At 62.2% G+C, this 48,665-nt stretch carries 36 protein-coding genes, 1 rRNA gene, 1 pseudogene and 1 riboswitch (1 of these 39 only partly in view); of the genes and pseudogenes, 20 read left to right on the forward strand and 18 right to left on the reverse strand.

Annotated features, from left to right (window positions below; translation table 11 throughout):
- From ACFMO7_RS22085 to tatC, 3 genes are all read left to right on the forward strand, one after another.
- Nucleotides 1-122: the 3' end of a hypothetical protein gene (locus tag ACFMO7_RS22085; protein ID WP_376797645.1), read on the forward strand. The gene continues 184 nt to the left of window position 1, outside the view; 122 of the gene's 306 nt are visible here — the last part of the coding sequence; its start codon lies beyond the left edge, outside the window; the stop codon is at nt 120-122.
- A gap of 245 nt (nt 123-367) precedes the next feature.
- Nucleotides 368-745 (forward strand): twin-arginine translocase TatA/TatE family subunit, encoded by a 378-nt coding sequence (locus ACFMO7_RS22090; protein ID WP_376797646.1) that lies wholly within the window; start codon nt 368-370, stop codon nt 743-745.
- Between the two features lie 116 nt (nt 746-861).
- Nucleotides 862-1,698, forward strand: a complete 837-nt coding sequence (tatC, locus tag ACFMO7_RS22095) for a twin-arginine translocase subunit TatC (RefSeq protein WP_376797647.1) — start codon at nt 862-864, stop codon at nt 1,696-1,698.
- On the opposite strand, the gene ACFMO7_RS22100 is transcribed toward tatC, so the two are convergent.
- Genes ACFMO7_RS22100 through ACFMO7_RS22110 form a run of 3 tightly spaced genes read right to left on the reverse strand, consistent with a single transcriptional unit; the run spans nt 1,645 to nt 4,167 of the window.
- A complete protein-coding gene (locus ACFMO7_RS22100; protein ID WP_376797648.1) occupies nt 1,645-3,045 on the reverse strand; it encodes an MFS transporter in 1,401 nt (466 codons plus the stop codon). The two genes, tatC and ACFMO7_RS22100, sit on opposite strands and share 54 nt — an antisense overlap.
- Nucleotides 3,029-3,682, reverse strand: a complete 654-nt coding sequence (locus ACFMO7_RS22105) for a hypothetical protein (RefSeq protein ID WP_376797649.1) — start codon at nt 3,680-3,682, stop codon at nt 3,029-3,031. The genes ACFMO7_RS22100 and ACFMO7_RS22105 overlap by 17 nt, the downstream gene beginning before the upstream one ends.
- 2 nt (nt 3,683-3,684) lie before the next feature.
- On the reverse strand, nt 3,685-4,167 hold the full coding sequence (locus ACFMO7_RS22110; protein WP_376797650.1) for a hypothetical protein: 483 nt from the start codon (nt 4,165-4,167) through the stop codon (nt 3,685-3,687).
- A 355-nt stretch (nt 4,168-4,522) separates the two neighbouring features.
- On the opposite strand from ACFMO7_RS22110, the gene ACFMO7_RS22115 reads away from it, so the two are divergent.
- The 3 genes from ACFMO7_RS22115 to ACFMO7_RS22125 all read left to right on the forward strand — a co-directional run bounded on the left by ACFMO7_RS22115 (nt 4,523) and on the right by ACFMO7_RS22125 (nt 7,449).
- Nucleotides 4,523-4,906: a GlsB/YeaQ/YmgE family stress response membrane protein gene (locus tag ACFMO7_RS22115; RefSeq protein WP_376797651.1), complete on the forward strand. Its 384-nt coding sequence runs from the start codon at nt 4,523-4,525 to the stop codon at nt 4,904-4,906.
- Between the two features lie 218 nt (nt 4,907-5,124).
- Entirely contained in the window at nt 5,125-5,760 is a 636-nt protein-coding gene (locus tag ACFMO7_RS22120; protein WP_376797652.1) for a MarC family protein, read from the forward strand.
- A 498-nt stretch (nt 5,761-6,258) separates the two neighbouring features.
- A complete protein-coding gene (locus ACFMO7_RS22125) occupies nt 6,259-7,449 on the forward strand; it encodes a rhomboid family intramembrane serine protease (RefSeq protein ID WP_376797653.1) in 1,191 nt (396 codons plus the stop codon).
- A 420-nt stretch (nt 7,450-7,869) separates the two neighbouring features.
- Here ACFMO7_RS22125 and ACFMO7_RS22130 read toward each other — a convergent pair whose 3' ends face one another.
- Nucleotides 7,870-9,390 carry a hypothetical protein gene (locus ACFMO7_RS22130; RefSeq protein ID WP_376797654.1) on the reverse strand — a complete coding sequence of 507 codons (1,521 nt, stop codon included), beginning with the start codon at nt 9,388-9,390 and terminating at the stop codon, nt 7,870-7,872.
- A gap of 19 nt (nt 9,391-9,409) precedes the next feature.
- Nucleotides 9,410-10,432, reverse strand: coding sequence for an alpha/beta hydrolase (locus ACFMO7_RS22135; RefSeq protein WP_376797655.1), 1,023 nt, complete (start codon nt 10,430-10,432; stop codon nt 9,410-9,412).
- A 397-nt stretch (nt 10,433-10,829) separates the two neighbouring features.
- Here ACFMO7_RS22135 and ACFMO7_RS22140 point away from each other — a divergent pair, with 397 nt between their 5' ends.
- The 7 genes from ACFMO7_RS22140 (at nt 10,830) to ACFMO7_RS22170 (ending at nt 20,518) form a co-directional block, all read left to right on the forward strand.
- Complete coding sequence (locus tag ACFMO7_RS22140; RefSeq protein WP_376797656.1) at nt 10,830-11,969, forward strand: cystathionine gamma-synthase; 1,140 nt, start codon at nt 10,830-10,832, stop codon at nt 11,967-11,969.
- Nucleotides 11,970-12,194: 225 nt separating this feature from the next.
- Nucleotides 12,195-13,880: a L,D-transpeptidase family protein gene (locus ACFMO7_RS22145; RefSeq protein ID WP_376797657.1), complete on the forward strand. Its 1,686-nt coding sequence runs from the start codon at nt 12,195-12,197 to the stop codon at nt 13,878-13,880.
- Between the two features lie 676 nt (nt 13,881-14,556).
- Complete coding sequence (rpsT, locus tag ACFMO7_RS22150; protein WP_376797658.1) at nt 14,557-14,850, forward strand: 30S ribosomal protein S20; 294 nt, start codon at nt 14,557-14,559, stop codon at nt 14,848-14,850.
- Between the two features lie 385 nt (nt 14,851-15,235).
- Entirely contained in the window at nt 15,236-15,700 is a 465-nt protein-coding gene (rplS, locus tag ACFMO7_RS22155; RefSeq protein WP_376797659.1) for a 50S ribosomal protein L19, read from the forward strand.
- A gap of 228 nt (nt 15,701-15,928) precedes the next feature.
- A complete protein-coding gene (locus tag ACFMO7_RS22160) occupies nt 15,929-16,768 on the forward strand; it encodes a ribonuclease HII (RefSeq protein WP_376797678.1) in 840 nt (279 codons plus the stop codon).
- A gap of 198 nt (nt 16,769-16,966) precedes the next feature.
- Nucleotides 16,967-17,722: a 23S rRNA (guanosine(2251)-2'-O)-methyltransferase RlmB gene (gene rlmB, locus ACFMO7_RS22165; protein ID WP_376797660.1), complete on the forward strand. Its 756-nt coding sequence runs from the start codon at nt 16,967-16,969 to the stop codon at nt 17,720-17,722.
- A gap of 219 nt (nt 17,723-17,941) precedes the next feature.
- The gene (locus ACFMO7_RS22170; RefSeq protein WP_376797661.1) at nt 17,942-20,518 is read left to right on the forward strand and encodes an ArnT family glycosyltransferase; all 2,577 of its coding nucleotides are present in this window, start codon (nt 17,942-17,944) and stop codon (nt 20,516-20,518) included.
- 11 nt (nt 20,519-20,529) lie between these two features.
- Here the strand turns inward: ACFMO7_RS22170 and ACFMO7_RS22175 are convergent, their stop codons facing one another.
- Nucleotides 20,530-21,267, reverse strand: a complete 738-nt coding sequence (locus tag ACFMO7_RS22175; RefSeq protein ID WP_376797679.1) for an SDR family oxidoreductase — start codon at nt 21,265-21,267, stop codon at nt 20,530-20,532.
- A gap of 8 nt (nt 21,268-21,275) precedes the next feature.
- Nucleotides 21,276-22,637 (reverse strand): FAD-dependent oxidoreductase, encoded by a 1,362-nt coding sequence (locus tag ACFMO7_RS22180; protein ID WP_376797662.1) that lies wholly within the window; start codon nt 22,635-22,637, stop codon nt 21,276-21,278.
- Nucleotides 22,638-23,046: 409 nt separating this feature from the next.
- Between ACFMO7_RS22180 and ACFMO7_RS22185 the strand changes: the two genes are divergently transcribed.
- Entirely contained in the window at nt 23,047-23,694 is a 648-nt protein-coding gene (locus ACFMO7_RS22185) for a thiamine diphosphokinase (protein WP_376797663.1), read from the forward strand.
- A 57-nt stretch (nt 23,695-23,751) separates the two neighbouring features.
- Here the strand turns inward: ACFMO7_RS22185 and ACFMO7_RS22190 are convergent, their stop codons facing one another.
- The 4 genes from ACFMO7_RS22190 to ACFMO7_RS22205 form a co-directional block, all read right to left on the reverse strand.
- Entirely contained in the window at nt 23,752-26,022 is a 2,271-nt protein-coding gene (locus ACFMO7_RS22190) for a WD40 repeat domain-containing serine/threonine protein kinase (protein ID WP_376797664.1), read from the reverse strand.
- A 252-nt stretch (nt 26,023-26,274) separates the two neighbouring features.
- On the reverse strand, nt 26,275-27,342 hold the full coding sequence (locus ACFMO7_RS22195; RefSeq protein ID WP_376797665.1) for an ABC transporter substrate-binding protein: 1,068 nt from the start codon (nt 27,340-27,342) through the stop codon (nt 26,275-26,277).
- A gap of 54 nt (nt 27,343-27,396) precedes the next feature.
- Entirely contained in the window at nt 27,397-28,188 is a 792-nt protein-coding gene (locus ACFMO7_RS22200) for an ABC transporter permease (RefSeq protein ID WP_376797666.1), read from the reverse strand.
- A complete protein-coding gene (locus ACFMO7_RS22205; RefSeq protein ID WP_376797667.1) occupies nt 28,185-28,955 on the reverse strand; it encodes an ABC transporter ATP-binding protein in 771 nt (256 codons plus the stop codon). The genes ACFMO7_RS22200 and ACFMO7_RS22205 overlap by 4 nt, the downstream gene beginning before the upstream one ends.
- 339 nt (nt 28,956-29,294) lie before the next feature.
- Nucleotides 29,295-29,409, reverse strand: a riboswitch (TPP riboswitch).
- 489 nt (nt 29,410-29,898) lie between these two features.
- Between ACFMO7_RS22205 and ACFMO7_RS22210 the strand changes: the two genes are divergently transcribed.
- The gene (locus ACFMO7_RS22210) at nt 29,899-31,245 is read left to right on the forward strand and encodes a hemolysin family protein (protein WP_376797668.1); all 1,347 of its coding nucleotides are present in this window, start codon (nt 29,899-29,901) and stop codon (nt 31,243-31,245) included.
- A 261-nt stretch (nt 31,246-31,506) separates the two neighbouring features.
- Here the strand turns inward: ACFMO7_RS22210 and ACFMO7_RS22215 are convergent, their stop codons facing one another.
- Nucleotides 31,507-32,484, reverse strand: a complete 978-nt coding sequence (locus tag ACFMO7_RS22215; protein WP_376797669.1) for an NAD(P)H-quinone oxidoreductase — start codon at nt 32,482-32,484, stop codon at nt 31,507-31,509.
- A gap of 367 nt (nt 32,485-32,851) precedes the next feature.
- Here ACFMO7_RS22215 and murF point away from each other — a divergent pair, with 367 nt between their 5' ends.
- From murF to ACFMO7_RS22230, 3 genes are all read left to right on the forward strand, one after another.
- On the forward strand, nt 32,852-34,303 hold the full coding sequence (gene murF / locus ACFMO7_RS22220; RefSeq protein WP_376797670.1) for a UDP-N-acetylmuramoyl-tripeptide--D-alanyl-D-alanine ligase: 1,452 nt from the start codon (nt 32,852-32,854) through the stop codon (nt 34,301-34,303).
- 29 nt (nt 34,304-34,332) lie between these two features.
- The gene (locus tag ACFMO7_RS22225; RefSeq protein WP_376797671.1) at nt 34,333-35,481 is read left to right on the forward strand and encodes a D-alanine--D-alanine ligase family protein; all 1,149 of its coding nucleotides are present in this window, start codon (nt 34,333-34,335) and stop codon (nt 35,479-35,481) included.
- A 125-nt stretch (nt 35,482-35,606) separates the two neighbouring features.
- Nucleotides 35,607-36,707 carry a dipeptide epimerase gene (locus ACFMO7_RS22230; RefSeq protein WP_376797672.1) on the forward strand — a complete coding sequence of 367 codons (1,101 nt, stop codon included), beginning with the start codon at nt 35,607-35,609 and terminating at the stop codon, nt 36,705-36,707.
- Nucleotides 36,708-36,802: 95 nt separating this feature from the next.
- Here the strand turns inward: ACFMO7_RS22230 and ACFMO7_RS22235 are convergent, their stop codons facing one another.
- The 3 genes from ACFMO7_RS22235 to ACFMO7_RS22245 all read right to left on the reverse strand — a co-directional run bounded on the left by ACFMO7_RS22235 (nt 36,803) and on the right by ACFMO7_RS22245 (nt 41,928).
- On the reverse strand, nt 36,803-38,707 hold the full coding sequence (locus ACFMO7_RS22235) for an ABC transporter ATP-binding protein (protein WP_376797673.1): 1,905 nt from the start codon (nt 38,705-38,707) through the stop codon (nt 36,803-36,805).
- A 6-nt stretch (nt 38,708-38,713) separates the two neighbouring features.
- Nucleotides 38,714-40,774, reverse strand: a complete 2,061-nt coding sequence (locus ACFMO7_RS22240) for a GMC family oxidoreductase N-terminal domain-containing protein (protein WP_376797674.1) — start codon at nt 40,772-40,774, stop codon at nt 38,714-38,716.
- Between the two features lie 581 nt (nt 40,775-41,355).
- A complete protein-coding gene (locus tag ACFMO7_RS22245) occupies nt 41,356-41,928 on the reverse strand; it encodes a DUF402 domain-containing protein (protein WP_376797675.1) in 573 nt (190 codons plus the stop codon).
- 273 nt (nt 41,929-42,201) lie between these two features.
- Here ACFMO7_RS22245 and ACFMO7_RS22250 point away from each other — a divergent pair.
- A pseudogene (locus ACFMO7_RS22250) lies at nt 42,202-42,342 on the forward strand (zinc-ribbon domain-containing protein); the annotation flags it as partial.
- A 216-nt stretch (nt 42,343-42,558) separates the two neighbouring features.
- Nucleotides 42,559-46,260: an adenylate/guanylate cyclase domain-containing protein gene (locus ACFMO7_RS22255; protein ID WP_376797680.1), complete on the forward strand. Its 3,702-nt coding sequence runs from the start codon at nt 42,559-42,561 to the stop codon at nt 46,258-46,260.
- Nucleotides 46,261-46,343: 83 nt separating this feature from the next.
- Here the strand turns inward: ACFMO7_RS22255 and ACFMO7_RS22260 are convergent, their stop codons facing one another.
- The 3 genes from ACFMO7_RS22260 to ACFMO7_RS22270 form a co-directional block, all read right to left on the reverse strand.
- A complete protein-coding gene (locus tag ACFMO7_RS22260; protein ID WP_376797676.1) occupies nt 46,344-47,312 on the reverse strand; it encodes an MBL fold metallo-hydrolase in 969 nt (322 codons plus the stop codon).
- Between the two features lie 62 nt (nt 47,313-47,374).
- A complete protein-coding gene (locus tag ACFMO7_RS22265; protein ID WP_376797677.1) occupies nt 47,375-48,232 on the reverse strand; it encodes an amidohydrolase family protein in 858 nt (285 codons plus the stop codon).
- Between the two features lie 290 nt (nt 48,233-48,522).
- Nucleotides 48,523-48,665 (reverse strand): 23S ribosomal RNA (locus ACFMO7_RS22270); the annotation flags it as partial.

Consider the following 48,665-nt stretch of genomic DNA (forward strand, 5'->3'; position numbering starts at 1 on the left):
CTCTGGTGGCCCTGGGAGCCGCCGGGGCTGGCGTGCTGAGCCTTGGCCTGGAGTGCTTGCAGTCTCTGCTGGCCCCCCGCCAGCGAGAACTGTCCTCCTCCTACCCCGCCTATTCGGGCTAGGTCAGGCCAGGCCAGGTCAGGTCAGGCCAGCGGTCTCCCTCCTCGATCGCCCAGCTCAGGGGAGAAGGAGAGAGAAGTCGCCAGGGCGAGGCCGCCGCTGGCGCGAACGGCAAGCATGAGATACAATAAGTAAGGTAATAAGAGGAAGAGGGTCGGCGCTTTCTGCATGGGCAGACCAGGGAAGGCGCCCAGTCTCGCTAAGGCAAGGCTAGACAAGAGAAGACAAGAAAAGAGAGGGTACAACTATGGTCCCCGGATTCCACGGCCTCGATCTGGTCATTATTCTGATCGTTGCCCTGCTGATCTTCGGCCCAAAGCGCTTGCCTGAAATGGGGTCGGCGATCGGCAAGAGCATCAAGGAGTTCCGCAAGGGGATGAGCGATCTCACCAGGGACAAGGAAGAACACGATCCGCTGGACGAGCCTTTCTCCCCTTCTTACGCCGCGCGCAATAATTTGAACCGTCTGAGCAGTGGCAGCAGCCTGCGGCAGGACCCCCTCTTTGAGCCAGCTCCCGACCTGGTGCGCGAGGTGCCGTCTCAGCCAACGCAGGGGCAGGCTTCTTCCGCAAGCGCCAGCAAGGCGGAGTCACCCAGCGGCGAGAGCGGGCAGAAAGCTGAATGAATGAGGCCCGGCACCGAGAGAAACCGGTGGGAAGAACAAGGGAGCAGCTATGCAGAGTAGATGCATTCTAGCGGCTCGGCCCGCTCTGTGCCGCCGGGAGTGAGCAGAGGGAGAGCATGGCTACAGGGAATTTACAACAACCTGACCTGATGCCCGACCTGGATGAGCCTTTCCGCCTCGATGAGCAAGAGGAAGATGGCGCCTCTATGACGCTCGTCGAGCATCTGGAAGAGCTGCGCTGGCGGATTTTTAAGTCGCTGATTGCGGTAGTCGTAGGGGCAATTCTGGCCTTTATCTTCCGCGAGCCGATTCTGCGCTTTCTGACTTTGCCTCTGCCAACGCTCACGGCTGGCCTGCGCCTCGGTCCACACGGCGAGCTGGCCGGGAAGGGTCTGATTACGATCGGCCTGGCTGAGGGCTTCACGGTCTTTCTTAAGGTCTCGATCGCCGTGGGCATCCTGCTGGCAATGCCGGTGATCCTTTACCAGGCCTGGGCCTTTATCGCGCCTGGCCTCTACCGCCACGAGAAACGGGCGGCATTGCCTTTCTTGATTATGGGCAGCCTGCTCTTCGTGGCCGGTATCGGCTTGGGCTTCCTGGTCCTGCAGTACCCGGTCCAATGGTTGATCGCTTTCTCCGCCGGCGATTTCGTGGAGCTGGTTTCAGCAGACAGCTACTTTACGTTTGTCGCCTTCTTCCTGCTGGCCTTCGGAATCGTTTTCGAGATCCCTCTGGTGTTGACTTTCCTGGCAAAGCTCGGCGTGGTGAACGTAGAAACGCTGAAACGTCGTCGCGCCGGAGCCCACGTCGGCCTGTGGATCGCATCGACCTTCTTAACGCCTGGGGCCGATTTCTATAGCCCGATTATCCTGGGGGTGACAATGTCCTGCCTCTATGAGCTAACCATTCTGTTGATCCGCTTTATGGTCCGCCCGGCCCGAGCGGAGGTCTGAGCCTCTCTCGTCGATTTCCCTGGGGATACAGAAATAGAGCGCCAGGATCGATAGCCCATAGCTGATAGCTGCCAGGACAAAGATGGTCGGATAGCCCTGCTGGACAATGATGATCCCTCCCAGGGGGGTGGAAAGCGAGTAGGCGATCCAGTAGGCGGCCTGATAGCTGCTGTTGGCCAGACCTCGCCACTGGGCGGGGATGACCTCCATCGAGAAAGCCTGGAGAACACCCATCGTCATATCCATCGCTCCCTGACGCAGCGGGTAGAGCAGGGCCGCCAGCCAAAGCGAATGGCTAAAGCCCAGGACGAGCATGAGGGGCAGGCTGAGCGCCTGCGTCAAGACAACGGCCCGTGCCTTGCCCAAACGGCTGGCCAGCCAGGGAGCGAGGAGGGTCGCACCGGCTGTAAGGGCGGTAGCCAGGCCGTCAATAAGGCCAAATTGCCAGGGATCAGCTCCCAGATGGCGAACAAAAAACAGGTTGAAGTAGGGGATAAAGAGTCCGGCCCCGAAGCCGATCAGCCCCTGCTCGAGAGTGAGCAGTACCAGGGCGCTGCCCAGCCAGGCGCGCCAGACCTTCCAATCGGGCCAACGCCGCCAGCGCGCTCCTACCTTCCGGCCCAGATCGCCCAGCCGGCCAGGCAGGGAGCGCCCAACAGCCTGGCTACTGGCAGCTCCAGGCTGAGGCCGCGGATCAGGATCGAGCAGAAAGAGGGGAACAAGGCTTGGGACAGCCAGCAGACCAGCCACGATGAGGGCAAGCTGGTAGGCACGCGCCTCCGGCTGAGGGGCCAGCAAATTTCCTAATGGCGGAGGCAGCGGCCCCATGAGCCAGCTCACCTGGCGAAACCAGCCCGGCAGTGCCCCCCCAAGTAGCCGTCCAGCGACCGAGGTCACCAGTGTCACAACCAGGTTTAGGCTGAAGAGGTGAGAGCGCTCCGCCGGCAGACTGTTCTGCGTCAGATAGGGAGCGTTCACGACGAGGAGGGCCGCGCTGACTATCCCCGCCAGGAAGGCCGTCACCAGCAAAGGCAGAGCCTGGCGAAAAAGGATCTGGCCAGCCCCCAGCAGGCCGATCAGCAGACTGGCCACGATCAGAACCGTCTTACCACCCAAACGGTCAACACAGAGACCAGCGGGAAAGATGGCTAGCCCCGCCCCTACCGTAGCCGCGAACTGGACGGCCCCAATAAAGTCAGCGCGATAGCCCAAGGCATCCAGATAGAGATTATAGAGCAAGAGCAGAATGCCAAGCGAGACGCCGCTGAGAGCGTTACTGATCAGATAGAGGCGAGCATTCCGCTGTAGCCGGAAGAACTGACGGACGTAGTCAACGAGGAGCGACATGACGCATCGATTGCACCGCCTGCTGAGCCGGCGCCCCAGCGCCGGCGGGCAGGTCGCCAGCCCCGTCGGCCCGGCCAGACTTGGCTCCCGAGGCCGGCGGCCAGCCATCCGCGCCGCTCCGAGCGGCAGTCCAGGGTTCGGTTGCCCCTGGCCCCTCGCCGGCCTCAGCGGCATGACGCAGGGCCTGAGCCTGCTCGCGCTCGCGCGCCTCACGCCGCACCAATCCAGGCAGGAAGAAAGCTTTGGCCATCTCTTTGACCATCACCGTGCGCGCGCGGAACTCGATGACCGCCTCAGCCACACGGTCGCTACCCTGCTCGAGGCGCCGATCAACTGCCCGTACTCGCTCCGGAAGGCTGACCACTCCCTGCACCAGAGGATGCTCCAACGCCCCCCCGGCTGGCTGGTCGGCAGCGCCGGCCTCCAGAGCCTGATTGAGCTGGTCGACTGCTGGGCGCAGACGCTTAATCAGCTCGCTCTTCTCGCGGACCCAGGCAAAAGCAAAGAACAAGCCAATGGAGAGGCCCAGCGCCAACAGGATAAAGACAAACAGCTCGATTGCCAGAACGATCGCCGCGATCTGCCCCCAGGTAGCCAGCGGATCGGCAGCGAGCGCGGCCAGAACAGGAACAGCCATCGTTACTCTCCTCCCACCTCATGAGCGCGGATGGCCCGCATCTGTTGGCGCCGCCGCTCCTCGCTCCGGCGGGCGCGTCCCTTGCCCAGAAAGATGCGCAGCACCTGCTGTCCCGCCAGGACTGTGGCCACGGCGCGAATGCCCGGCGCCAGAGCGAAATCACGTGCCAGTTGGGCCGCACTGCCAACAGTTGTCACCGTATGACCAGCGGTACGCGCCGTTTCCTTAACGACCCCCACCGTCTCTTGAACCGAGTTTAGCAAGGGACGCATCTCATTGCGCACCGTAGTAATGGCCCGCAGCAGAGCGAGAATAGTATAGATGAGAAGCGCAATGGCGATCAGCGTTGTTGCAGCCAGGATGATCAGAGCAATATAGAGCACTGCCAGCAAAACATGGAAGAGAGCAGCCAGGATAAAGCCTACAATGAGCAGCACCAACACCCCAACCCCGATCACCAGCAAATAGCGCTTTGCGCTTTGCATAAGAAAGAGACCTCCCGGCAAAGATTTAGAGAAGCCTGTACTACCTGATTATAACGCATGGCCTTAAACAGCGACCACCGGGACGGCAGCCGAGACCTGCGGCCTCGTCAGCGACAAGGCTCTCATTACGTGTACACGGCGCTGCCAGCGCTCAGGCGACAGCTCCGCCCTCGGCAGGCTATTTTCCCTTAGAAAGCTGAGCGTTAGCTGAGAAATTGCTGAATCTTTTATTGCTGACTTGCTCTTTCGTGCCGTATGCGTGTATTGTCAAAGCAAGGGATCATGGATGAGGTGGCACGGGTGGGGACCAGCTCGGGCCACCAGGCCCGTCTCTACAAGAAGGAGGGAACTTCCTATGCTTGCGTCTCTATCGACGGCAGCCGTCGCTGCCCTCACCTCGGACTCGCCACTCTTTACGATCAACGTTGGAGACTTTCATTGGACTGTGACTGTCGGAACGATCATCTACCTGGTGATCGCCGCCATTGCTGGTTTGCTGGCTGAGTTCATCGTCGGCTGGCGCCTGCCAGGGGGTATCATCGGAGCGGTAGTCGCCGGATTGATCGGGATCTGGCTCTTTACCCATGTCTTTCCCTTCACGATTAGCGGCGATCCAACAGTCTATGGCGTTCCCATTTTCAAAGCCCTGATTGGCGCCATTCTCCTGGTTTTCATCTGGCACCTGATCACCTTCGGCGCCTGGCGACACCGCCGCCCCTACTATCGCCGCGGTGACTAGCTCGCTCCCCAGCAGCCGCCTAACCTGCCTTGCCGGTGAGCCTGTTCCCCTCGCGGATCTGTCCGCCGTCCGCCAGACCAGGCCCCGGCAAGCTGCCGCGCCTTCCCGCGGGCAGCCCCCACTTGAGATAGCCCGACCTGGCTGCGCACCCCAACATTGCCAGCGAGCGCTTTCTCCCGTATACTACAGCAAGCCAGTCGAGTGAGGGAGGCGTTGCAGTGGTCTTTACAACTCGTGCCTTTGTGACTTTTTTTACGATTATCGACCCCGTCGGGCTAGCGCCGGTCTTCATCGCGCTGACGGCCCACCTTAACGAGGCCCAGCGCCGCGCAGTGATCACACGCGCCATCCTGATCAGCGCTGCCATTATTGCTCTTTTCGCTCTCGTAGGGCGCTTTCTTCTGGATAGATTGGGGATTACGCTCTACGCCTTCAATATGGCCGGAGGGGCCTTGCTCTTCCTGGTAGCCGTGGAGATGCTTTTCGGGCGCTCGCCGGGAACGCGCCGCACCGCTGCCGAAGAGGAAGAAGCGATGACGCGCGAAGACATCAGCGTCTTTCCTCTGGCCATTCCGATGATCGCTGGCCCGGGAACGATCGCCACCACCATTCTCTACGTCGATCAGGCGCTGCCCGATCCTTTCAGGCTCTTTTCTGTGGCGGCGGCCATCGCTACCTCGCTGCTGACGGCCTGGATCGTGATGCGCCACAGTTCCTGGATTATGGAGCACATCGGGCGGACCGGCATCCTTGTGCTCTCGCGCATCCTCGGTATTCTGCTGGCAGCTCTTGCTATCCAGTTCATTCTCAACGGCCTGCTGACCTTTATCCATACCAGCGGCCTGTTAAGATGAGGGCCTGGACGGAGCGGAGCGGTCACGGTGCCGGATCGCTCGCTGCCCGGAGATGCCTCTTATCTTCCCCACCTTAGCGCTGGAGCTGCTCTATTGCGCCGGGCGGAAGGGGACTTGACTGGGAGGGGAACCCCTGTTGTGCTTGCAGACTGGCTGGCAGGTCGCCTGTACGTCTGTCGGGCAGCTCCCAGCAGTAAGCATCCTGAGAAGCAGACCGGGAAAGGAGAGAGACGTCACCTTTTGTCGGTCCATACGTAGTATCCTTTGTCCACGGAGCGTATGGTATCATGTAGGATGTGGCGCTGGTGCCCAGGAAGCAGTGAAGGAAGCAGTCAGGCGCTCAGGATTTGGTGACCATTGCTTGCTGGCTTAGGCCCTGACCAGCGGAGGGAGTGGCTCAACAACGCGAGTCCTTGCCGTCGCGGCAGAGCGCCGCCGGCCCAAAGCAGGAGCATTGACGGTACAGTGCGGCACTACGCCTGAGTGGAGGAGACACATTTGGAAGCACAGACCGAGATTCAATCGTATCTGGAACGGGGCAAACAGGCCCTCGCAGAGGGACAACCCCGAGAGGCGGCCATCGCTTTTGCCCACGCTGCCCAGATTGACCCCCAGAATCCCAAGGTGCACCTGGGTCTGGCAGAAGCCAATCTGGGCCTGGGAGACTACCGGGTAGTGACCCTGGCCTGCCAGAAAGTTGAGGAGCTACAGCCAGAAGGCGGCCCAGAAAGCTTGCTGGCCCGAGCCTTGCTGGCGCTGCTGGAGAAGCGCTATGAGCAGGCTTTAGCCTATGTCGATCAGTACGTCGCTCAGGAGCCGGCCAACGCCTACGCTCACGCACTGCGCTCCTATCTCCTGCAAGCTCTGGGCCAGTACTATGATGCCGGACTGGCACGCTCACGCGCGGCTCGCCTTTCTTACGGGGGGCGCTTCGAGCGCGCCTTTCCTCCCCTGGAGGAGAGTTTCGGTTTCGGCTACCGCGGCGCTCCTACTCCAGCCGGCCCAGCCGCTGGCCCAAGTCAGCCGCACCAGACAGAGTCGGCTCCCTGGTCCCAGCGTGGTCAGCTCCAACGCCAGGTCACGCGCGGGCGCTTTATCCTGAGCCGTTACCCGCGCCTGGTCACAAATACCCTGATCTTCATCAACATCGCCGTTTTTCTGGTTGAGGTGATCCTGAGCCAGAGCCTGTTTATCGATAGCAATGTGCTCTACCAGATGGGAGGAGAGGTCAGCCAGATCGGGGACTACTGGCGCATCCTCACGGCGATGTTCCTGCACGCCAATATTCTGCATATCTTCTTAAATATGCTCTCGTTGTTCCTGATCGGGAGCGCTACCGAGCTGTTCTATGGCAAGCTGCGCTACCTGGTGATCTATCTGGCTTCCGGCATTGTGGGCGGCCTGGCGACCTACTTCCTGATGCCCGCGACGGTCCTCAGTGTGGGCGCCTCGGGAGCGATCTTCGGCGTCTTCGGGGCACTCGGCGCTTTCTATATCACGAACAGGCGGGCCTTAGGCCCCTTCGGCCAGGGGGCAATCATCAACTGGCTCTTCTGGCTGGGCCTGAATCTGGCCCTGGGCTTCGCTCCCGGCAGCAACATCGCCGTTTCCGATCACATCGGTGGCCTCATTACGGGCCTCATTCTTGGCTTGCTGCTCGGTCGTCCGTTGGAGCGGCGCATGCTCTAGCTCCGCTGCTCCAGCCCACAACACAGCCCCGCGTCCGCCACAGGCCTGGCTGGGCTGGCGATCTGGCCCAGTTGAAGGGAGGCTTTCTCCTGCCTCGTGCAGGCGAGTGGCAGCCAGAGAGACGCGCGCCAGGAGTCCTTGTGCTGCTTTCGCTGCCGGCCAGGCAGCGGGTCACCAGGACAAACAAAGGGTCCCAGCTCGCCCGCTGCCTGTTGGCCGACAGAGTAAACTAAATATAAGGAGCTGAGCCTGCAATCTCGCTGTGACCCGGCTGAGTCACATGATCCTATCCATGCCCTTTACCCCCCCGCTCAGCTCCCTTCTTCTTGGGTTGGGCGGAGCAGGCCGATCAGCTCGCCAGCCAGTCCAGCGCAGTGGCGCAGCGAGACCAGGGAGGCCCCTCCTCCTGTCCAGGCTAGGCTAGATGCGACCTGTGCCAACCACAGCGATGGCACGCACGTAGGTTCCCGCCTGGACCAGAGTGGCAATGGCCCCACTGTCGAGGTCGAGGGCGAAAACATTGCCATCGGCGTAGAAGGTTACGGTATGGCCATTGAGCCAGGTCCCCAGCTCGAGCAGGGCCGCTGTGGAGGTCGCCAGCAGCTCAGGCCTGGCGAGGCGCAGGTGGCCGTTGCCATCGCTGACCTGAACCTTGTAGAGGGCACTGTGCCGACCATAGGGTGGCTGGTCGTCACTGGAAAATTCCACATAGACCAGAGAGCGCTCGTCTGGGGTAAAGAGCGGTGTCGTCACCCAGTGATAATCGGCGATACTGCGCAGCGCCCGCTGAGCCGGCAGTACCACCTGGCCAGCCCCCAGCCCGGGCGGAGAGCCTCCCAGCGGCGCCAGACTGAGACTGTTGGCGTAGGAGAGAGCCGCGATGTCCGCCGGGACACTATTGTCGGTGGGATAGGGAACCTGGCCCTCGTTAGGCGAATAGAGAAGAAAGCGGCTGGAGGGCGAGAGGACGAGCGGCCCCTGCTGCGGATCTTCGTCGAGGATCTCCTGCGGCTGCGGCTGCTCCTGCTCCTGCTCTTGCCCAGTCGCGGCACTAATCGGCAGCACCCAGAGACCGTTCTGAATGGCTTCATGGCTCCCACGACTGTCTGTGAGCAGTAAGTAAGCAAGCACCTGCTTGCTGCTCGCCGGCAGGATGGCAAAGACCCGAAAACAGGGACAGTCGGCGGTCGACTGCTGATAGATGAGGTGGGTGCTGGCCAGCGGCCCGGCGTAAATCTTGATGGTGCCGCGCCCGTTGGAAGGCTCGCTGCTCCAGGCCAGCCAGTGCCCGTCATTGCTGAGGGCCATCGACGTAATGACTTCGCCCGCCTCAATGGTGGCGATTTGGGTGGCCTGGTCGCTGAAGATGTCCAGCAGCCAGAGACCATCACCGCTGTAGAGAAGCTGGCCGGAGGGTGTGAGCACGGGCCGCACTGCCTGATTGTAGATGTAGCCCGGAGCAGTCAGGACTTCTGGCTGCCCGCCCAAAGGGGCCAGGAAGAGGTTGCCCTGTTGACTGTTAGGGTTATGACTGTTTTTAGGGTTACTGGGAAGATTGGGATTGTAGGGTTGCTCGTAGAGCAAATAGTGACCTTCTGGTAGCTGCAGGGCAGCGCTGGATATGCTGTTATTGGGCCAGAAAATCGGCGGATTAGGCGTCGGAGTCGCCGAAGGATTGGGCGTCGGAGTCGGGGTAAACACGATTGGAGAAGCAACACGGGTTTCAAGGGCACGCACGGTTGCAGTCGCCGAGCGGGCAGCCGCTTGCTGAGCCTGGGGGGTCAGGCCATAGATGAGCAGGCCGTTGAAACAGGCCAGCAGCAGCCCGATCAGGCTCAACATGGCCAGCACGCCGATTTTCGACAGGTGCACATAGCGGCTCTGGGACCCGGGAGCAGAGCCGGCTGGAGCACGCGGTGGATCACTCACCTGATGAGCCAATGCTAGTCGTCGCCTCGCGTCATGGCTTCAATCTCTTTGCCGTCTGAGTATACACGAGAGAGGCCCAGGATGTGAAGCATTGGGCGAACTGGGCTGCGCGCATACTTGAGAGCTGCCACTGTTGCTGGCACCAGCGCCAGCAGCGCGTCTGGAGGCTCACGACGGGCGGTGCATCAAAAGGAGTGCCGGCCTGCTGCCAGGCCCGCTGATGGCTCTCGCCCTGAACACTTATCCCCCGCTTGCGAGCCTGCTCGTGGATAAAGAGGGCTGTCTTCTCAAAGACCTCCTCGCGGTCGTAGTCCTTGGTAATGAGATGGTAGGAGCGATGAAAGGTCACCAGGTATTTCTCAGGTGAGCTGATCTGATGGTAGATGGCCTGGCCATCGCGAGGAGGCACCACATGATCGTGGCGGGCCACCATGATGAGGGTTGGGGCTGTTACCGTCGGCAGGGCCTGCCGCAGGTGGGGCAGGAATTCCATCAAGTTCTCGATGGCCACCAGCACACGCCACTGGTAGCTCTGCTTGAAGCGCTGACGACTGTAGGCATAGCGGGCGGCCGGATCACGAATATCTTCCCAGGCCCAGCGGATACGGGGCATGACGCGGCGCGCCAGACGGATAAAGGGCAAGGTCCAGGAATAGAGATGGAGTGGCGCACACATGGCCACGACACCATCGACGGCCTCCTGAGCAGCCACATAGAGCACCAGGGCCCCGCCCAGGGAGTGACCTACCAGAAATACCGCCGAGCAGCGGCGCTTGAGGGCCTGCACTTCCGAGCGCACTGCCTCCACCCAGTCTCTCCAGCTCACCTCGACTAACTGGTTGGCCTCCTCTTCCCCATGCCCGGGCAGGAGCAGATTGACGACCTGCAGGCCCCGCGCTCTCAGATAGATTTCCAGCTCTTGCATGTCATAGCGGCTGCCATTGAGGCCGTGCACCAGCACGACACCCACCTCCGCTTTGGGCCGCGCTGGTTCCTCAGCCCTTCCTCCTCCTCCTACGGCTAAGTCAGCGCCGGTCGAAAACGGGAACGTCATCCAAGAGACCTCCTTACTAGTGCCTGAGCATGTTGCCTAACGTCCGCGGTGCCGAAGCGAACCGTAGCGCAGCACAGTGTGGAAAGAGCAGCCCCGGCCAGCGCCGCCCCAGGGGAGCACTCAACTTGAGCGGGCAGATGCGCGTCACAGGCTGGCCTGGAACCCGCCTCTCTTCTCTGCTCTCTGTTGTATGGTACCGCGCCAGGACCCCCGAGGTCAATGTTCACCGGCCAGTCAGTCAGCCAACCTATCAGCCGACCAGGCAGTGCAGTAAGCTGGCCAGAGCGGACCGCTCTGGTAGAGAGGGACTGGCCAAACCACCAGAGGAAGCGGTACCATGATGAACAATCCTCGGGCAGGCCGGGGAGACTAGACTACAGGAATAAGGAGCGCTGCCATGAGATTTGCAACGCGGGCGATTCACGCCGGTCAGGAACCTGATCCCTCGACCGGCGCCATCATGCCACCCATCTTTCAAACCTCTACTTACGCTCAGGAGGGACTGGGCGGACACAAAGGCTTCGAGTACTCGCGTACGGGCAATCCGACGCGCCAGGCCCTGGAGACCTGCCTGGCCGCTCTGGAGGAGGGAGACTACGGCCTGGCTTTTGCCTCGGGGATGGCCGCAGAGAGCGCCGTGCTGAGCTTGCTGAGCGCGGGCGATCACCTGATCGCCTGCGATGATCTCTACGGCGGTACCTATCGCTTTTTTGAGCGTATTTTACGCCGCTATCAGATTAGCTGCGACTACGTTCCCCTGGGCAGCGAGCCTGAGAGCTATGTCCAGCTCATTCGCCCGACAACGCGGCTCATCTGGCTGGAGAGTCCCACCAATCCTTTGCTGCGCCTCGTTGATATTGCGGCGATCGCCGCAGTGGCCCATGCTCACAATCTGCTGCTGGTTGTCGACAATACCTTCGCCACACCCTACCTGCAGCAACCGCTGAGGTTGGGGGCCGACATCGTGGTCCACAGCACCACCAAATACCTCAATGGACACAGCGATGTCATCGGCGGCGCCGTGATCACCAATAACGCAGAGGTCTATCAGCAGATCAAATTCTATCAGAACGCCGCCGGCGGCGTCCCTTCGCCGTTCGACTGTTGGCTGACCCTGCGAGGACTCAAGACGCTGGCCGTGCGCATGCAACAGCACCAGACCAATGCCTCACGCCTGGCCCAGTTTCTGGCCGGGCATCCGCGCGTCGAGCGCGTCTACTATCCCGGGCTGAAGGAACACCCCGACCACGCTCTGGCCGAGCGCCAGATGCGCGGTCCCGGAGGCATGGTCTCGTTCCAGCTCAGGGGAACACTCGCCGATATCGATCGCCTCGTGCGCCGCTTCCAGGTCTTTACTCTGGCCGAAAGCCTGGGAGGGATCGAGTCCCTCGTGTGCCATCCCGCCAGCATGACCCACGGCTCCATTCCCCGCGAGGTGCGCGAGGCCCGCGGCATCACCGACACGCTGCTTCGCCTCTCGGTCGGCATCGAAGACGGCGATGACCTGCTCGCCGACCTGGAGCAGGCCCTGGCCTGAAGGGTCCTGCAGCCAGGCGAAGCGGCCAGCAAGCTCAAGGAGAAGGCGGGTCAGACAGGCACTCGCTACGCCCCAGCTCTGCCTGGCCTCGCCTTTCCTGTCCCTGTTACTTTTTGGGGTCGGGAGCCTTCCGCTCGCCAAAAAGCGTTATCCTTAGTAAGGAAAATGATCTATTCCTATTTATCTCTTTACTTTGCGCCTTAAAAAGCAGGAGGCTGCTCTGGAATGAAACTTGCAGAGAGGAAAGCGCGGCGGCGCTTCTGGCAAAGCTCGCTTATACTCAGTCTCTTTCTTTTTCTTTTTATACTAAGTGCCTGCTCGGGGAATACGGCGCAGCAGCAGGCGGCAAATCAGGCCAAGGCCAGGCTCGATGCCCTGATCGCGCAGGCACGCAGCGCAGGTGTTCCCGAGAGCTTGCTAGATTCTGTTGAGAATCAAGAGGTCCAGCTAGCCAGCAGCCGGGCTCCTCTGAACCCTTTTAACGATCAGCTAGCGATCGAGTACTATCAAAATTTGACCCAACGTTATCAGCTACTGTGCACTCAGGTTGAAGGGCTGACCGCCCAGGTCACCGACGAATTTGACTATCAGGCCTGGCAAGATCTGCAAACTTACGCCAGCGTGCTTTCCGAACGCCAGGCTCAGGGTTTCAGCGAGGCTCAGCCATTTCAGAGCCGTCTGACAAAGCTGCAAGCCTCTTTCACTCATGCCAGGCTGCCCCGCGACTACCAGCAGATCAGCGCGCAGGCTCGCCAGGATACGCAAGCTCTGCGCCTGATGGAGACGGCAGCCAATCAATTGCAGGCTCTTGACCAGCTCATCGCCCAACTCCAGTCTTCACGCCTGGACACCACGGCCCTCAAGCAACTGCGCCAGGCCGATCAGCAGAGTTTTCAGGCCGCGCAGACTCCTACGGACTTCGAGGGACTGATCAACAGGGTCAACGCCCAGTTCACGCAAGCCGTGGTTCTTTCAACCCAGGCTATTCCCTATGTGGGGGCGGCCAAGCTGAAGCAGTTCAGCGACTATATCGCCCAGGCCCAGCAATATGGCCAGGACGTGGCCAGCTTCCAACAGCGCCTCTCTGCCGATCAGCAGGCCCTCGACCAGGCTCAGAGCATCGGGGACTATCTGCAGGTCTCTTCGCAGATCGATAACGATATCGCCTCCGTCCGGCTCGTGGTCTATCGCGGCAAGGCCAACTACTTGCTTCAGCAGTTCCACGATGAGGTCAAGAGCTGGGGAGCTGCCCACAAGTACCACGGCTACGAGCTGGACTTTGAATATATGGATCAAGGGATCGGCTCGGACGCCGACTATCTGGTACAGACCGCCCAGAGCATCGACGACTACCAGACAGCCATCGATTTTATCAACCGCAGCATGAGGCTGCTGCAAGCGATGGAGGCCGATTACAACGACCAGACAGCTTACAATCAACCTCATAACAGCGATTTGCAGCTGATGGCCCACTTCGGCTTGATGCAGGGCGAGGTGATGGTGGTTTCGCTGGTGGAACAGGTCCTGCGCCTCTATAACAATGGACAACTGGTGCGCGCCTTCTATGTCACTACGGGCCAGTATATGCGGCCCTCTCCACCGGGGATCTACCATATCTTCGATCGGGAATCGCCGACCGTCTTTAAGTCGAGCGAGCCGAAAGGGTCGGCCTTCTGGTATCCCGACACCAAGATCAACTACGCTATGGCCTATCGCAGCGATGGCTACTTTATTCACGATAGCTGGTGGCGCGCCGACTATGGTCCAGGCACGGAATTCCCGCACTACGATAGCGGTGGTGATGAGGAGTTTGCCGGCAACGGTAGCCACGGCTGCATCAATATGCCAACGGATGAGGCTGGCTGGCTCTATAACCATACGACTTACGGGACGCCGCTCATCATCTACTAGCCCCTGCGGCGCGACTCAGCATTGAGGGTCTGGCTGCCTGCAGAGAAGGGGGAGGGACCCTGCTTAGGGTCCCTCTTCCCCGCCGCTTGTCTGGTCTGCCGGGATGGCAGGCAGTCCCCGGCTCTATCCCCTCTGCTTGCTCTCTTTCTTTCTTCCGTCCAACTCGTGGCGGCAGAGGGAAGGATGACGGACAAGGCGCAAAGAGCGTTTGACAACCAGCGCCGGCTATGTTACAATCCTTGAGCACTCACCCAATCCGGCGCCCAATGCGCCGGTCTTATCTTGCTTGCACGAATCAGACAATCAAGTCAGCACCAGCCAGTTGATCCGTAGCGTAGACAGCAAGCAGCCGCCAGAGAGGCGCCGCCTGGTGAGGACGGAAGCAGGCCCAGTGCCATGCGGACCGGCCAGCTTGGAGCCGGTTTGACCGACGAGGCTCAACCTCCAGTAAGCAAGTCAGACAGCCAGAGCGTCGGCGCCTCGTTGGGGTGACTGCGCTGTAGGGCGCCACCCGCGCTGGATCCCACCGCCGAGGAGCACTCCTCAAGGAGAGCTAGAATAATAACGGGCGAGCTGCCAAGGCCAGCAGCGAGGCCCTCGTCGTGTGAGTGAAAGGCGCCAACGAGCAGCTGTCATGCGATTATCGCTAAGGAGCGGGGAGGTTCGATAAGCTTCTATGCCCAATACAAAGTCTGCCAAGAAACGCCTGCGCCAGGAACGCAAGCGGCGTCTGTACAACCGCAGCGTGAAGTCGTCGGTTAAGACGGCGATCAAAAAGGCTCGCCTGGCGATTGCTAATGGCCTTGATGCTGAGGCGGCGGTGCGCAATGCCATCAGTACGCTGGATCGCGCGGTGAAGAAAGGGGTGCTGCATCCCAACAATGCCGCGCGCCGTAAGTCGCGCTTGATGAAGCTCTTCAACAACGCGAAAGCTTCTAGCTCCCCTCAGCAGGCTCAGGTCGGTAGCTAGGTGAGGAGCCAGTTCCCCATCGGCACTGCCTGGGACGCAGAGGCGTAGGCAGGCCCGGAGCACGCAGAAGATGGGTTTTCTGGCTTTTCGCCGACCACGGTGGTTTTGACTACAACGGAGAGCAGCGCAAGGAGCCGGTTCGTCGGAAGCCGGCTTGTTGCTACCTGCGTCGGTTTCGTCTCAATCCGTCCATCCAGACGCTACCAGAATGAGAAATCACATCAGCCGGAGGGCGCTGCCCTGCTCCCTGGTGGCCGCGCGGAGCGCGGTGGCCCTCGCTGGGACTGCGCTGCGGGGAACCACAGGCGAGAAGGATGTCCAGCAAAGGGCTGTCCCTGGTCCAGCTCTGGTGGCGTAAGAGAGCGGAGTGGAGGTTTCTGGGAATATGGCCGAGAAACAGGAGATTCCAAAGCCCGCTGGGCGCGCACTGCTGGAAGCAGTGGAGCGCTCGCAGTTGCGTAAGGATCTGCCAGAGATCAAGTCTGGCGATACGGTCCGTTTGCTTGTGCGCGTCGGCGAGGGGAAGGACGAGCGCGTCCAGCCCTTCGAGGGCGTGGTGATTCGCTTGCATGGCGGCGGCGTCAGTCGGACGTTCACGGTGCGCCGCATCGCCGCACACGGGATCGGTGTGGAGCGCACGTTTCTGCTGCATTCGCCCCGCCTCGAGAAGATTGAAGTGCTCCGTCATGCGCGGGTGCGCCGTAAGCAGCTCTATTATCTGCGCGAGCGCTCCGGTAAGTCGGCCCGCCTGAAGGAGCTTCGCCCAATGCGCAAGGCCGAGATTGCGGCCAGGGAAGCGGCAGCGGCGGCGCGCGAGGCTCAGGCTCAGGAGCGCGGGGGCGAGGAGTAGTAAAGTCAAGCTCTCCCCCCTCGCGGGCTGCCTTCTCCAGCTTGTCTTGAGACGCTTCCTTGTTTCTCCTTTGCTCTCTCTTTTCGTCATCCGCTTGACCTGGTCTGGTGGGTGGACCAGGGCCTCCAGCTGAGCTGAGCTGAGCCGAGCCAGGCCAGCAGCTCTGACCGAACGGGAGCAGAGCGGTCGGTCGCCCTTTCGCCAGCCGATCAACGAGCCAGCTAGCGGCTGAGCCTCCCGTTCCGAGCATGTGGAGAAGAAAGGAGAAGCACAGGCCCGAGACCGCGGCGGCAGAGGAAGGAGATGGAGCCAACCTTAGAGGAAGAGCTGGCGCTGCTTGCTCAGGGGTATCGCTTTATCGCTGGACTTGACGAGGCTGGCCGTGGCTGCCTGGCAGGCCCAGTGGTAGCTGCCGCTGTGATTCTCCCTGTCGAGCGGCTGGCCCGGCAAAGACCCGCGGTACCTGAAGCCACCGGACCCGATCAGGATCCTTCCGCACTGCTCCTGCTGACAAAGGTACGCGATTCGAAACAGATGACTCCCGTCCAGCGCGAGCGGATGTATGGCGTGATTCAACAGCAAGCGCTGGCTGTGGGGGTAGGCATCGCTCCGGTGGAACTGATCGACGAGCGCAATATTTTGGAAGCTACCCGCTGGGCTATGCGCGAAGCCCTGGCGCAGTTGCAGGTGCGGCCCGAGGCCCTGCTGCTGGATGCTCTGACCTTGCCTGGCGTGGCCTTGCCGCAGCGACCTTTGATCAAAGGCGATGCGCGCTGTCTCTCTATCGCCGCTGCCTCGGTGATCGCCAAGGTAACGCGCGACCACCTGATGGAGCGCCTCCACGAGGAGTTTCCGGTCTATGGCTTCGACCGCCATAAGGGCTATGGGACGGAGGCCCACCTCGCCGCTCTGCGTCGCTACGGGGTTAGTCCACACCATCGTCGCAGCTTTGCTCCGGTGCGCGAGCTGGTTGCCGGCCTGTTCAGTGCTCTGCCCGAGGTCGCAGAGGCTCCCGCCGTGGCGCCATCGCCAGCGTTCGTGGAGCACAAGGAAGATACCCAGTCCTAAAGTGGAGGACGGCCTGCTTGCTTCCTTCGTCATCTCTTCGATGGTCACGGGCTGTCCCTTTTTCTTGCTGGTCCGGCCTGATCTGCCCTGGTCTTGTCGCTTCCTTCGGCGGCCCTGCGACCTGCTCGCCTGGACCGTTGTTGGTCTGCTCCGATCACCAATCCAGTTTCGTTAGCCTTCGTCTGCTGAGGAAGTACCATGCCCGATTACGTCTGGGGCCGCAATCCGGTCTTGGAAACGCTGCGCTCGCCACGCCGGGTGAGACGCCTGCTCCTGGCTGAGGGGCTGCGCGAGGCACCAGCTCTACGGGCCATTGTCGAGGAGGCTCAGCGACGTTCGATCCCGATCGAGACGTTGCCCCGCACGCGCCTCGACCAGTTAAGCAACGGCGCTGTCCACCAGGGCTGCATTGCGGTGGTCGAATCGCGGCGCTATGTCAGCCTCGATGAGATTCTGGCCTGCGCCGCAGAGCGCCGCGAAGATCCTTTCTTGCTGATCCTGGACGCGCTGCAGGACGTTACTAATCTGGGTTCCTTGCTGCGCACTGCCGAGGCCGCCGGCGTCCACGGGGTTGTTATTCCAGAGCATCGCGCCGCCGAAATCACGCCTGCCGTGGTCAAGACATCCGCCGGAGCCACCGAGCATCTGCTGATCGCTCGCGAGACCAACCTGACGCGCTGCATCGAGTTCCTGAAGCAGCAAAATGTCTGGGTGATCGGCCTGGACGCCACAGCCCAAAAGCGCTATACCGAGGTCGATCTGACGGGACCGCTGGCCCTGGTGGTGGGCAGCGAGGCGAAAGGCTTGCGCCGCCTGGTACGTGAACACTGCGATCTGCTTGTCAGCATCCCCATGCGCGGGCGCATTGAATCGCTAAACGCGGCTGTCGCTGGAAGTATCGTGCTCTACGAAGCCTTGCGCCAGCAGGAGCGGCGCAGACAGGTCTCATCATGAATGTCGGGCAAGAAGCGAGTCGGCTGGCGGTGGAAGAGCGCCAGACGCGCGCCAGGAGCGTTTTTCTCCCCTGGGCACACTCTGGAGGAAGAAGGTGGTTGCGGTTCCTGTAGGGGCAGAGGCCGAGAGTGGGCCTCGCACGAGGCCAGAGAGCCTGAGCCTGAAGAGCCTCCCTGATGCAGCCGCACGTACCCGCCGGCCCTTGGGACAGGAGAGAAGATGAGGCGGGCGCCCCGTAGCACACGCATCAGGTCAGACGCAGAGCAGGTGCGGCCAGGCAGACGCTGGTTGTGGCGCTGTTGGCTGCTCGGCGGGCTGTTGCTGCTCTTGCTGGGAGCCGATGCCTGCTGCTATCAGGTTGCTTTGCCCGTAGAGGTGGTGAGCCAAAAAGGAACAACTACCCTCTTCGTGGGCAGCCAGCGCCTTACACTGGGCCAGCTCAGCCCCGTGATCCAGCTCCGTTTTCCAGCTCAGGATCCGGCTCTCCATGAGTACCAGATCGACGGTAGCGATAGTACCAACAACTTTACGCTCGACCCCTCCTATATGCATAGCATCTCTTCCTGGTGGTACTACCGCTTTCAGAGCTGGATGCGCGATCTGGACGGCAGCAGCCGCTGGCGCAATCTGCAGATCTGGAGCAACGATCGCCTGATCCGGAGCATAGCCTGGCCCACTCCCGCAACCACTGTGAGCTTGCCTGCGAGCACGTACCTGCGCCTGCACCTCGAGCTGCAGCGACCAGAAACGCCTCGCTCGCTGCTCCTGTTGACTGCCGCCGGTGGCCTCCTGCAGATCACGCTGGATCGTAACGACCGCAGCCTCGAGCTGACCTGGCTTACCCCCGAGCTGCACTCTCAACGGGAAACGGGGATAGGGCAGCCTGCGAGCACTACCTTTTTCCCGCTCGACGCCGCTCCCTTCGGGGCCGAGGTCATTGATACTCTGGTGCGCTCCCTGCTCTGGGCAACCAGCCTGCTCCTCCTGATGCTGCTGCTCACAGGGACACTGACCAGCCTCTGTCTCTTCACACGCCAGAGGCTGACCCTGGCCGGTCTGGCTCTCAGGTGCCAGACCGGCGCTGGCCCCAGCGACTCCGCGAGGGTTTTGGGACGGTGGCAGCCCCGGCGCAGCGGAGAAAGAAACCCAAGAGGCGGTCGGCGGCTGCCTGGGTTCCTTGCAGACTGGTGGCAGGCTTTGACGACGGCACTGCACCCCTTGGCGCTGCTAGCATTGATGGCATCTTTAGGCTACACGCTCTGGATCGCGCGGGTCGAATATCATGGCCAGCCCCATATTTACGATGCGGCAGCCTATGTTTTTGCCGCCAAAATGTACGCTCAAGGACGGCTGGCCGTGCCTCTTCCTCCAACGCCCGATCTCTTTCCCGGCCCCTTCATGGTTCAGTTTGATGGTCGCTGGTTCGCTCAGTATCCACCCGGCACGGCGCTCACGCTGGTGCCCGGCTTCTGGCTGGGCCTCCCCTACGCCGTCGAGCCGGTGCTGGGAACGCTGGCCCTGCTGGGGATCGGTCTGATAGCTGCCCGCCTCTACGACCGCACCGTTGCCACGCTGGCCGTTCTCCTGGGAGTACTCTCGCCATTCTACAGTTACCTGGCGGCCTCCTACCTCAGCCACACCGTCACGCTCTTCTATCTTGTCTGGGGGTTCTGGTCGCTGCTCCGCTTCCAGCAGGATGGCAAGCTGTGGGGAATGCCCCTGGCGGCCCTCTGCTTCGGCCTGGCCTACCTGACACGCGAGCAGGTGGCGCTGCTCTACATCGTCATGCTTAGCGGCGCTGTCCTGTTGGCAAGCTGGCGCCGCCAGCATCGCTGGCCAACGCCCTGGCTGCGAGCACTGGTGGTCGCGGGCCTGATTCTTTCGCTGTTCATGATTCTGGATCTCTTATTTAATCTGGCCCTGACGGGGCACCCCCTAACCTCGCCACGCGAGCTTTTCTTTGCCGGCGATCGCTGGGGCTTCGGCCAGGGCATCGGCTTCTACGGCGCTCACACTCTGGCCGCCGGTCTGGTCAACCTCGACGAGCTGCTGACTATCCTGGCCATCGATCTCTTCGGCTGGCCCTTCTATCTGACGCTGGCTCTGCCGCTGCTGCCCTTTGTCAGCGGCCAGAGCCGCGCCACGGACTGGCTCTTGCTGGCCGGAACGGCAGCCATCGCGCTGGCCTTCGTTGGCTACTTTTACCACGGCATCTACCTGGGACCGCGCTATCTCTACGAGACGCTGCTGTTCCTGCTCCCGCTCAGCGCCCGCGGCCTGGTGACGCTGGCCCGAAGCGAGCGGGCCGCCGCGGAGTCCGTTCGCTCGGCGCTGAAGCCCTGGTTGGCCGCCAGAAGGGGCGGGCAGGAGTCAGAGAGTTCAGCCAGGAGCGCGCCGACCGTCAGATGGTCCCTGGTCCTCTCAGCAGCAGGGCGTTATCCGCTGACCATCCTGCTCTTCCTGGGCCTGCTAGCCTGCAACCTCCTGTACTACACGCCGCGCCAGATCAGCCTCTATCATGACTATAGCGGGCTGCCAGCCGGAACGCAGATCGATCTGCAGGCCATTTACCAACCGCCGCTCCATCATGCCATCGTTGTCACTGGCGACCAGGCCCTTTACGATTACGTCCTTTTCTCCCTCAACGAACCTATCCTGGAGCAAGGGGACATCATCTATGCTGAAGCCAGCGAGCCGGAGCAGTTTGCCCGCCTGCGCCGCGCTTTTCCCGGACGCCCCCTTTATCTCCTGGAGATCGGCCCTGACGGCAAGACTACCTACCAGCCTCTGCCCTGAGCTGAGCCTGGCTAGAGCGACAGGCGCTGAAAGATGCGCTCGGGAATCAGGCGGATTACCAGCATCACCAGGCGCCAGTAGCCGGGCAAATAGACCACCGGACGGCCCTGCAACATGGCGCGATAGACGCCGCGTCCGACGCGGCGCGCGCTAGAGAAGAGCAAGCCCTTGCGCAAATGAGCGGTCATCGGCGTATCGACCAGGCCCGGCTTGATGGTCACTACGGCCACGCCGTGCCTGGCCAGGCGCGCCCGCAAGCCCTGGAGAAAGAGCGAGACCGCCCCCTTGGCGGACCCATAGACATAGTTGCTCGGACGCCCGCGATCGCCGGCCACCGAGGAGAGCACCGCCAGGCAGCCCCGCCCGCGTTGCTCAAAATAGTTGGCCGCCAGAGTGAGCAGGGCGATCACGCTGAGGGCATTGGTCTGGAACTCACGCAGCGTCTCCTCAACGCTCAGCTCACACTTGCGCTGATCGCCGAGAGTGCCATGAGCGATCAGCATTCCATCCAGCCAGCCGAAGGCCGCCACCGCGGCGTCGAGCATCTCCTGATGGCGCGCCACCTCGTTGACATCCAGAAGGAAGGTTTCAACGCGCCTGGCCCCACGCACCTGCAGATCGGCGGCAATCGTCGTCAGCTTTTCCGGGTTGCGCCCAACCAGGAATAGCTCGGCCCCCTGGGCCGCCATGCACTTCGCCGCCTCGTAGGCGATGGCCGAGGTCGCGCCTACAATCACAACTTTCTGCAACACCATACTCAAACCTCTACCGTGGCAGACTGCTCCCGCGAAGGAACCAGGGCCATACGTCGCCAGAAACTGGACGAGAACTTCGGATCGACATAGCGCATAAATTCCTGCCAGCGCGGGAAGAAGCGCTTGAAGTCCTCACCGTGCATACGGGCATCCTTGGCCGGATAGAGCGCCCCCCCGCTCTCGCGCACCAGGGCGTCCAGCTCGTCAAAGAGGCGCAGCGTCTTCGGCCCTTGATTGGCGAAATCCAGCGCCAGGGTCAGCCCCGGACGCGGGAAGGAGAGCCAACCAGGCGAGCGTACATCGCCGAACTTCTTGAGAACCGCCAGGAACGAGCCTTGACCCGAGCGACTGATGCGCTGCAGAATCTCCTTCATCACATCGTAGCCCTGATCGTAGGGCACCACGCACTGATACTGGAAGAAGCCGCGCCTACCATACATACGGTTCCAGTTATGGATAGAATCTAGAGGATAGAAGAAAGGCTCATAGGGTACTACTTTAAAGACACGTTTCTGGAGCTGTGAATGATCGTAGAGCGTATTGAAGGCTTTCAGCGTCAGGGTATTCAGGGTAAAGGAGGGCAGATCGATCGGGACCGCCAGGGGCAGCTTGCGCGGCAGCGACTTCTGCCCATACTCGGGCGACTGATTGTGGTTGCCCCGCATAAAGATGCCGCGTCCGAGCTTATTGCCGCTCGCCAGGCAATCGACCCAGGCCACCGTGTACTCATACTGTTCGTCGGATTCGGCGCACAGTTCCATAAATTCATCGAGCGAATCGTAGCGGATGCGCTCCATATCGATATAGGGATTATGGATGCGCTTCAAGCGGAACTCGGCCCAGAGGATCAAGCCCGTCAGGCCGAGGCCTCCGATGGTGGCCTCGAACAACTCGCGATTCTCAGTTGGCGAGCAGATCAGGTGCTCGCCAGTGGAGCGCAGCAGCTCGAAGCGTGTGACGTGGCAGCCAAAGGTTCCCGCCCTATGATGATTCTTGCCGTGAATATCGTTGGCAATAGCGCCACCGACCGAGACAAACTTGGTGCCTGGTGAGACGGGCAGGAACCAGCCCCGAGGCACGATCAGTTCCAGAATCTCGGCCAGCGAGACCCCAGCCTCGCAGCGCAGCACACCCTGTTCCTCATCAAAAGCCAGAAAACGCCGCAGGTGGCTGACGGCCAGCACCGTCCCGTTCTCGTTCAGGCAGCTATCGCCGTAGCTGCGACCATAGCCGTAGGCCAGCAATGGCCCAGGCAGAGCCTGCAGATCGGGCAGTTGATCGCGCCAGTAGATCGGTACGACGCGCGCCGGCTTGACGCGCGGATAGCGTCCCCATGATTGTGGTATCGCTTGCGTGGAAAGCATCGCTTCTTTCTTCCCCCACGTGGCGAAGTGAAAACGTCCACCTGTAGAACGGACAACTCTCCAAGAGAGCCACGCGCTGGCTGGTCGGCAAGCTGGCGAGTCAGCGGTAAGAGAAGGCGACCCCTCTCTCGCTGAGGAGAGAAACACTGCGAGTGAACCGCCGCGAGCCTTCCAGCCAACCAGGGCCATTGTACGTCATTATGCGCCGCATTGCACGTCTCTGCCCCTTTCTGGCCCCTGGCCCTCGTTTGCTCCGGTGGCGAGATGCTACAATGCATTCCAGTCCAGACCTGCCTTGCTCCAGGCCGCCCGCCCGTGCCGGGTCGCGGCGAAGGGAGGGACAGGACCCGCTCGCGGCGAGGCCATCAGGCGAGGGCAGGAAGCGCGGAGAAAGGAGCGGAGCCTTGGAATGCACGTGGTGATCTTTGCTGGTGGCGCGCTGCGTCCGAGCGTTCTGGTTGAGGATGCGCTGCGCCAGGCGGACCTGATTCTGGCGGCAGATGGCGGTGCAGAGAGTGCCATTCGCCTGGGGAGGTCGCCAGCGGCTGTCCTGGGAGACCTGGATTCGCTCGCCCCAGCCCTGGTGGCTCAACTGGAGGCTGCTGGCTGTCGTTTGCTGCGCGCGCCTGTCGAGAAGAACGAGACCGATAGCGAGCTGGCCCTCCAGTACGCTATCGAGCAGGGGGCGACAGCGGTGACTATCCTGGGGGCCTTGGGAGGGACGCGCTGCGATCACGCGCTGGCCAACGTGCTGCTGCTGGCGGCCTACGATCAGGTGGCCCTGCGCCTGATCGATGGGCCATCTATCTGCTGGCTCCTGCGCGGTCCGGGCACGGCCCTGGTCCGTGGTCAGACGGGCGACCTGGTCTCGCTGCTGCCGCTGGCGGGCGACGCGCAGGGTGTTTCTACTCAGGGGCTTTACTACCCCCTTCACGGGGAGACGCTCTTCTTTGGGAGGCCCCGTGGCCTCAGCAACCAACTGACGCAGCCGGAGGCCAGCGTGACCCTGATCAGAGGTCAGCTTCTGATCATCCATACACGCTGCGACCTCCTCTGAGCCAGCCCTCACCGCCAGCCCGCGGCCAGTCAGCGGCAAGCTGACTTTCTCCCGAGACTAGCCGCTGCTGCTCACGGTCCAGATACGCACGACCTTTCCCCCTGCGGAGGCCAGCAGTCCGCCGTCGGGCGACCAATCCACTGCCGTCACGCTCCCTGCGCCCTCTTCATAGGTATAGAGGGGGCTATAGGCGGTAGCACTGGCCTGCCAGATCGTGGCTTGCTTGCCGCTGCCCACTAACAGCAGGCGACTATCGGGCGACCAGGCCAGAGCTGTGCAAGGCGACGACGAGACAGGCTGGCCACCAAGAAAGGTGCTGCCTTCCAGGCTGATCAGAACGACCTGGCCATTGGCGCCGGCGCTAGCCAATTGTGAGCCATTGGGCGACCAGGCCAGCGCCAGCAGAGCCACGGGCCGCCCACTTACGGCATCCAGCACGCTATGACGGGCGCTCAGGCTGGCGCTGCGCGTGTCCCACAAGAGGACGTTGCCCTGTTCATCGGCGCTGGCCAGTGTGGTAATCGCGGGCGACCAGCTCAGGGCATTGACCGGCACCCGACTCCCCTCAAAGAGCAACCAGCGGCGCGCGCCAGTGCTGGCCTCCCAGACCTGGATGCTGCCATCGTCCCCCCCCGACGCGAACAGGCCCAAGGCGCTGCCTCTGACAGCCCGCACCCCTCCTCGGTGGCCGCGATAGACAAGCAGGCGCTGTCGCTGAGCCACATCCCAGACCTGAACGGTGCCATCTTCGCTGCTGGAAGCCAGAATGCTGGTTCCTGGAAGCCAGGCGAGGGAGGTAATGGCGGCCCGATGATCATCGTAGCGCAAGAGCAGCTCGCCGGAGAGCGGTTCCCAGACGTGGACCGCGTGGGCCTGGTCGCCTGAAGCCAGATACTGGGCATCTCCGGAGAAGGCCAGGGCGCGCACCGGGGCTTGATGGCCAGTATAGCTCAGGGCCAGGCGGACCGTCACGCGCGGGAGCGAGAGGAGACTCGACGCCGGCGAGCGGGCGAAGACTGTCGGGGTCTGGAGGCTGGCCGAGGCCGGCAGCAGGGGCAGGTCCAGCTCGCGCGCTCCGAAGATGCCTACGACCGCCCCCAGGACAAAGGGGCCAGCGATGAGCAAAAGCCGGCGTGACAGGGCAGAGGACGGGTGAGCGGTGGCACCAGGTCCGGCGACGGCTGGCGTCGGTCTGGCAACGGCGATCTGTCTGGCCGCGCGCTGGCCTTTCTCCAGCGACTGGGCTGGCCGCTGGCGCGGTTTACGACTTCCGGCCCGCGGGGAGCGCGGCAGACGATGGCGGATCGACTCGAGCTGGCGCCGCACCTCCGCTACGCTGGCCGGCCGTTTCTGCGGGGAGATCTCGACCATGCGTTTGAGCAGCTCTTCCAGCTCCAGAGGCAGCGTCGGGTCAAAGGAGCGCAGGGGAGCGAAGCGCAGCGGAGCCGCCGCGGGATCAACTCCCGTCAACATCTGGTGGAGCGTGGCCCCCAGCCCATAGATGTCGGCCTGGGGCGTGCTCTGCGTTCTGCCATACTGCTCGGGAGCCGCATAGCCGGGCGAGCCGAGCGCCAGCGTATCCCGGCTCTGGCCCGGCTTAAAGCGTCGCGCAATGCCAAAGTCAATCAAGCAGACTCGGCCGGAGACGCTATCAAGCATGATATTGGCCGGCTTCAAGTCGCGGAAAACGATCGGCACGGGACGCGAATGCAAATATTCGAGTACCGTACAGAGCTGAATAGCAATCTCCAGGGCCTCGTCAGGAGGGAGACGCCCCCCCTGGCTGCGCTCCAGACGCGTTTCAAGCGTCTCGCCCTGGATAAATTCCATCACCAGATAGCAGCAATCCTGCTCTGTAAAATACTCGTAGACTTCCGGCAGGCTGGGATGATGCAAGGTCGCCAGCAGCGAGGCCTCCCTGTAGAAGGAGGCCATTGTTTCAGCGGCCAGACGCGGCTCCAGGTGAAAGGCCACGATCTCTTTGATGGCGACGCGGCGCTCGCCCTCGTGCAGATCGCTGGCCTCATAGACAGCGCCGGAGCCGCCGCGTCCCAAGATGCGCAAAATATGATAGCGCTCCCGCAAGACCATACCGGGCCAGAGCGGCACTAAGGAACGGCCCTCGCCCGGCTCCCCCTCCGCATCCAGCTCGAGCCTGACCGCATCCGGCTCGTCCTTCGCCGCGGAAGAGGCTGGTGAGGCTCCTGGATCGCTAACCGGGGCAGCAGAGGAGGGGAGGGATGCCTGGCAAGCATGGCAGATCTGGCTTCCCTGGCTGTTGGCGGCTCCACATATCGGGCAAAAAATGTACTGGTCGGATGTTTGCATAATGGTGGTTCTTCACACCAAGGCTAGAGCAGCTTATCGAGCAGACAGATCCAGCACGGCAGGATATCCATCTATTAGAAGAAACGAAGAGAGCGCGCTGAGGTATCTACCTGCTCGGGCCTTGCCTGCCTCCTTACCTGCTTCAACCAGGAGCAGCCTTTCCGACGACTAGCCGCCCAGAGTTCAGGGGGGAGAGCAGGCAAGCAGCTAGCTCTCCCCCTGGCTGTGGTAGTATCGCGCAGCGCCGCCTCCTCAGTGCGGCAAGAAGGCGTTGGTATAGAGCGAGTCGAAGTTTAACGAACGTACTACCTGGCCGCTGCTATTCTTGATCTGGCCGGTATCCAAGATAAACTGGGGATAGCCATGCCAGGGAGCGGAGTCCTGCCAGCCCCACTGGCGGCCCGGGTCAGCGTAGCGCGGACTCAAGAACTCCTGGCTGGCGAGGACCAGGCCAGGATCAGGGAAGGTACCCTTGGGGGCCTCCTTGAGCAGCATCTGGGCCGCTTCACGCGGATGCTGGCGTGCATACTCGTAGCCGCGCGCCGTCGCCGCCATGAAGCGCCTCAGCACATCCGGCTCCTCCTTGATCTGACGTGGCCCCGTAATCAGCGTTGGGGTATAGTAATCGGGAATGCCATAGCTGGTCACAGGAAAGACGTTGAGCTGCACCCCCTGGCGCTGAGCCTGAATGACCTCCCAGCCCTCGAATACCCAGACGAAGTCGACCCGCCCGCTCTCCAGGGCCTGCATACTATCGACATCCAGAGTAACGCTGCGAAAGACCCCCTTGCCGCCGTCGTGCCTGATGATAGCGCTGACGACTGCCGTCTCATAGGGCGCCCCGAAGGCCGCATAGACTTTGCCATCGAGGTCGCGCGGGCGCTTCAAGCCGGACTTGGCCAGTGTCACCAGAGCCGAAGTATTGTGTTGGATAATGGCTGCAATCGAGACCACCGGCTGGTCGAGAGCTGCATCAGTGACCACGCCCTCGGTGGAGCTGATGCCCACGTCGGCTTTGCCAGTACTGACCAGCACATCGGGTGAGACATTTGAAGAAAACGGGAGAATCTCCAGTCTGATCCCCTCCTGGGCATACCAACCCTGGGCCAGCGCCACATAAATGCCCGTGTGATTGGTGTTCGGCGTCCAATCAAGCGCCAGCTTGACGGTCGTCAGGGGGCGAGCCGTACCGCTGCCCGCCGGTCCCAGGCCGCTGCCAGAACTGGTCAGGTGCTGCTGCCAGAGAAAGGCCCCCACGACGACCACGATGACCAGGATGGGGATCACAATGCTTAACGTCAAACGTGTTCTGTTGCTCATGGCGACATATCCTTTCAAGCAGATAAAGCAGGAGAAGAGCGAGAGCAGGGTCCCTCAGCGCCGCGTACGAGCCTGGGTAAAATACCAGGGGAGGGCCAGGCGCTCGCAGAGGGCCACCAGGCCAAAGAGCAGGATGGTCAAGACCACGGTAATCAGCACTGCCGCCAGCACGTTGGCCATCGCGAAGGAGTTGGCCGAGGTCTCCATATAGAGGCCCAGGCCCTTTTCTGCCCCGACATATTCGCCGACAATGGCCCCCGTTACGCTGTAGGTGACCGCAATGCGCAGACCGGAGAAAAAGGCCGGCAAGGCCCCTGGCAAGCGCACCAGCCAGAGGATCTGCCAGCGGGAAGCGCGCATACTCCGCAGGAGCCTGATCAGCTCCGGCTCGACGCTCAGCAGGCCGTCGGCGCAGGCCACGGCAATAGGGAAAAAGCAATAAAGGATCACCAGCAGGATCTTGGGAAGCAGACCATAGCCGAACCAGACCAGCAGCAGCGGCGCCAGCGCGACCATCGGGATGGTCTGCGAGGTAAGCAGCAGTGGGTAGAGGGCCCGCCGTACCCAGGGGGAGAGATCGAGCAGAATAGCGATCAGCAGGCCCAGCACCACCGAGATAGCCAGGCCAAGCAGAGTCTCGACCAGCGTCTGCAGAGTATGCTCATAGAGAAGGTCCCAATTGGCAGCCAATGCCAGCAGCATCGCCGTTGGCGTGGGCAGAACAAAGGGACTCACATGGGCCAGACGCACATAGCTCTCCCAGATCACTAGAAGAAGCGTCGCCAGAATGATGGCCGGTCCATAGCTGGCCAGCTTACGCAACATGCTCAGGCCCTTGCCATTCATGCCGTCTGCTCCTTCAGTAGCAAGCCAATTAACTCCTGTTCAAGGCTGGCGGCCTCAGCGCTGGCCAGTTGTTCGGGGCGCCGCGGACGTGGCAGCCCCACCTCGACGACGCGCAGCACCCGCGCCGGGCGGGCGCTGAAGACGTAGATGCGATCGGAGAGCAAGATGGCCTCGCGCACATCATGGGTGATAAAGAGAATGCTGGCCTGCAAACTTCGCCACAACTCCTGCAGCCACATCTGCAGGGAGAGGCGCGTCAGAGCGTCCAAGGCCCCAAACGGTTCGTCGAGCAGGAGAAAGGAGGGGTGAAAGAGGACGGTGCGCAGCAAGGCCACGCGCTGGCTCATGCCCCCCGAGAGCGAGGCCGGATAGTGGTCGGCAAACTCACTCAGGCCAAAGCGCTTGAGCAGTTCCCGCGCCTGCTCTTGCGCCCTCTTGCGCGGGATACGGCGAATGTCGAGGCCCAACATCACGTTCTCCTCAACGGTACGCCAGGGCAGGAGCAGCGGCTGCTGTGGCATATAGCCCGTTTTTCCAGCTCGGTCGCCATTCACCTGCCCGTCAAGGATAATGGTGCCGCCGCTCGGCTCCTCGACGCCGGCAATAATGTTGAAGAGGGTACTTTTCCCGCAGCCACTCGGTCCGATGATGGTCACAAACTCGCCCTCGTTGACCAACAGGTCGATGCCGGCCAGGGCCTCCACGCGCTGCCTGCCGGTACGGTAGCTGTGCGTGACCCCCTCAAGCCGCAATTTGGGAGACTGCATCGTATTGCTCCAATGACGCAAAAAACGCTGCTCTACACGGCAGCCAGGCACGCAGGCTGCAGCGCTGAGGGGAAAGCCGAGCTGGCCGCCGCTCGCGGGCAGGGAACTGGAGCGGAGATCTGGAGGACAGAGCTACAGCGTTGAGCACTGAAGAGAGGAGGGGAAAGTGAAACCAGAGACCACACGTCTGCCTCTTGCTCCAGGCCGCTTTCTGCCCGAGGCCCTTCCGAGGCAGGCCCGAAAGCGGCAGCTTTGGGGCAACGAGGCGGGTCGCTTGCTCATAGGCATCCCCCTCGCTGGCTCGCTCGGAGCTGGAATACATCTTGCGAGCGCCGAGAGCGGATGCGCTCGCCGCTTCCCTCCGCTGGCATTACCCAGATCAGGTTTTCAGGGTCGGCAAGCCATCCATCGATGGCCGCCCTCTCAGCCTGAAACGGCTCCCCTAGCAGCGCCATTGGTTGACGACAATCCCAGGCCAGGCTGTCTGTGATGCTCTCTTGAATGAAAACCGCAGGTACTGCGCCGCATGCCCAGTTGGGCCGCCTGGTCGTCAGCCCTTGCACCGGTATTATAGCCCATAAGCACGACCGCTGTGAAGGGAGCGTGGCCCGAGCCGGGCAGGCGGAGCGGCGGCGGCTTTCCCCCACCACTACCACCTGACCCCCGTCTGACACTCACCTTTAGGGCGGCGGACGTGTTAGAATAAAGACTACCCCTACCAGGCACTGGCCGCGGCTGCCACTGGCCCGAGAGAGGAAAGGGCCAGGCCAGCAGACCGGCCAGGCGAACGCGGCAGGCATGGTTCCACAGGGTGCGCTCTCAGCCTCCCCCATCCATGCAGCCAGCTAGCCAGCCGGCACAGCGGGCATAGTGCCCGAGCGAGGGCGGCGAGATCGCCCAGCGGGGTAGAAGGACAGACGAGAGAAGAGAGGAGAGCGGAGGCATGTCCGGTAGACTCGGCATCGAACTGCTGGTTATCTTTCTATTAATGGTCGCCAACGGCTTCTTTGCGGCCTCAGAAATCGCAACGGTGTCAGCCCGACGTGGCAGGCTGCAGCAGCAGGCTGAGGCGGGGAAGAGACAGGCCCGACAGGCACTGGAGTTGGCCGAGGAACCGGACCGCTTTCTCGCCACCGTCCAGGTAGGCATCACGCTGATCAGCACGCTGGCTGCGGCTTTCAGCGGTGCCAGTCTGAGCGTTCCCCTGGCGGCCTGGCTGCGCACTCTGCCCGTTGTTGGCGCCTATGCCGACAGCCTGGCCCTGGCCATCGATGTCCTGCTGATCACCTACTTCACCCTCGTGATCGGTGAGCTGGCACCCAAGCGCCTGGCTCTGCAACATGCCGAGAGCGTGGCCTGTGCCGCTGCCCCGATCATGACCCTGCTCTCGCGCATCGCCCGCCCCATTGTGGGCCTGCTCACGCTCTCCACCAACCTCCTGCTACGTCTCCTCGGCCAACGCAGCGAGGTCCAGCCCGAGGTCACCGAAGAGGATATCGTCTATCTGACCCACGAAGGCTTCACCAGCGGAGCCGTCGAGCGCGAAGAAGAGGAATTCATTCGGCGCGCCCTGCACTTCGCCGACCGCACGGTGCGCGAGGTGATGCGCCCCCGCAGCGAAATCGTGGCTATCGAGGCCAGCGCCTCCCTCCAGGAGGTTGCGCAGCTCTTCCGAGAGAGCGGCTACAGCCGCCTGCCGGTCTATCGGGAGACGATCGACAATATTCTTGGCATCCTGCACGCGAAAGATCTGCTCTACATGCTGACCGGCAGCAACAGCCGCGACTACCTGCGTCTGCTACGGACACCGCTCTTTGCCCTGGAGCAGCAACACCTGGATGACTTGCTGCGCCGCTTCAAGCGAGAGCGAGCCCAGATCGCCATTGTGATCGACGAATACAGCCAGGTAAGTGGCCTGGTCACAATGGAGGACCTGCTAGAGGAGCTGGTGGGCGAGATCCAGGACGAGTACGACCTGGACGAAGAACGCAGCATTGTGCAGCGAGAAGACGGCTCATGGCTGGTCGACGGCCTGGAGAGCTACGAGACGGTTCGTGAGCAGATCGGGCTGCCACCCATTCCCGAGGAAGAGCGCGGCCAATACAGCAGCCTTGCCGGTCTGGTCCAGGCCCATCTTGACCGCATTCCTCACGAGGGGGACCGGCTTACCCTGGGCAACTTCGAGCTGGAAGTGGTCGATATGGATGGCCGGCGCGTCGATAAGGTCTTGATTCGCCAACGCCAGTCAGAGGAGCCGGCGCCCGAAGACGAACGGCAAACCTCGGCCTGACAGCCTCCCCCAGGTCAAGGGTTCCAGCCAATCGGAGAAGCCCACCCTGCCCTGACTGGGCCTCGGTCCCGGCCTTCTCCCCGGCTGGCGGGCTGGCTGGGGCGAAGCACTGACCAGCCCCAGGTCTGGCTGGCGACGGCCGTCAGGAGGACGAGCGCGGCGCCGGTCGCCCGCCAGCCCTCGCTTTCGGTAGCATCGAGATAGCAACCGGGAGGAAGGGAGAGAGGGAAAGAGGCAGCCCTGCCGCAACGGCCAGCAGCGCTACGTGAGCGAGAGAACTAGCTTTCCAAAGTTCCGGTTCTCGCCCATATAGCGGTGAGCTTCGGCGATCTCCTCCAGCGGATAGACACGCTCGACGACCGGCCTGACCTTGCCGCTCGCCAGCAAGGGAAGCACCGAGGTCGCAAAGCGGCGCGTGACCGCCAGCTTCTCCTCCAGGCTGCGGGCCCGCAAGGTCGAGCCGCGGATCTGCAAGCGTTTGGCCATCAGCAGCCCGAGATTGATCTCGGCCTGGGCCCCTCCCATCGTGGCCAGAATGACCATTCGGCCCCAGGGAGCCAGGGCCTCCATATTCTGGGTCAGATAGGCAGAGCCAACGAAGTCCAGCACCACATGCACGCCCTGGCCCTGAGTCAGGCGCTGCACCTCGGCAGCGAAATCCTGAGCAGCGAGGGCGTGGTCCAGTCCCAGCCCACGAGCCTGCTCCAGCTTGGCCGGCGTTCGTGCGGTACCGAAGGTGGTGGCCCCAACAGCGTGGGCAAGCTGAATGGCCGCCGTGCCCACGCCGCTGCCAGCAGCATGGATCAGAACGCGCTCGCCCATCTGCAGGCCCGCCTGCGTGAAGAGGGCATCGTGAGCGGTCATGAAGACCTCGGGGATGGCAGCCGCCTGCTCAAAGTCAAGATTGTCTGGGACCTCAACTAATAATCCTTCATGAACTACAATGTACTCGGCCTGGGCCCCTCCGCCAGCCAGGCCCATCACACGCTGGCCTGGCCGCCAGCGACGCGCCAGTGGCCCCAGAGCCTCGACAGTTCCCGCGAACTCTAGACCGGGAATATCAGGGGGCACATCGGGCGGCGCCGGATAGCCGCCCGCGCGCTGCAGCAAATCGGCACGGTTAAGGCCAGCAGCATGAACGCGCACACGCACCTGATCGCCCTGGGGCTCCGGCGTCGGCACCTCGCGCACGGCAAGGACCTCGGGACCGCCAGGACGAGTGATCACAACTGCTCGCATCAAAGCTCTTCCTCCATTCCATCAGGTTCCATTCGACTAGCCAGATGATTCGAGACGGCAGGCTACTTGCGTCCCTCGCTTTCTCGCTTTGGCCCTCAACTTAACCTTATCACATTTCGCTCTGAGACGCTGGCTCTGGCCAGCTAGCTCTGCCTGTCCTGGTACCTATCCTGGCGCCTCCCTTCCCGCCTGGCCTATCACCTGGTCTGACGCCTGGACGACTGCCAGGAGGGAGCGTGTTCGCCCGGCAGAGGCTATGGTATAATGGCCCAAGAATCCCTGGCTCGCAAGCCTGCAGATCGGGCCTGGAGAGAGAAGGCTACCAAGAGACACAGGCAGAGGAGAGAGAGGAGAGGACGCAGCTTCTATGTTTACCCTTAGCGACATCCGTCAAGCCTGCGGCGACAGCGCTCGCTTCTACGGCCTGGCCTCCCCGGAAACGGAGCGCCTTTTTCCGGCAGCCCACCACGATAGCCGCCAGATCGAGCCTGGAGACCTGTTCATCGCGCTCAAGGGTCAGCATGTCGATGGCCATCGCTTCATCCCGGACGTTGCCCGCAAAGGGGCTGGCGGCGTTCTCTGCAGCCAACCTGCCGAGGACGTTCCTTCTTCCTTCTTGCAGATCGTGGTCCCTGACGTCCTCCAGGCCCTCCACGCCATTGCGCGCCAGCGCGCCCAGCGGCAAGATGGCACCATCTTTATCGGCATCACCGGTAGCAATGGCAAAACCAGCACCAAAGAAGCCATCGCCACCGTTCTCAGTCGGCAGGCGCCGACCCTTAAAACCTTCGCTTCGTATAACAACGAGATCGGCTATCCTCTGACGTTGCTGCGATTAGAGCCACAGCACCGCTACGCCGTTCTGGAGATGGGGGCCCAGTGGGTTGGCGAGCTGGCCTGGCTCTGCAGAACCATCGCCCGCCCGCACTGGTCAGTAATTACCAACGTCGGCAGCGCACACCTTGAATTCTTCAAATCGGTCGAGGGCATCGTCCAGGCCAAAGGCGAACTTGTCGAGGCCCTGCCAGCCGACGGGCTAGCCTTTCTCAACTACGACGACCCGCGGGTCCGTGGCATGGCGGCCCGCACCCAGGCCCGCGTCGTCTACTATGGCACAGCCGAGGAGGCCGAAGTGCGAGCCATTCCCGACGGCGGTGACCCACTGCGCGGGCGGCATTTCCAGCTCAGCTACCACGGCGAGCGCTGTCCGGTGCAGCTGCACATTCCTGGCGACCATGGCATCTACATCGCCCTCGCGGCGGCGGCGGTTGGCTGTGCCGCCGGCCTACCCCTTAGCGAGATTCGGGCCGCACTGGAGTCGCTGGCACCGGTCAAAGGGCGCGGCGAAATCAAGCCAGGACCAAACGGCAGTACCCTTATCGACGACAGCTACAATGCCAGTGCCGAATCGATCATCGCCATCGCGCGTGCCATGCAGGCCACGCCCGTTGAAAACGGCGGGCGGCGCTGGGCCGTGCTGGGCGACATCTTCGAGCTAGGTCCTCACGCCGAGCGTGAACACCGCCGTGCCGGCGAGGCCCTGGGCAGTCTGGTTGACTATGTGGTAGCCATCGGCGACCAGGCTCGCTACTATGTCGAGGGCGCTCAGGCCGCCGGCCTGCCCGCGGAGCGCACCCACTACTTCCCTGCCGACCCGCGGGACCGTTCCTCCCTGGAAGAGGCCAAGCGCGCAGCGGCTGCCCTGCTCGTCGCGGAGGTCCAATCCGCCGACCTGGTCCTGCTCAAAGGCTCGCGCGGCATGGCTATGGAGACCATGCTTGGCCTGTGGTCAGCCGGGCAGGCCATCAGTCCAGAATAAACGGGAAGAGAGGAAGGAGAGAGCAGAGCATGCAGCATCCGCAACAAGGAAGGCACAAGCTTCGCGTCGGCGTCATCTTTGGTGGCCGTTCAGGCGAACACGAAGTCTCCATCGCCTCTGCCACCTCCATCATCGAGCACCTCGACCCCAACAAATACGAGGTCGTCCCCATCGCCATCACCCAGGAAGGTCGCTGGTTGCTGGGAGCCGGACCTCAGCATCTGCTAGCCGCCGAAAGAGAGCAGACAAGCGGGGGCCTCAGCGAGAGCCTGGCGGTTACCCTGCCTGGCGACCCCACAGTGGGACACCTGGTCCCACTGAGCCAGCCAGAGAGGCCGGAGCAGGTCGCCACAGCCGGCCAGCTAGACGTTATCTTCCCAGTCCTGCACGGCACCTATGGCGAAGACGGCACCCTGCAGGGCCTGCTTGAAATGGCTGGGGTCCCTTACGTCGGCTGCGGCGTCCTTGGCTCGGCTCTCGGCATGGACAAAGAAAAAATGAAAATGATCTTCCAGGCCGTCGGCCTGCCCATCGTCGACTACCTGGTTTACCGTCGTCACGAGTGGGAACGGGATCCCGTTTCCATCGTCGCCGCCATCGAGGCCCGACTCGGCTATCCCTCTTTCGTCAAGCCGGCCAACCTCGGCTCCAGCGTCGGCATCAGCAAAGCCCACAACCGCGCCGAGCTGGAGCAGGCTATCGCCCTGGCCGCCGAATATGACGGCAAAATCATCGTCGAGCGCGGCATCGACTGCCGCGAGCTGGAGTGTGCCGTGCTGGGCAACGACGAGCCACTGGCCTCGGTAGTCGGTGAGATCATTCCGAGCAACGAATTCTACGACTATCGCTCCAAGTACATCGATAACCGCTCACAGATCGTGATACCTGCCGATCTGCCGCCGGAGAGCGCCGAGCTGGTGCGCCACTATGCCGTCAAGGCCTTCCTCGCCCTCGATCTGAGCGGCCTGGCGCGCGTCGACTTCTTCCTGGAAAAGGCCAGCGGGCAGCTTTACGTCAACGAGGTCAACACCATGCCCGGCTTCACCACCATTAGCATGTATCCCAAGCTCTGGCAGGCCAGCGGCCTCTCTTACGAGCAGCTACTCGACCGACTGATCGAGCTAGCCCTGGAGCGCCACGCTGATCGGCAGCGCAACCGCACTCGGCTCCAGCTCTAACTGATATCCTGCTCATGCCAGGCTATGAGATCCAGTCCAGGCCGTGCTCCCGCCAGAGCGAGAGCAGACGGAGGCCAGGTCCGCCCAAACCCGCCGCGAAGAGAACCAGGAGACAGAGAGAGACTATGGTCCACATCCAACACAAGCGTAGCAGCCGTACCACCATCGCCGCCATCAGCGTTGAGCCGCTCAATATCCCCTTGCTGGAGCCATTCACCATTGCAACCGGCAGCACCAGCGAGGCTCGCAACGTGCTCATCACGATCACGCTGGAAGACGGCAGCGTCGGCTACGGAGAGGCCGCGCCCTTCCTGCCCAGCCTGGGCGAAGACCAGAACACGGCCCTGGCTGCCGCCCATAGCTGCGCCGCTCTTCTGCAAGGCAAAGACGCCGCCCAGTGGCGCAGCCTGGCCCGCCTCTTACGCAGCCTCTATTTCAGCCAATCCTCCGTCTGCGCCGGCTTCGAAATGGCCCTTCTTGACGCCCTGACGCGCTCCTACGGCCTACCTCTTTACGCCTTCTTTGGGGGAGCCGGCAACGCAGTCGAAACCGACATCAGCATCCCCCTGGTCGATCCCGAGCACGCTTACGAGCTGGCGCGGGCCGCTGTCGAACGCGGCATTCGCACCATCAAGATCAAGGTCGGCAGCGACATCCGCCAGGACGTCGCGCGCGTCGAGGCCGTACGCGAGGCCGCGCCCAACGTGGGGCTGACCCTGGACGCCAACCAGGGCTACACCCCCGCCGAGGCCCTTCTCTGTCTGGAAGCCCTTGACGAGCGCGACATCCGTCCGCTGCTTCTCGAGCAGCCTGTGCCCAAAGACGACTACGAGGGACTGCGCTACGTCACTCAGCACAGTCGCGTTCCGGTCGCCGCCGACGAGAGCGCTTACAGTGCAGCCAACGTCGCCCACCTGATCGCTATGGGCGCCGTCAACGTTGTCAACATCAAACTCATGAAAAGCGGCATCGTCGAAGCGCTGGACATCGCCGCCGTTTGCCGCGCCACCCATACCCAGCTCATGGTTGGCGCCATGATGGAGTCGCGCCTGGCCATCAGCGCGGCGGCCCACTTTGTGGCCGGGCTGGGCGGCTTTCGCTTCATCGACCTGGACACCCCGATGTTGCTGGCCGCCGACCCCTTCACCGGTGGCTACGAGCAGCGCGGCGGCCTTTACGACCTCTCGGGCGTCGAAAGCGGCCTGGGCATCAGCCGGCGCCAGTGAGCAGGCAAGCCGGGCAGGTCCAGAGACCAGCGAACCAGTGAAGGAGCGGGCGAAAAAGCCTGAGCCAGGCGGGAGGGAAGCAGCAGGAGGAGACGCTAGCGATAGGAGGAAGCCTGTAGATTGAAGAGTTCGGCGTAGCGTCCCCTAAGCGCCATCAGCTCCTCATGGCTGCCCTGCTCAACCACCTGGCCCCGCTCCAGGACCAGAATGTGGTCAGCCACACGTACCGTCGAGAAGCGGTGCGAGATAAAGATGGCGATGCGCCCGCGCGTCAATTCGCGCATGCGTGCGAACAGCTCGTGCTCGGCCTGGGCATCGAGGGCCGAGGTCGGCTCGTCGAGAATGAGGATCTGGGCATCGCGCATGAAGCCACGGGCCAGGGCCATCTTTTGCCACTCGCCGCCCGAGAGGTGATGGCCCTCCTCAAACCAGCGCCCGAGCATGGTTTCATAGCCCTGGGGCAGGCGCGCGATCACCTCATCGGCCCCACTCTTCTGAGCCGCTGTTGTGATGCGGGTCCGATCCTCTATAAAGTCGACCTGACCAACGCCGATGTTTTCCCGGGCCAGTAGCTGGTACTGCACGAAATCCTGAAAAATGATGCCGATCTCGCGACGCAGCTCATCGGGATCATACTCGCGGATATCGTGACCATTGACCAGAATCTGACCCTCCTGGGGATCATAGAGGCGCGCCAGCAACTTGACGAGCGTGGTCTTGCCGGCCCCGTTGCGGCCCACAATGGCCAGGGTCTGACCAGCCTCCAGCTTAAAACTGACGTTGCGCAGAGCCGGCTCCCGTCGCCCCTCATAGCAGAAAGTCACGTTGCGGAACTCGATCCCGCCTGTAAAGGGACGCTCGAGCGGCACAGGATTGGCAGGGCGCGGCATCTCCGGACGCAGAGCCAGCACCTCAAAGAGGGTGCTCAAATACAAATTATGCTCATACATCGATGAGAAGCCGCTCAGAATGTTTTGAAAGTTATTCTGCACCGAGTTAGCGGCCTGGGTATAGAGCGTCAGGTCGCCGATGGAGACGCGCCCATAGATGGCCTGGATGGCCACATAGAGGAAGGTGCCGCTGCTCACCAGCGTTGTCAGTGTCCCCCAGGCGAAGCCCGCCAGATAGCGCCGCACCACCAGTCGGCGCTCCTCACTGAGGAAGCGCTCGGCGAAGTGCTTAAAGCGCTCGATAAAGAAGGGTCCCAGATTGAAAATCTTGATCTCCTTCTGATAGGAATCGGTGGTCAGCAGATTGACCAGATAGGCCTGCATGCGGCGATCTTGAGACTGGCGCCTTCTGAGTTGGAAGCCGCGCCAGCCATAGCGCGCATCGGCGATAAAGGCAGGGAGGGGCGCGACGAGAGAGATGACGGCCAGCCACCACTCCAGCCGAACCAGCAGGACAATCATTGAGCCGAAGGTCAGGGCATTGCGCAGCAGGCTAAAGGTGCCAGCGATCATCATCACTGGGCGCAGCATCGCCTCTTGCTGCACCTGCTGCAGCTTATCGTAGAACTCCGAGCGCTCGAAGAAGGCCATGTCGAGGGTATGGGCATGGGCAATAAGGAGATATTGTACGCGGCTGGACGTCTCATCCTGCAGGATCTGCTGAAAAGTATTGCTCAGGGTACTCAGGAGGCTCATTAAGAGGTTGAGCAGCAGTTGCAGGCCGGCGAGGATAGCGATCAGGCGCAGATAGTAGGCGGCACGCGCGCTCTCGCGGATGGCCATAACCACGGCATCCAGCAAGAGCTTATTGAGATAGATCGTCGAGGCCGGCACGAAGGCCAGCAACAGGGTAGTCAGAGCCAGGCCCAGAGTCAGCCAGGGATTGGTCTCCCAGACCAGGCGCAGAGAGCGTGCCAGGCCGGCCAGGGCCCCTGGCACGCTCCTCACAAAGCGGACGAGACGCTCTCGCCAGGAGAGGGCCTCATCGTCTTCGCTCTGCTGCCTGAAGGGTGAAGGTCTGCGCATCATGTGCGGCGTATGATAGAGCATTTTCCCCTATAGCGTCGATTTGATGTATTGCGCTGCCCGGTGGGCCAGCGCCATGATCGAGAGCATCGGGTTGACGCCGGAGGGCGAGGGGAAGACGCTACCATCGCAGACAAAGAGGCCACGCACACCATGTACCTCGTGGTTGCCATCGACGACCGCTTGCCGGGGGTCATTGCCCATACGGCAGGTTCCCATCTGGTGGGCCGTAAAGACCATGAGGCGATTGGGAGCCAGGCCGTGGCGTTCAAGCTGGCGCTCAAAGTTACGGAACTGCCGTTCATCGAGAGCGCCATCTTCGGCACGATCAAGGCGCGTGCGCCGCGTATGCAGCGAGAGCACAGAGCGCGCTCCGGCGGCAAAATGCACGCGCGCCGCCTGCCCTATGCCATGAAGCAGATGGCGACGATCGTAGACTGAAACCACGTAATCGATGACAGGCTCCCCATCCCTGGCCAGCGAGACACGGCCCTCGCCTCGATCGCGCGTCAGCACGATGAAGGCCGCGACATAGGGAGCCTGCAGCAGCTCGCGGCGGTAGTCGCGCGCCGACCACCAGGGCATGGCCACGCCAAGCATGCCCGGATGAACAGGGGCAGTCTCTAGCTTGTAGCCGTAGGTGCCATCCAGATGACCGAACTGGTTGCTGTAGGCCGACTGCAGCACCCCTTTCCAGGGGTAAATCTTGTCTGGATAGAGGCCGGCGACGACCGCTGTCGGGTGCAGATAGAGGTGGCGCCCAATATGCGGGTTGCTCAGGCCGGAACGCAGCAAGATGGCCGGAGAATGAATGGCGCCCGCTGCCACAATGACGGCACGCGCCCGCACAGTCAGACGGCTCAGACGCCCACTCTGGGGATCACGCACGCTGGCCAGGACACCGACGGCCCGTCCCTGCTCGATCAGGACACGCTCAGCGCTGCAGTTGACGATGATGCGCGCGCCCGCCTCAAAGGCGTCCTGCAAATAGGTCTTGAGCGTCGATTGCTTGCAGCCGTAACGGCAGCCGAAGCAACAGGTACCGCAGCGCTGATTACAGCCAACGGCATTGCGCCGCAGGACGCCAGCATGGTAGCCGAGGGCCGTACAGCCATCGGCCAGCACCTGATTCTGCCGGTTGTGAGCGCTGTTCTCCAGATTGACGCTGATGCGCTCCTCAACGGCGGCGAAGCTAGCCTGCAGGCCCTGGCCCGTCAGTTCACTGACTCCCGATCGCTTTGCCCACTCGTCCAGGATGTCCTCCGGCGTTCTGAAGGAGGTCATCCAGTTGACGACCGTCCCTCCACCCAACGTGCTGCCGGCCAGAACGGTGATGCCGAGGTCGCGCGAGGTCAAGAGGCCACGCTGCAGGTAGAGTTCGGTCATTCCTCGCCCTTCCTCAACCGGAAAGGTCTCTTCATTATAATACCCCCCTTTTTCAAGGACCACCACGCTCTTGCCAGCGCGGGCCAGCTCGCCAGCGACAACGCCCCCGCCGGCTCCGGAACCGATGACCACGGCGTCGGCCTCGAGCACGGTGTCGCCCTCGACAGGAAAGGGTTGGAGCGGACGCACCAGACTGGCCGGCGGGTCCTGCGGCGGCGCGTAGTCCAGAACTTCCCAGTTGGGATTGCGACCTCGCTCGTCGAGAGCCGCAAAGAAGATGAAGCCAGCCAGACGTTTCATGGCCTGGAAGCCCTGACGTAGCAGGCCCAGCGGACTGTTGGCCAGAGCCAGTAGATAGCGCTCGCGCAGTTCTTGGGGTAGACGTGCAAATGGCTGCGGCCTGCCAACCAGGACCAGGGAGGTCAGCGGACTGCGGAGCAGGGCGAGTAGCTGGCGAATCTGCCCTTTGCGCTCTTCGCTCTCCAGGGCCAGCATCTCGGCCATCCGCTGGGCAACCTGCAGGTCGGCAGCTCGCCGGCGATAATAGGCGGCTTCCTCGGCGCTCACCCCCGGCGGTGGCTCCAGCGAGGGAAGCAGGGTGTCACAAACGACTTCGAGGATGGCAAACTCGCCAGGCGAGAGCCACGTCGCTCCCTGACTCTGACGCTGCAAGATGGGCGATAGCACTGTGGAGGAGATGGTCATTGAGCGTACCTCCTTCTTTCGCTCAATATCAATGATCATGCCAACGTCGCATGATTCTGGGCAAAGCGATGCAGCCACAGTCAAGAGATGACATATCTCTATAGTGTAGGTAAGTATAGCATAATCTGACCTGCCCCTCAGGCACCCTTAGACCATCCGAGGCCGCTCCCCAAGGGCCTTCAGCCCCTCCTGACAAATCTGACTGACAGTCAGTCAAGAAAGCCCGGCGCAGGCGGAGAAACGGGGAGAGGGGTTCTGTCCAGGGCCAGGGCATAGCAGGCAGGCGATCTGCGAGCGAAGGGGAAGGAGAGGAGTGGCAACCGAAGAGGGGGAGCGCGGAGAGAAGGCTGGAGGCCATGGCTGACGAAGTGGGGCAGGGAAGGAGGGGGCCGAGGGGGCCAGCTCCCAACTGGCCAGACGGGCCAGGCCGTGAGGTGTGGGCAGGAGCAGATCTGGAAGATCCGGGGAAGGGTCTGGCCAGGGCCAGAGCTGAGCGCAGCCTCCCGTCCTGGCAACCCTGAGATGGGATGGTGGGGTAGGAAGGTGACGGCCTGGAGTGGCCTGTGGGCAGTTCCAGGCGCTCAGCTCTGGCTGTGCTGCGAGAGGCAGCCATCCTGATGGAAATCGGTTTGAAGGAGGCGCTGCGGCATCAAGCGAAAGAGGCCCGTCCCGATCTGGGCCGCATTCGTTAGTGTTCGCAGAGCCATCAAGGCCCCGATGCGTGTCTCCTCGCTATAGTCCAGCAGTTCAACCATGTGGTCGAACTCGGCCTGGGTCAGCACCTCATAGGAGAGATCGGGGCGCACCAACATTGTCAAGTCAAGATCGACGTAGCGTACTCCCGCCGCCTCGATCGTTGGCGGCAGGATAATGGTTGCATAAGTATAGAGCAGGTCGCAGCCATGATAGAAGGCACTCAACATATACCAGCGCTCTGGCCAGAAGAACTGGAGGCAATGATGACGGAGTGGGCGTGTGCCAGTGGTCCATTCCATCAGCGTGCCAGCGGGCAGCCAGAGCCGCAGGCAGTCGGCGCTTGGCTCAGGCGGTGGAGGATCGCTGAGCTGCACCTCGGGCGAGAGGCGACAGGCACGCCAGGTGCCGCGCGGCACTCCATCATAGCTGCGGCTCTCAACGCGAAAATCCGGTTGCATACGCATGCTTCTCCCTTCCATCCGCCTCATAGTACGCAAATCTGGCCGGTTCGTCAAGCTGGGCCGCGTGGCCAGAGCGGGTTGTTCTTTCTTCCGGGACTGCGGCCCTGGGCCTGCTGGTTCGGAGACCGGCGTGGCTATCTTCTCGCCCACGGATATAGTAGAATACTGCTATAGACTCGCCTTCTGCAATCGTCAGAGTCAGTCCGGCAGAGAGGGGCCTCCTGGGTCAGCAAGAAAACCGACAGGAGTTGAGAAAAGAGTAGCCAGAACATGCTGCGCTGTCCGCACTGTCAGACGCAGAATCCACCGCATGCCAAATTTTGCTTTGCCTGCGGTCTCCGCTTCCTGATCTGTTCATACTGTGGCACGGCCAATCCTCCCGTAGCCCGCTTCTGCATTGAATGTGGGCGCCCTCAAGGGCCGCCAAGAGAGGGGCAGGAGCCAGCCCCTGGCTGGTCGCCGTCGGCTCCGCTATCCGTGCCTGCTTCCAGCAGCAGCGGAGGGGAAGAAGAGGGAGGATGGTCAGCACCGCTTCCTCAGCAATTTGGGCCTGGGCCTGTACCAGCGCTGGTCTCTGGGACGACAGCGGCCAGGCTAGCGGCTTTGGGTACGCCCGAAGAGAGGCGGGTGGTGACCATTATGTTCGCCGATATTGCCGGCTCCACGCCCCTGGCGGACCACCTGGATCCGGAGGATCTGCGGGCCATCCTGGCCGGCTATTTTAACCTGATGACTGAGCAGATCCGGCGCCACGGCGGTACGGTCGAGAAATATATCGGTGACGCCGTCATGGCCGTCTTTGGTCTGCCGCTGGCCCACGAGGATGATCCCGATCGGGCCATTCGCGCAGCGCTCGATATGCAGGCCGCGCTGGCCCGTTTCAACCAGGAGCGCCGCCAGCGCGATCCGGAGGCCGTGCCTTTGCAGATGCGCATCGGTATCAATACTGGCGAGGTTGCTACACCTGGGCCAGATGGTGGCCTCAGCGGCCGCCGCGATTTTCTGGTCACCGGCGATGCCGTCAACCTGGCCGCGCGCCTTCAGCAGGTGGCCAGTCCCGACACCATTCTGGTTGGAGAGCGCACTTATCTGGCTACACGCGAGATCTTCCGCTTTCGTCCCCTGGCCCCCCTGCAGCTGAAGGGGAAGACAGAGCCGATTCGAGCCTGGGTTGTGCTGGGGCTGGTCGAAGAGCAGCCGACCAGTTCGTTGGAGGCGCGAGCCAGACGCGGTCTTCTGGCTCCCTTGATAGGGCGCTCGCTAGAGCTGACCCTGATGCATGCGACCTATGCGCGCGTCTTGGCCGAACGGCAGCCGCACCTGATTACGCTGCTCGGCCCTTCGGGTATTGGCAAGTCGCGCCTGGTGCACGAGTTCATCGAGCGCGAGCAGGAGAAAGCGCGCAGTGTCACTGGTGCGGATCAGCCTCCGATGCCGCTGGTCATGCACGGGCGCTGTCCACCCTACGGCGAGGGCATCACCTACTGGCCGCTGATCGAGATACTGCGGGCCTTGCTCCAGGTTCAATACAACGAGAGCGATGAGGAGATCCATCGCCGTTTCACCGCCTTCGTCAGCGACGTTTTGGAGCGAGCCGGGCACAAGGAAGACGCCGCAGGTGTGGCTGAGGCAATCCTGCTGAGCATCGGGCGCCAACTGGGAGCGGCGGCTACGCTGCCAGGCACGGAGCGTCGCGAGCGGCAGCGCGTGGCCCACGCTCGTACTTTGGAACAGAGTGGAACGCAGATTACCCTGCTACGCTCCTGGCGTGTCTTCCTCGCCGCTCTGGCCCAGCAGCAGCCGCTCATCCTGGTGATCGACGATCTGCAGTGGGCCGATGAGGCACTGCTTGACCTGCTGGAGCACCTGATGGAGCGCCTGAGCAACGTTCCGATCCTCTTGCTCTGTCCGGCGCGGCCCGAGTTTCTGGAGCGGCGCCAGGATTGGGGCGGGGGTCAGCGCAATTTCACGACCATTGTGCTGGAGGCCCTCTCTCCAGAGGAGAGCAGCGAGCTGGTGCGCGCCTTGCTGAAAAACTCAGAACTGCCAGAAGCTCTCTCTTATACGATCCTCTCCCGCGCCGAGGGGAACCCCTTCTTCGTCGAGGAGTTGATCCGCATGTTCATCGACCAGGGAATTCTGGTCTATGAGGAGGATAAGGATAGTTGGCGCGTGGCTCGCGAGAAAGAGCATCTCCTTGGTGAACTGGCCAGCCCAGCAGGTCCTCCCGATGATGCCTTGCTGGATCTCCACTATACGCTACCTTTGCCTCGTGTTCCGGATACCATTCAGGGGGTCCTGGCGGCCCGCATCGATCTGCTCAGTCCTGTGGAGAAGCACGTGTTACAAAAGGCGGCGATTATCGGGCGCACTTTCTGGCTCTCGGGCCTGCGGGAGCTAGCTGCCGATTTGGACGAGGAGACGCTTTTACAGACGCTGGAGTCGCTGATCACGCGCGACTTCATCTCTGAGTCGGAGCGGCGCGACCGCAGCCCGATTGAGAATGACCGGGTTTTTAGCTTCAAGCATATTCTGACGCGAGATGTTGTTTATCATACACTTTCACGTACTCACCGCGCTGTGAACCATGCCCGCCTGGCGCGCTGGCTGGAGGAGCAGGTCGCCGGACGAACGGAGCGCTTTGTCGAGCTGCTGGCCCACCATTACCAACAGGCTGCCGCCAACTGGACGCATAGCCTGCTGGCCGGTTTGGCCGAGGAGCCGGAGCCGGACCTGTCTCTGCGGGAGCTGCAGCGGCGAGCGACGCTTTATTTGACGAGCGCGGGCGATCAGGCCCTGCGCAGCTACTATACGATTCGCGCTATCCAGGCTTATAGCGATGCGCTGGAGTTGTTGAGCGAGAGCGGTGGGGAGCGACAGGCTCTGGCGCGCATGCACGAGAAGCTGGGTGACGCCTTTACGCAGCGTGCCAATCTTAAGGAAGCCTGGCAAGCCTACCGCCAGGCCCTGCAATTACTGGAGGCCGAGCCTGCACCTCCTTCCGACGATCTCCTCTATCTTTATGACAGCCTAGCTGAGCTGGCAACGCGCTGGGGTCCCTGGCATGATGCCCCCCCGGATATGGAGGAGGTCCGTTCGTATATCGACGCTGGGCTGGCTCTGGCTCACGATCAGGGGGACCGGGCTGTTTTTCTGACCTATCTGGCTCTGTGGCATATGCGCCATCGGGAGGAGAGTCTCGACGATGTCGATGAGCGTGCTCGCCGGGCGGAGCAGGCCCTCAAGAGTGCCCGCGAGGCTCGGCGCCTGGCAGAAGAAGCTCAGGACGTCGAAGCGCTCTGGCTGGCGCTCGATGCCCTCGGGGGCATCTACATGAAGCTCTGCGACTATGCGGAAGCTCATCGTATCCAGCACCAGCGTCAGCAGCTTCAGGCGCAGATCGCCCGTCAACAGGAGCGTCAGGATCGGCAGGAGCTGCATGATCTCTACTACTCCTTGGGATGGGTCCACTTTTTTATTTGCGATTATCCCACGGCGGCGCGCTGGTTCGGCGAGTCCTGGCAGATCGCGCAGACGATGGAAAGTCCGTCCCTGCTCTTGCTCAGCATGCTGGGGCGCATCCATGTCTGGTACGCTTGGGATCGCTGGGATGACGCGCGCGAGGCGGCAGAGAAGGCTCTACAGCTCATCGATCAATATCAGCTCGAGGAGGCCTGGGAAGTTGACGCCCTGAAGCACCTGGTCAGGATCGCCTTCCAGACTGGCGATTACGAGCGGGGGGAGCGCTATCTGCGCCGGCTCAGATTGCTCGGGGAGCAGGCGACCTCTCCCTTGCAGCGCCTGGATCTGGAGCTGGCCCTACAGCTTGCGCGCGAGGAATGGAGCGGAGCCGCCGAGACGCTCAAGGAGGAGATTCGTCGTCATGAGCCATTCGCTCGGCCAGAGCAGCAGGCCCTGTTAGCAGAGCTACTGATCCAGAATGGGGCGCCTCTCGAAGAGCAGAGCACCTGGTGCCAGCGCGCTCTGGCAGCGGCGCGACGCTCGCGAGCGCTAAAAGCCGAAGGTCGGTCCCTGCGGGCGCAAGGTCGCCTGGCGATGTCTATGCAGCATTGGGAGGAGGCCCGAACCTCCTTGCAGCAGGCTCTAGAGCTGTTCGAGCGCCTTGACCTGCCGTGGGAACGCGGCCTGACTCTCTACTACCTGGGTGAGCTTTACCAGAGGCGAGCAGCTAATGCAGAGCTGCCCAATGCGGCGAGCGAGTGGCGTGCTCTGGCTCGCCGCTACTTCAGGCAGGCGCTGGACTTCTTTAGAGCTTTGCACGCTGTGCGCGATATCGAGCGGGCCAACAGCGTTCTGCAAGAGCTGTGATCGCAGGCGACACAGATAGAGGGATCGTGCTAGCTAGAGACCGGCTTGAGAAGAGCGAGCCTTTGTCGGTGAGAAAAGAGAGGTCACAGCACTGGGTGAGTTCCGTCGTGCCAGCAGTCTTGATCGTGCCAGAGGCGCGTTGAGTCCCAGGTTGGTCCCATAGCCTGGGGCAGCGTGGCCAGGCGAACCCGTTGCAAAGCAGCCCCAGCCTCCAGTAGGTGGCCCTGGACGCTTCTTAAGGCCAGCTGTGGGGTATTGTTGACCTGACTCAGGTGAGCCAGCCAGATCCAGCGTAGACCATTGGCGCGCCAGGTCTGTAAGATGGCCTGGGCGGCCTGTTCGTTGGAGAGATGTCCAGTGGGGCTGAGAATGCGCATCTTTAGAGCGTAGGCATAGGGGCCGCGCAGGAGCCGTTCACGGTCATGATTGGCTTCGAGGATCAGCAGGTCGGCCTGACGCATGGCTTCCAGCATAGTCGGGGTTACTGAGCCGCTATCTACAATCACGCAGACGCGGCATCCTCCGGCGGACAGGAGGTAGCCACAGGGAGCGACGGCATCATGAGGGACCGGGAAGGAAAGGATCTCGACGTCGCCGAGCGAGCAGGAGCTACCGGCGGGCAGGGCCAGGGTGCGTCTGAGCGGTGGCGGTGCTAGCTTTCTCGGGGCCTTCTGTCTTGGGTCTGGATCCTTAAAGCCGGGAGGGCAGTCATGTCCTGGTATCTCCGCTTCGGGGGAGCTGCCAGGCTCGGCGTCGTGGTCCTGCCGCGGCCGTGGGTCGCTGGCCAGAGCCGCCAGGGTTGCCGGGTCGGAGATCACGAGAGGGGTATAGCGCTTGAGCAGGGTGGGAAGGGCCAGCGTATGGTCATCGTGCTCGTGGGTGAGCAGAACGGCGAGGATCTGGGAGGGAGAGACACCAGCGAGTTGCAGGCGGCTGACCAGCGTGCGGCAGGGTAAGCCTGCATCGACCAGGAGCCTGGTCCGTCCGTGGGGACCAGCTTCGACGAGCAAGGCATTGCCGCTGCTCCCGCTTCCCAGAGAAATCACGCGCATGTGCTCTTCACCTGGCAGCATTCATTGATGTGGATCAGAGGCCCGGTCTTTCTGCACGAGCCTCAGCGGGCGGGCTGCTCGGGGAGACCGAGCAGGAGGCGAGCATTCTCGCCCAGGATTTTGGCCAGCTCAGTGGCACTGAGGCCGGCCTCCTGAATATGATCGATGACGCGACGCTGGCGCAGTAGACCATAGTCGCTGGCAAACAAAATGCGTTCGATACCAACCAGTCTCGCCACCGTTGGGAAGATGGCAGGACGGTAGAGAAAGACCGTGGCAGCAGTATCATACCACACCAGGGAACAGGCTTGCTGCACCTCTGGCATCAGAGTATAAAAGGGTAGGCCCCCGCCCCAGTGAGCTGCAACGAAACGCACGTCGGGAAAAGCCGTCAGGAAGGCCACCACGTCGGCTAGAGAGACATCGCCCTTGCCTGGATAGAGATGGCCTACCGGCTCACTGCAATGCGAAAGGACCAGCAGGCGGTAGTGGCGCACTACCTCGATGAGGGGAGCCAGGAGCCGTATGTCGCTCAGTCGGTAGCCCTGGCCGTGCGGCATGAGTTCGCCCATGCCGATCATGCCGGCGCGAGCACAGCGTTCCAGCTCGCGGACTGCCCGTTCGCCAGCCGTTGGTAAAACTACCGCCATGCCGTAGATGCGGCCCGGATAGCGGCGCATGGCCTCCAGAACATAGCTGTTCCCTTCCTCGATGAGGCCCGGGTCGGTCCAACCGAAGGAGAAGGCCACAGCGGCATCCACGCCGGAGGCATCCATCTCTGCGATCAGATCCTCGGCAGTAGCCAGCCTGGCACGAGGATTGGCATAGAGGGTGCGAAACCAGGGGTCACGCTCGCAGTAGCGCTCGCGTTGCGAGCATACCTGAGGAGGGAAGAGGTGGGTATGGAAATCAATGATCATACGCTGCCTCGCCTCGAGAGGCGTCAGGGTCACAGACACAAAGAAAGGGCGCCGCTTCGCTCAGGCTGCGCGCCCCTTTTTCCTGCTTCCTTACCTTTTCTTTCTTGCTTGCTTGTACAAAAGCAACGGCGAAACAGGGAGAACCTTACAACTGAGCAGCGTCTTGCCTCAATTTTGCTGAGAGAGCTACCGTCGTGACGGCGGGAAAGCGTCGCGCGCTCCACCCTTGACAGTAGTAAGGCACTCAGTGATCTTTTGCAGCACTGCACTCCTCAAGCGGATTAATGGGAAGGCACAAGCCGTTCGGTCATTAGGGCCGGTCAGCTGCACCTGTTACCAGGTGTCCACCTCCGGTCTATCAACCAGGTCGTCTTCCTGGGACCTTATCTGTCCTGTTGGGACAGGACAGCGGGAAGCGCCTCTTGGGGTCGGC

It is taken from the genome of Thermogemmatispora sp. (assembly GCF_042408735.1).
GTDB lineage: Bacteria > Chloroflexota > Ktedonobacteria > Ktedonobacterales > Ktedonobacteraceae > Thermogemmatispora.

Coding starts and splice junctions, on each gene's coding strand:
- ACFMO7_RS22195 (WP_376797665.1), bottom strand. CDS start 27,342: ATGAGCAACAGAACACGTTTGACGTTAAGCATTGTGATCCCCATCCTG.
- rplS (WP_376797659.1), top strand. CDS start 15,236: ATGGCCGAGAAACAGGAGATTCCAAAGCCCGCTGGGCGCGCACTGCTG.
- ACFMO7_RS22145 (WP_376797657.1), top strand. CDS start 12,195: ATGAAACTTGCAGAGAGGAAAGCGCGGCGGCGCTTCTGGCAAAGCTCG.
- ACFMO7_RS22225 (WP_376797671.1), top strand. CDS start 34,333: ATGCAGCATCCGCAACAAGGAAGGCACAAGCTTCGCGTCGGCGTCATC.
- ACFMO7_RS22235 (WP_376797673.1), bottom strand. CDS start 38,707: ATGCTCTATCATACGCCGCACATGATGCGCAGACCTTCACCCTTCAGG.
- ACFMO7_RS22230 (WP_376797672.1), top strand. CDS start 35,607: ATGGTCCACATCCAACACAAGCGTAGCAGCCGTACCACCATCGCCGCC.
- ACFMO7_RS22210 (WP_376797668.1), top strand. CDS start 29,899: ATGTCCGGTAGACTCGGCATCGAACTGCTGGTTATCTTTCTATTAATG.
- ACFMO7_RS22180 (WP_376797662.1), bottom strand. CDS start 22,637: ATGCTTTCCACGCAAGCGATACCACAATCATGGGGACGCTATCCGCGC.
- ACFMO7_RS22135 (WP_376797655.1), bottom strand. CDS start 10,432: ATGACGTTCCCGTTTTCGACCGGCGCTGACTTAGCCGTAGGAGGAGGA.
- tatC (WP_376797647.1), top strand. CDS start 862: ATGGCTACAGGGAATTTACAACAACCTGACCTGATGCCCGACCTGGAT.
- ACFMO7_RS22205 (WP_376797667.1), bottom strand. CDS start 28,955: ATGCAGTCTCCCAAATTGCGGCTTGAGGGGGTCACGCACAGCTACCGT.
- ACFMO7_RS22185 (WP_376797663.1), top strand. CDS start 23,047: ATGCACGTGGTGATCTTTGCTGGTGGCGCGCTGCGTCCGAGCGTTCTG.
- ACFMO7_RS22265 (WP_376797677.1), bottom strand. CDS start 48,232: ATGATCATTGATTTCCATACCCACCTCTTCCCTCCTCAGGTATGCTCG.
- ACFMO7_RS22260 (WP_376797676.1), bottom strand. CDS start 47,312: ATGCGCGTGATTTCTCTGGGAAGCGGGAGCAGCGGCAATGCCTTGCTC.
- ACFMO7_RS22215 (WP_376797669.1), bottom strand. CDS start 32,484: ATGCGAGCAGTTGTGATCACTCGTCCTGGCGGTCCCGAGGTCCTTGCC.
- rpsT (WP_376797658.1), top strand. CDS start 14,557: ATGCCCAATACAAAGTCTGCCAAGAAACGCCTGCGCCAGGAACGCAAG.
- murF (WP_376797670.1), top strand. CDS start 32,852: ATGTTTACCCTTAGCGACATCCGTCAAGCCTGCGGCGACAGCGCTCGC.
- ACFMO7_RS22100 (WP_376797648.1), bottom strand. CDS start 3,045: ATGTCGCTCCTCGTTGACTACGTCCGTCAGTTCTTCCGGCTACAGCGG.
- ACFMO7_RS22110 (WP_376797650.1), bottom strand. CDS start 4,167: ATGCAAAGCGCAAAGCGCTATTTGCTGGTGATCGGGGTTGGGGTGTTG.
- ACFMO7_RS22105 (WP_376797649.1), bottom strand. CDS start 3,682: ATGGCTGTTCCTGTTCTGGCCGCGCTCGCTGCCGATCCGCTGGCTACC.
- ACFMO7_RS22140 (WP_376797656.1), top strand. CDS start 10,830: ATGAGATTTGCAACGCGGGCGATTCACGCCGGTCAGGAACCTGATCCC.
- ACFMO7_RS22200 (WP_376797666.1), bottom strand. CDS start 28,188: ATGAATGGCAAGGGCCTGAGCATGTTGCGTAAGCTGGCCAGCTATGGA.
- ACFMO7_RS22090 (WP_376797646.1), top strand. CDS start 368: ATGGTCCCCGGATTCCACGGCCTCGATCTGGTCATTATTCTGATCGTT.
- ACFMO7_RS22170 (WP_376797661.1), top strand. CDS start 17,942: ATGAGGCGGGCGCCCCGTAGCACACGCATCAGGTCAGACGCAGAGCAG.
- ACFMO7_RS22115 (WP_376797651.1), top strand. CDS start 4,523: ATGCTTGCGTCTCTATCGACGGCAGCCGTCGCTGCCCTCACCTCGGAC.
- ACFMO7_RS22240 (WP_376797674.1), bottom strand. CDS start 40,774: ATGACCATCTCCTCCACAGTGCTATCGCCCATCTTGCAGCGTCAGAGT.
- rlmB (WP_376797660.1), top strand. CDS start 16,967: ATGCCCGATTACGTCTGGGGCCGCAATCCGGTCTTGGAAACGCTGCGC.
- ACFMO7_RS22190 (WP_376797664.1), bottom strand. CDS start 26,022: ATGCAAACATCCGACCAGTACATTTTTTGCCCGATATGTGGAGCCGCC.
- ACFMO7_RS22245 (WP_376797675.1), bottom strand. CDS start 41,928: ATGCAACCGGATTTTCGCGTTGAGAGCCGCAGCTATGATGGAGTGCCG.